This is a genomic window from Streptomyces cavernae (assembly GCF_004023625.1).
Classification (GTDB): Bacteria; Actinomycetota; Actinomycetes; order Streptomycetales; family Streptomycetaceae; genus Streptomyces; species Streptomyces cavernae.
The window spans coordinates 1-48,734 of record NZ_RPDJ01000053.1 but is presented as its reverse complement, the minus strand read 5'-3'; the positions used below and the strand labels follow the sequence as shown (position 1 = coordinate 48,734).

General features: G+C 69.7%; 39 protein-coding genes and 3 pseudogenes. 28 read left to right on the top strand and 14 right to left on the bottom strand.

The features are described from left to right. Both EF387_RS41765 and EF387_RS41760 read left to right on the top strand, forming a co-directional pair. Positions 1-421, top strand: a pseudogene (locus tag EF387_RS41765) (dehypoxanthine futalosine cyclase); the annotation flags it as partial. A 117-nt stretch (positions 422-538) separates the two neighbouring features. Further along, positions 539-952, top strand: coding sequence for an imidazolonepropionase-like domain-containing protein (locus EF387_RS41760; protein ID WP_128381832.1), 414 nt, complete (start codon positions 539-541; stop codon positions 950-952). Positions 953-970: 18 nt separating this feature from the next. Here EF387_RS41760 and EF387_RS41755 read toward each other — a convergent pair whose 3' ends face one another. Both EF387_RS41755 and EF387_RS41745 read right to left on the bottom strand, forming a co-directional pair. Continuing rightward, the gene (locus EF387_RS41755; RefSeq protein ID WP_128381831.1) at positions 971-2,011 is read right to left on the bottom strand and encodes a chitinase; all 1,041 of its coding nucleotides are present in this window, start codon (positions 2,009-2,011) and stop codon (positions 971-973) included. 506 nt (positions 2,012-2,517) lie between these two features. Further along, a pseudogene (locus tag EF387_RS41745) lies at positions 2,518-3,278 on the bottom strand (hypothetical protein); the annotation flags it as partial. A 434-nt stretch (positions 3,279-3,712) separates the two neighbouring features. Here EF387_RS41745 and EF387_RS41740 point away from each other — a divergent pair. Beyond that, positions 3,713-4,414 (top strand): demethylmenaquinone methyltransferase, encoded by a 702-nt coding sequence (locus tag EF387_RS41740; protein ID WP_128381829.1) that lies wholly within the window; start codon positions 3,713-3,715, stop codon positions 4,412-4,414. 179 nt (positions 4,415-4,593) lie between these two features. On the opposite strand, the gene EF387_RS41735 is transcribed toward EF387_RS41740, so the two are convergent. Then, on the bottom strand, positions 4,594-4,923 hold the full coding sequence (locus EF387_RS41735; RefSeq protein ID WP_274388985.1) for a PASTA domain-containing protein: 330 nt from the start codon (positions 4,921-4,923) through the stop codon (positions 4,594-4,596). Positions 4,924-5,165: 242 nt separating this feature from the next. After that, positions 5,166-5,672 (bottom strand): GNAT family N-acetyltransferase, encoded by a 507-nt coding sequence (locus tag EF387_RS41725; RefSeq protein WP_128381827.1) that lies wholly within the window; start codon positions 5,670-5,672, stop codon positions 5,166-5,168. A 99-nt stretch (positions 5,673-5,771) separates the two neighbouring features. Between EF387_RS41725 and EF387_RS41720 the strand changes: the two genes are divergently transcribed. Beyond that, a complete protein-coding gene (locus tag EF387_RS41720) occupies positions 5,772-7,079 on the top strand; it encodes a geranylgeranyl reductase family protein (protein WP_128381826.1) in 1,308 nt (435 codons plus the stop codon). A 317-nt stretch (positions 7,080-7,396) separates the two neighbouring features. Here the strand turns inward: EF387_RS41720 and EF387_RS41715 are convergent, their stop codons facing one another. Further along, positions 7,397-8,227: a C40 family peptidase gene (locus EF387_RS41715; RefSeq protein WP_128381825.1), complete on the bottom strand. Its 831-nt coding sequence runs from the start codon at positions 8,225-8,227 to the stop codon at positions 7,397-7,399. A 676-nt stretch (positions 8,228-8,903) separates the two neighbouring features. Here EF387_RS41715 and EF387_RS41710 point away from each other — a divergent pair. The 14 genes from EF387_RS41710 to nuoN are packed head-to-tail and all read left to right on the top strand — an operon-like array spanning position 8,904 to position 25,026. Further along, on the top strand, positions 8,904-9,263 hold the full coding sequence (locus EF387_RS41710) for an NADH-quinone oxidoreductase subunit A (protein ID WP_007383963.1): 360 nt from the start codon (positions 8,904-8,906) through the stop codon (positions 9,261-9,263). A 15-nt stretch (positions 9,264-9,278) separates the two neighbouring features. Continuing rightward, positions 9,279-9,833, top strand: a complete 555-nt coding sequence (locus EF387_RS41705) for a NuoB/complex I 20 kDa subunit family protein (protein WP_128381824.1) — start codon at positions 9,279-9,281, stop codon at positions 9,831-9,833. Next, positions 9,830-10,570 carry an NADH-quinone oxidoreductase subunit C gene (locus EF387_RS41700; protein WP_128381823.1) on the top strand — a complete coding sequence of 247 codons (741 nt, stop codon included), beginning with the start codon at positions 9,830-9,832 and terminating at the stop codon, positions 10,568-10,570. The genes EF387_RS41705 and EF387_RS41700 overlap by 4 nt, the downstream gene beginning before the upstream one ends. A gap of 55 nt (positions 10,571-10,625) precedes the next feature. Continuing rightward, a complete protein-coding gene (locus EF387_RS41695) occupies positions 10,626-11,942 on the top strand; it encodes an NADH-quinone oxidoreductase subunit D (RefSeq protein WP_128381822.1) in 1,317 nt (438 codons plus the stop codon). Next, complete coding sequence (nuoE, locus tag EF387_RS41690) at positions 11,939-12,802, top strand: NADH-quinone oxidoreductase subunit NuoE (RefSeq protein WP_128381821.1); 864 nt, start codon at positions 11,939-11,941, stop codon at positions 12,800-12,802. Before EF387_RS41695 ends, nuoE begins: the two co-directional genes overlap by 4 nt. Further along, positions 12,802-14,178 (top strand): NADH-quinone oxidoreductase subunit NuoF, encoded by a 1,377-nt coding sequence (gene nuoF, locus EF387_RS41685; protein WP_128381820.1) that lies wholly within the window; start codon positions 12,802-12,804, stop codon positions 14,176-14,178. Before nuoE ends, nuoF begins: the two co-directional genes overlap by 1 nt. After that, positions 14,175-16,679 carry an NADH-quinone oxidoreductase subunit G gene (locus tag EF387_RS41680; protein ID WP_128381819.1) on the top strand — a complete coding sequence of 835 codons (2,505 nt, stop codon included), beginning with the start codon at positions 14,175-14,177 and terminating at the stop codon, positions 16,677-16,679. Before nuoF ends, EF387_RS41680 begins: the two co-directional genes overlap by 4 nt. Then, positions 16,676-18,052 carry an NADH-quinone oxidoreductase subunit NuoH gene (gene nuoH, locus EF387_RS41675; RefSeq protein ID WP_128381818.1) on the top strand — a complete coding sequence of 459 codons (1,377 nt, stop codon included), beginning with the start codon at positions 16,676-16,678 and terminating at the stop codon, positions 18,050-18,052. The genes EF387_RS41680 and nuoH overlap by 4 nt, the downstream gene beginning before the upstream one ends. Next, positions 18,045-18,686 (top strand): NADH-quinone oxidoreductase subunit NuoI, encoded by a 642-nt coding sequence (nuoI, locus tag EF387_RS41670; protein WP_128381817.1) that lies wholly within the window; start codon positions 18,045-18,047, stop codon positions 18,684-18,686. Before nuoH ends, nuoI begins: the two co-directional genes overlap by 8 nt. Further along, entirely contained in the window at positions 18,683-19,531 is an 849-nt protein-coding gene (locus tag EF387_RS41665) for an NADH-quinone oxidoreductase subunit J (protein ID WP_128381816.1), read from the top strand. The genes nuoI and EF387_RS41665 overlap by 4 nt, the downstream gene beginning before the upstream one ends. After that, the gene (nuoK, locus tag EF387_RS41660; RefSeq protein WP_030778338.1) at positions 19,528-19,827 is read left to right on the top strand and encodes an NADH-quinone oxidoreductase subunit NuoK; all 300 of its coding nucleotides are present in this window, start codon (positions 19,528-19,530) and stop codon (positions 19,825-19,827) included. The genes EF387_RS41665 and nuoK overlap by 4 nt, the downstream gene beginning before the upstream one ends. A gap of 11 nt (positions 19,828-19,838) precedes the next feature. Further along, positions 19,839-21,785 carry an NADH-quinone oxidoreductase subunit L gene (gene nuoL, locus EF387_RS41655; protein ID WP_128381815.1) on the top strand — a complete coding sequence of 649 codons (1,947 nt, stop codon included), beginning with the start codon at positions 19,839-19,841 and terminating at the stop codon, positions 21,783-21,785. Positions 21,786-21,790: 5 nt separating this feature from the next. Beyond that, a complete protein-coding gene (locus EF387_RS41650) occupies positions 21,791-23,380 on the top strand; it encodes an NADH-quinone oxidoreductase subunit M (RefSeq protein ID WP_128381836.1) in 1,590 nt (529 codons plus the stop codon). Next, complete coding sequence (gene nuoN, locus EF387_RS41645) at positions 23,377-25,026, top strand: NADH-quinone oxidoreductase subunit NuoN (protein ID WP_128381814.1); 1,650 nt, start codon at positions 23,377-23,379, stop codon at positions 25,024-25,026. The genes EF387_RS41650 and nuoN overlap by 4 nt, the downstream gene beginning before the upstream one ends. Positions 25,027-25,111: 85 nt before the next feature. Here nuoN and EF387_RS41640 read toward each other — a convergent pair whose 3' ends face one another. Continuing rightward, positions 25,112-25,714: a Uma2 family endonuclease gene (locus tag EF387_RS41640; RefSeq protein ID WP_128381813.1), complete on the bottom strand. Its 603-nt coding sequence runs from the start codon at positions 25,712-25,714 to the stop codon at positions 25,112-25,114. Between the two features lie 218 nt (positions 25,715-25,932). On the opposite strand from EF387_RS41640, the gene recQ reads away from it, so the two are divergent. Further along, positions 25,933-27,951, top strand: a complete 2,019-nt coding sequence (gene recQ / locus EF387_RS41635; protein WP_128381812.1) for a DNA helicase RecQ — start codon at positions 25,933-25,935, stop codon at positions 27,949-27,951. A gap of 205 nt (positions 27,952-28,156) precedes the next feature. On the opposite strand, the gene fahA is transcribed toward recQ, so the two are convergent. Next, a complete protein-coding gene (gene fahA / locus EF387_RS41630; RefSeq protein WP_128381811.1) occupies positions 28,157-29,383 on the bottom strand; it encodes a fumarylacetoacetase in 1,227 nt (408 codons plus the stop codon). A 375-nt stretch (positions 29,384-29,758) separates the two neighbouring features. Between fahA and EF387_RS41625 the strand changes: the two genes are divergently transcribed. After that, complete coding sequence (locus EF387_RS41625) at positions 29,759-31,126, top strand: NAD(P)-binding domain-containing protein (protein ID WP_238431999.1); 1,368 nt, start codon at positions 29,759-29,761, stop codon at positions 31,124-31,126. A gap of 220 nt (positions 31,127-31,346) precedes the next feature. After that, positions 31,347-32,153: an HAD family hydrolase gene (locus EF387_RS41620; protein ID WP_128381810.1), complete on the top strand. Its 807-nt coding sequence runs from the start codon at positions 31,347-31,349 to the stop codon at positions 32,151-32,153. A gap of 195 nt (positions 32,154-32,348) precedes the next feature. Here the strand turns inward: EF387_RS41620 and EF387_RS41615 are convergent, their stop codons facing one another. After that, on the bottom strand, positions 32,349-34,613 hold the full coding sequence (locus EF387_RS41615) for a CocE/NonD family hydrolase (protein WP_128381809.1): 2,265 nt from the start codon (positions 34,611-34,613) through the stop codon (positions 32,349-32,351). Positions 34,614-34,955: 342 nt separating this feature from the next. On the opposite strand from EF387_RS41615, the gene EF387_RS41610 reads away from it, so the two are divergent. The 5 genes from EF387_RS41610 (at position 34,956) to EF387_RS41585 (ending at position 41,349) form a co-directional block, all read left to right on the top strand. Further along, the gene (locus EF387_RS41610; protein ID WP_128381808.1) at positions 34,956-35,966 is read left to right on the top strand and encodes a polyprenyl synthetase family protein; all 1,011 of its coding nucleotides are present in this window, start codon (positions 34,956-34,958) and stop codon (positions 35,964-35,966) included. Positions 35,967-36,481: 515 nt separating this feature from the next. Then, positions 36,482-37,522, top strand: coding sequence for a CHRD domain-containing protein (locus EF387_RS41605; protein ID WP_128381807.1), 1,041 nt, complete (start codon positions 36,482-36,484; stop codon positions 37,520-37,522). A gap of 364 nt (positions 37,523-37,886) precedes the next feature. Beyond that, positions 37,887-39,152 (top strand): LolA family protein, encoded by a 1,266-nt coding sequence (locus EF387_RS41595; protein ID WP_162467313.1) that lies wholly within the window; start codon positions 37,887-37,889, stop codon positions 39,150-39,152. A 69-nt stretch (positions 39,153-39,221) separates the two neighbouring features. Further along, entirely contained in the window at positions 39,222-40,331 is a 1,110-nt protein-coding gene (locus tag EF387_RS41590; RefSeq protein WP_238431998.1) for an ABC transporter ATP-binding protein, read from the top strand. Continuing rightward, the gene (locus EF387_RS41585) at positions 40,318-41,349 is read left to right on the top strand and encodes an ABC transporter permease (protein WP_128381804.1); all 1,032 of its coding nucleotides are present in this window, start codon (positions 40,318-40,320) and stop codon (positions 41,347-41,349) included. The genes EF387_RS41590 and EF387_RS41585 overlap by 14 nt, the downstream gene beginning before the upstream one ends. Positions 41,350-41,416: 67 nt before the next feature. Here the strand turns inward: EF387_RS41585 and EF387_RS41580 are convergent, their stop codons facing one another. After that, a complete protein-coding gene (locus tag EF387_RS41580; RefSeq protein WP_128381803.1) occupies positions 41,417-41,950 on the bottom strand; it encodes a DUF6668 family protein in 534 nt (177 codons plus the stop codon). 266 nt (positions 41,951-42,216) lie between these two features. Between EF387_RS41580 and EF387_RS41575 the strand changes: the two genes are divergently transcribed. Continuing rightward, positions 42,217-43,785: a tetratricopeptide repeat protein gene (locus EF387_RS41575; protein ID WP_128381802.1), complete on the top strand. Its 1,569-nt coding sequence runs from the start codon at positions 42,217-42,219 to the stop codon at positions 43,783-43,785. A gap of 109 nt (positions 43,786-43,894) precedes the next feature. Here EF387_RS41575 and EF387_RS41570 read toward each other — a convergent pair whose 3' ends face one another. From EF387_RS41570 to EF387_RS41555, 4 genes are all read right to left on the bottom strand, one after another. Next, complete coding sequence (locus EF387_RS41570; protein ID WP_128381801.1) at positions 43,895-44,842, bottom strand: M28 family metallopeptidase; 948 nt, start codon at positions 44,840-44,842, stop codon at positions 43,895-43,897. 439 nt (positions 44,843-45,281) lie between these two features. Continuing rightward, positions 45,282-45,743 (bottom strand): VOC family protein, encoded by a 462-nt coding sequence (locus EF387_RS41565; RefSeq protein ID WP_128381800.1) that lies wholly within the window; start codon positions 45,741-45,743, stop codon positions 45,282-45,284. Between the two features lie 7 nt (positions 45,744-45,750). After that, positions 45,751-46,755 carry an EamA family transporter RarD gene (gene rarD / locus EF387_RS41560; protein ID WP_238431997.1) on the bottom strand — a complete coding sequence of 335 codons (1,005 nt, stop codon included), beginning with the start codon at positions 46,753-46,755 and terminating at the stop codon, positions 45,751-45,753. Positions 46,756-46,881: 126 nt separating this feature from the next. Then, on the bottom strand, positions 46,882-47,736 hold the full coding sequence (locus tag EF387_RS41555) for an SDR family oxidoreductase (protein ID WP_128381799.1): 855 nt from the start codon (positions 47,734-47,736) through the stop codon (positions 46,882-46,884). Positions 47,737-47,860: 124 nt separating this feature from the next. On the opposite strand from EF387_RS41555, the gene EF387_RS41550 reads away from it, so the two are divergent. Further along, complete coding sequence (locus EF387_RS41550) at positions 47,861-48,253, top strand: winged helix-turn-helix transcriptional regulator (RefSeq protein ID WP_128381798.1); 393 nt, start codon at positions 47,861-47,863, stop codon at positions 48,251-48,253. Between the two features lie 96 nt (positions 48,254-48,349). On the opposite strand, the pseudogene EF387_RS41545 reads toward EF387_RS41550, so the two are convergent. Then, positions 48,350-48,734, bottom strand: a pseudogene (locus EF387_RS41545) (2-oxoacid:ferredoxin oxidoreductase subunit beta); the annotation flags it as partial.

The following is a 48,734-nucleotide window of genomic DNA, read 5'->3' as shown; positions in this document are numbered from 1 at the left end:
GAACAACCATCTGAAGGGCCGCACACAGGCGACGATCTTCGAGTACCTGCGGATGATCGCGATCGCCCGGCTGTTCATGGACAACGTCGCCCACATCCAGGGCTCCTGGCTGACCACCGGCAAGGAGATCGGACAACTGTCCCTGCACTACGGCGCCGACGACCTCGGTTCGATCATGTTGGAGGAGAACGTGGTCTCCTCGGCGGGCGCCAAGCACCGCTCCAACCGGCAGGAGATCATCGACCTGATCCGCAGGGCGGGACGGGTGCCGGCGCAGCGGACGACGACGTACGAGCACATCGTGGTGCACGACGACCCGGCGAACGACCCGGTCGACGAGCGGGTCGTCTCCCACATCTCCTCGACGGCGATCGAGGGTGGCACCGCCCACCCCGAACTGAAGCTGCTGGCCTCCAACTGATGCCGACGGTCGCCGGCTGAAGGTAGTGCCCCAACTGACGGCAACAGACGCCGACCGGCGTGACGGCAACTGACGGCAACTGACGGCAACCGAGGCCGACCGAGGTTGAGAGCAGGCGTGCTGACGATCCATACGGCCGAGGAAGGCGTCACGGTCGCCGTGGCGGGCGACCGGGTCGCCGCCGTCGGCTCCTACGAGGAGTTGGCCGAGCGCTTCCCCGGGGCGCGCGTGCGCCGCTGGCCAGGCAGGCTGGGCCCGGCCCGGGTCCACGAGGGCCCGCTCCCGGACGCGCCGACCCCGCGCGAGCGGGTGCACGAGGTGCTGAAACTCGGCGCGGTGGCGGTGCTCGCGGAACACGCGGACACGCCGGAGCTCCGTGCCGCGGCGGACCGGAACCACGTACTGGTCCTGCCGCGGTCCGGTTCCCTCCCTCTCACGGAGTCGGCCCGTGCGGACCTGGCGGTCTTCACCCCGGAGGGGGAGTGCGTGGCGACGGTGTGCGCGGGGCGGCTGGTGCACCGGCGTCGGTAGGAGGCGCCACGGGGTGGGTCACCCCGCGAACGCCTTCCCGAACGCGCCGTCCTCCTGTTCCACCCCGCTGCAGTTCGTCAGCGCGTCGTTCGACGAGGAGTCGCCGCTGTCGCACTGCCGGTCGCGGAACGTCGCCCACATGGAGACCCAGGCGATCCCCTTCTCCTCGGCGAACGAGCGGACCTGGGCCGCGTCGTCGAGCGTGAAGGTCTCGCCCTTGATGTCGTTGTCCCCGAGCATCGAGGTGAGCGCCATGCCCCGCCAGGCATCCGCGTCGGACAGGCCGAAGATGTCCGCGAGCTGGTCATGGGCGGCTTCGGCCGAGGTGATCGCGTAGTCGCCCATGTCGTCCCGGTACGACTCGCCGTAGTTCATGGTCATGATGTTGACGGTGGAGACCTGGACCCCGTTGTTGTTGGCGGAGTCCAGCAGCGCCTTGCTGTCGGAGTCCAGCCCGGTGGGCATCACGGGCAGCGTGAAGGACACCTTCAGGCCGCTGCGTTCCTTCTGCAACAGCGCGATCGCCTTCGACCGCAGTTCCACCGAGTCGGAGTCCTTCAGCGCGTCACCCTCGACGTCGAAGTCGGCCTGCGTCGCCCCGGCCGCGTCGAGCGCCTTGCCGTAGGCGGCGGCGAGTTCGGAGGCGCTGTCGCAGGCCTCGGCCAGCTCCGTCCCGGACGCCCCGCCGAAGGACACCCGCACCGAGGCACCGGACTTGGTCAGCGCCGATATCCGGGAGGTGACCGCCGAGTTGTCGATCGGGGTGCTCGCGTCCCACACCGGCGTACAGGAGTTGCCCTTGGCGACGACGAAGGCGAGGTTGTACGTCGACGGCGATCCGGCGGCGTCCAGATCGGAGGCACTGCTGGCGCTGACGTACGGCGCGAACGTCGTGGACGACGACGCGTCCTGAGCCGGCTCCGAGGGCGCCGCCCGGGTACTGTCCGGCGCCTTGGGAGTCCCGGCGTCCGATGACTCGTCACCACCGGAGGAGCATCCTGCGCTGGCCAGTGCCAACAGGCAGACGAGCCCGGCGGCCGGCTTCAGAAAACTCCTCATTGACCATGCACCTGCTTTCGTGATTGCTGTCTCAGCACGGAAACAAAAAAGAGTTTCCCGGAGGGGAATCTCTCACACGCCGTTGTGTTCCGCGTCGGGTTTCATCATGACAGGTCGCTCACAGACACTTCATGAGAAAGTTCGACCGGATGGGACCAACCGGGCGGAGGTTTGCGGACATTCGGTGCACTCTTATCCAGCCCGCTGCGCGCCGGAGACTCTGGAAACTCATAGGAAGAAGACAGGTCAAGGCGTTTCTCGTGGCTTCTCACATGGAATTCCGGGTATCTGACACAAAGCCGGGACTTAATCCCGGGGAATGAAATCCGAGCCTGCCATCGAAAATCAGGCGGCGGCGCGCGGGCGTCGTCGTAAAAGCGGCAAGGGATCCGCGGAGGGTCCCGTGTTCGTGGACAACTCCGGGCGCAGATCCAAGATACTTCGCCGTCTCGGCCTTCTCGCCGGCGTCGGCTGTCTCGCTTACGCGGCCGTGCTCGGCATGGCGTTCATGGGATGGGGCACCTCCCTGACCGTTCGTAGAGACTGAGCGGGAGTGAGTCCTGCTGCCAGGACGCAGCTCAGTCGCGTGCTCCGAACGGTGTTGGGCGTTCTGGTCGCCCTCCCCCAAGCTCTCGGCTTCGCTCGAGCAGGGAGGTACCCCCACCGCTCCGCGTCCGGGCGGCACGACTCTCGATCGTGGTCCGGGAATGCGGGGGCGGGGTTCCTCACGCTCACGGGTACCCGGTCCGGCCTGGGCGGTCCGATGCCCCGCAGCATCGCTCTGGTGCTGTGGGGGCGGTGTCGTCCGTCGCCGGATCGGATGCCCGAGGGCGCGCCGTCCGATCGCCACGGCTGCCGCGTCGATGGGGGTACCCCCCGCTCGAGCGGAGCCGAGAGCTTGGGGGAGAGTGGCCTTGCGGGTCTTGCTGGTGAGGGGCTGCTGCCAGTGCTGGGCGCCCCAGCGGGAGGCGTAGGCGGGGTCGACCGCGACGATCGCGAGGCTTTGTTCGGCGGCCATCGCCCCCAGCCGCGCCTTCAGCTTCCCGGTGGGGAAACGGGAGAGCAGTCGGCGGAAGCGCTTGTTGCGGCCGTGCTTCTCCCGGCTGGTGCCGTTGGTGAAGTCGAGGTCCTCGATCGCGATCGCCGCGGCCCCGCACCGTTGGCTGTGATGCAGCAGCCGGGTCAGGGCGTGCCGGATCTGGGCGTCGCGGTGGGTCGTGCTGCCCGACAGGTCGTAGCAGAAGCGCTTCGGGTCGCCGGCCGGGTTGCGAGCAGACCACTGCCGAAACACGCTTCTGACGCGCGAGTCCTCGGGCACGGTCGCGGCAGCCCCAGTGATCGGGTTGGTCACCGGAGTCGTGGCGGGGCTCTACCCGGCGTGGCGGGCATCGGGTATTCAGCCGGTGGAGGCCTTGCGGCGCTGACGGGGCACGGAACGGCCATCCGGCCCGGCAGAGCCGGGCCCCGCGCCTGTGTGCCCGGCGGCGATGCGGGCAGGTGGAGTCGGCCGCGTGCCTGTGCGGTCGGCGGCGATCCGGGCAGGGCGAGTCGGCCGTGTGCCTGTGTGCCCGGCGGCGATCCGGGCCGGCCGGCCGAGTCGGGCCCCGCGCCTCTGCGCCCGGGCCCTTCGCCTCTGCTTCCCGTTCCCCGCGCTCTGCTCCCGGGCGCCCCGGCCCTGTGCCCTCCTGCCACAATGGGCGCGTGACCCGCGCATCCCTGAACAAGCAGCCGCACGAAGTCGCCGCGATGTTCGACGACGTGGCGGAACGCTACGACCTCACCAACGACGTGCTGTCCCTGGGCCAGGCCCGGCTGTGGCGCAAGGAGGTCGCGAAGGCGGTCGACGCCCGGCCCGCGCAGAAGGTCCTGGACCTGGCGGCCGGTACGGCGACCTCGTCCCTCCCCTTCGCGCGGACCGGCGCGTACGTCGTGCCCTGCGACTTCTCCCTCGGGATGCTCCAGGTGGGCAAGCAGCGCCACTCCTGGCTGCCGTTCACGGCGGGCGACGCGACGAAACTGCCCTTCAAGGACGACACCTTCGACGCGGTGACGATCTCCTTCGGGCTGCGCAACGTCCAGGACACGGAGGCGGCCCTGCGTGAGATGCAGCGGGTGACCCGTCCCGGCGGCCGCGTCGTGATCTGCGAGTTCTCACACCCGACCTGGCAGCCCTTCCGCACGGTCTACACCGAGTACCTGATGCGCGCCCTGCCGCCCGTGGCGCGCGCGGTGTCGTCCAACCCGGACGCGTACGTCTACCTCGCCGAATCCATCCGCGCCTGGCCCGACCAGCCGTCCCTGGCCGAGCACCTGCGCAAGGCGGGCTGGTCGAAGGTGGCGTGGCGCAACCTGACGGGCGGGGTGGTGGCACTGCACCGGGGATTCAAGCCGCACGAGGGCTGAGCGGTTCGGGTCGGGGCCGTCGGCGCCTCGAGCCTCGGCACGGGCACCGACACGGTCGCCGCACGCCTCAGCTTCCCGGACGCCGTGCTGTACGGCGTCCTGTGGCTCACCGCGGCACCCACGGCAACCACCCTGGCGCCCCGTCCGATCACCCCGATGAGCGCGGAACGGTCCCGGCCTCACCTGAGGACTTCGAACGCGTCCCCCGGCGCATCCAACTCGCGCCGTATCCCACCGGACGGCGGCCGCGGCACACGCGGTTCGCGCACACCCGCGCCTCCCTCGCCCTCTCCTTCGCCGAAGTCGAACCACACGGTCACCACCGCGCCGCGCGGCACCTCGGCCCCGGGGAGCGGGAACTGCCGTACGACGTAGTCGAAGACGGTCAGATGGAAGTCGGGCCGGTCCGGCGCGGCGATCCGGACACCACGTGCTTCCGCTCTTTCCCGGGCGTCCACGGCCATCAGACCGACCAGCCGCGGCACGTGTACTTCGGGTGGTTTGTACACCTACGTCACCCCCAGCGGTACCGGAAGGGTAAGCCCGCACCGGGCCCTTCCGGAAGCGTCGGGGGCAGGACCGGGCCTCACGGCTCGCGCTCCTGCAGATCGAGCTCCCGAAGCTGAAGCTCCGCCAGCTCCAGCTCCTACAGCTTCAGCTCCAACACCTCCAGCTCCTTCAGCCCCAGCTCCTACAGCTCCAGCTCCTACAGCTTCAGCTCCAACACCTCCAGCTCCTTCAGCCCCAGCTCCTACAGCTCCAGCCGATAGCAATGCCCCGGCCGACGTGAGACGGGCGCGACGTGCCTCTCGGCGAGCACCATGCCCAGCCGCCTGGTGACCGCGATGGACCGCTCGTTGGCGGCGTCGACCATGGCCACGACACCCCTCAGCCCCGCCTCCCGCAACCTGCCCAGCGTCTCCTGCGCGGCGGCGGTGACATATCCGCGCCCCCAGTACGGCCGCGCCAGCCGCCAGCCGATCTCCGTCTCGCCCCTGGGGCCCCATTCGTGCGGCCACGGTTGCGCGCCCGTGAACCCGATGACCTCGCCGTCCTCGTCCAGCATGGTCCACAGGCAGAAGCCCAGCTCCGCGTCGTGCCTGCGCTGCCGCGCGGTCAGTTCCTCGTACACGGACAGCTCGGCCGCCTTGCCGCCGTGGAACTCCATCACCTCCGGATCGTCGAAGATCCGGTGCCAGGCGAAGGCGTCCTCGTGCGTCGGGACGCGCAGTCGTACAGCGGGCAAGGCTCGGTTCACAGGGGCAGCCCTTCAGCCGGGTGATCGGTACCGCTGAATAGACTGCCCATGTCCAGTGCCCGTCAGCACGCAGATAACCAACCTTGGGGAGATCCCGCCGTGACCGAGCCCCTCTCCGAACACACCGCCGATGTGATCGTCGTCGGGGCCGGGCCAGCCGGTTCCACCACCGCGTACTACCTGGCGAAGGCCGGACTGGATGTCCTGCTGCTGGAGAAGACCGCGTTCCCACGGGAGAAGGTCTGCGGCGACGGTCTGACACCGCGCGCCACCAAACAGCTCGTCTCGATGGGCATCGACATCTCCGAGGAGGCCGGCTGGCTCCGCAACAAGGGCCTGCGGATCATCGGCGGCGGCGTACGGCTCCAGCTCGACTGGCCGGATCTCGCCTCCTTCCCCGACTACGGACTCGTCCGCAAACGGGACGACTTCGACGAGCAGTTGGCGCGCCAGGCGCAGAAGGCGGGCGCGCGGCTGTACGAGCGGTGCAACGTCGGCGCCCCGATCATCGACGAGCGCACGGGGCGCATCACCGGCGTGCACGCCAAGCTGGGCGACCCCGACGCGGGTGACAAGGCCGAGAAGCGGGACGTCACCTTCCACGCGCCCCTCGTGGTGGCGGCGGACGGGAACTCGACGCGGCTGTCCCTGGCGATGGGCCTGCACCGCCGGGAGGACCGTCCGATGGGCGTCGCGGTCCGCACGTACTTCACCTCGCCCCGGCACGACGACGACTACCTGGAGTCCTGGCTGGAGTTGTGGGACCGGCGAGGGCCGGGCGAGGACCGGCTGCTGCCGGGCTACGGCTGGATCTTCGGCATGGGTGACGGAACCAGCAACGTGGGCCTGGGCGTGCTCAACACCTCCGCCTCCTTCAAGGAACTGGACTGGCGCGAGGTCCTGAAGGCCTGGTGCGCGTCCATGCCGGAGGACTGGGGTTACGTCCCGGAGAACATGACGGGCCCGATCCGCGGTGCCGCCCTGCCGATGGCCTTCAACCGCCAGCCGCACTACACCCGCGGTCTGCTGCTGGTCGGCGACGCCGGCGGCCTGGTGAACCCCTTCAACGGCGAGGGCATCGCCTACGCCATGGAGTCCGGGCAGATCGCCGCAGACGTCATCGTCCAGGCGCACGCCCGGGCGACCCCCGCCCAGCGCGAGATGGCCCTCCAGCGTTATCCGCGCGTCCTCAAGGACACCTACGGCGGCTACTACACGCTGGGCCGTGCCTTCGTGAAGCTGATCGGCAACCCGCAGATCATGAAGCTCGCCACGCAGCGCGGCCTGACCCACCCCCTGCTGATGAAGTTCACGCTCAAGCTCCTGGCCAATCTGACCGACCCGACGGGCGGCGACGCGATGGACCGCATCATCAACGGCCTCAGCAAGGTCGCTCCGCGAGCCTGAGCGCCTGCCGGGTTCCCGGTGACGGCCTTCGCCGGGCATGGTCCGCTGCCGGGACTCCGGCGGCGGCTTTCGCCGGGCGTGGTCCGCTGCCGGGTTCCCGGTGACGGCTGTTGCCGGGCGTGGTCCGCTGCCGGGCCTCCGGCGACGGCCTCCGCGGGCCGAGCCCCGCGGGGCCCCGACGGCCCCGCACAACACGCACCCTCTTCCACGAGGATCTCCGCACACGCCGAAGGGTCGCCCTCCCCCACGGGAGGGCGACCCTTCGCCACAACTCCGACTCAGCGCACCACAGTCAGTGCACCGGAAACCCTGAAAACTCAGAGCACGCGTACCGCGCCGGAAGCCGGGTACCCGGAGAGGTCCTGGATGACCACACCCTTGGACGGGTTGGCGGCATCCAGGTACTTTCCGTTACCGATGTACACCCCGGTGTGATAAGCGGAGCCCTTGCCGCCCCAGTAGAGGATGTCCCCGACCTGGATCTGGGAGAGCGGGATGTCGGTGCCTACCGTCGACTGGTCCTGCGAGACCCGCGGCAGATCGACACCGACCTGCTTGAACGCGGCCTGCACGAGGCTGGAGCAGTCCCAGGCGTTGGGCCCGGTCGCCCCCAGCACATAGGCGTCGCCGACCTGGGCCTTCAGGAAGCTGATGACCGTGGCCACGCTGCCGCTCGCCGGAGCGGACGCGGAGGTGCTCGTGGAGGTCAGGGTGGTCCGCTCGGTGGACCGGGAGGCACGCTCCGCGGCGGCCTGCCGCTTCGCCTCTGCCTCGGCCTTGCGCTTCTCCTCGGCCTTCTTCTTGGCGACCGCCAGATCGGCCTTGGCCTGCTCGGCGGCCTGAGCGGCGGCGGCGTCGCGCTCCGCCTGCAGCTGGTAGTCGGCCGCGGCCTGCTGGGTCGCCGCCACGGACTGCGCGATCGTCGCCGTGAGGTCCGCCGTCAGCGCGGGCAGCTCCTGGGTCTGCGTCGACGACTCCGACGCATTGGCCGTGCCGGCGGCAGCCGCCACGGCCAGGGTGCTGAGTACACCACTGGCCACACCGGCGCGCAGTGCCGTCGTCGAGGCACTCGAGCGCCGGGGTTTCCGGTGGCTGCGTATGTGAGCGGTGTGGGACATGAGTCCAACCGGTATCAGGGGCTCCTCCATACCTTCAAGAAACGTGTCCTGCGCCACAGTTGTTCAATCGACCTCCGAAATCCCTCGCCTACGGTTCCTTATTGACGCCATAGCGGACAATGTGGACACCCCTCGACAAGGCTGTGATCACGGGCTTTCAATAATTCGCCCGATTTGCCGCGCACTTACCATTCAATGACTTCGTTGGCCAAGCCCGGTTTCTGATCCGTGACATTCGATGTGGCGCAGGTCACGGAAAGGTCACCCTTCCGGGCGGTGCGCGGCGCTCGTGAACGCGTGCACGCGTCCGCAGCCCGCCGCGCCCTCCCTGTCGCGTGTGAACGGGACCCCCTATCAAGGGATCTGGTCCAGCGCCAATTTGCCCCTACGGCATGACGCTTGATAGTGCAAGACCGCCGCGACCAGGCGCGATGAATGAAAATGTCACCTCTTGGTGATCACGCGACTGCTTCGTGTACGAAGATCGTCGCTCATCCGACTTCATGATCCTTGTTCGGGTGGTGGAGATCACAAAGTCCTTGCTGTACCCCGTGTCGCAGATCACAGACCCACAGGCATAAGATGCGTGGCAGTTGGGCTTGTGACCTGCTTCACATGTGAGCGATCTTTGAGAGCTCCGTAAGGGGCGGGTGAGAAGTCCGACGCAACCGCCAGCAGTCAGCGCCGACTGAAGGGAGCGAGGAGCGTGAACGCGTATGCGCCGATCCTCGTACTGGGAGCCCTCGGGGCAGGCTTTGCGATCTTCTCCGTGGTCATGGCCACGTTGATCGGTCCGAAGCGTTACAACCGGGCCAAGCTCGAGGCCTACGAGTGCGGAATCGAGCCGACCCCCACGCCGGCCGGTGGCGGGCGCTTCCCCATCAAGTACTACCTGACGGCGATGCTCTTCATCGTCTTCGACATCGAGATCGTCTTCCTCTACCCCTGGGCCGTCACGTTCGACGCCCTGGGTGTTTTCGGGCTCGTGGAGATGCTGCTCTTCGTGCTCACCGTCTTCGTCGCCTACGCGTACGTATGGCGGCGGGGCGGCCTGGAATGGGACTGAGGGGCCTTTAAGAGCATGGGACTCGAAGAAAAGCTGCCGAGCGGTTTCCTGCTGACCACCGTCGAGCAGGCCGCGGGCTGGGTGCGCAAGTCGTCCGTCTTCCCGGCCACCTTCGGCCTGGCCTGTTGTGCCATCGAGATGATGACCACCGGAGCCGGCCGCTACGACCTGGCACGTTTCGGCATGGAGGTCTTCCGCGGATCACCGCGCCAGGCCGACCTGATGATCGTGGCCGGCCGGGTCAGCCAGAAGATGGCGCCGGTGCTGCGCCAGGTCTACGACCAGATGCCGAACCCCAAGTGGGTGATCTCCATGGGGGTCTGCGCGTCCTCGGGCGGCATGTTCAACAACTACGCGATCGTCCAGGGCGTCGACCACATCGTCCCCGTCGACATCTATCTGCCCGGCTGTCCGCCGCGGCCCGAGATGCTGATGGACGCCATCCTCAAGCTCCACCACAAGATCCAGACCTCCAAGCTCGGCGTCAACGCCGAGGAGGCGGCCCGCGAGGCGGAGGAAGCGGCGCTCAGGGCGCTCCCCACCATCGAGATGAAGGGGCTGCTGCGGTGAGTGAGGCAAACGGTAACGGTGTGAACCCCGAGAAGGACCTCGCGGCCGACAACCTCCCCGGGCAGCGCGGCGACCGCGGTGAGGAGATCCGCGTCCAGCGCGGCATGTTCGGCGCCGACAACGGCGGGGACACCTCCGGCTACGGCGGCCTGGTCCGCTCCGTCCGGCTCCCGGGCCCGGCCTCCCGCCCCTACGGCGGCTGGTTCGACGAGGTCGCCGACGAACTCGAGGGCGCCCTGGAGGAACAGGGTCTCGTCCCCGAGAACGCCATCGACAAGACCGTCGTCGACCGCGGTGAACTCACCTTCCACATCGAGCGCGAGCACCTGCTCACGGTCGCCAGGACCCTGCGCGACGACCCCGCGCTGCGCTTCGAGCTCTGCACGGGTGTCTCCGGCGTGCACTATCCCGGCGACAAGGGCCGTGAGCTGCACGCCGTCTACCACCTGCGTTCGATCACCCACAACCGGCTGATCCGCCTGGAGGTCAGTGCGCCCGAGGGTGAGCCCCGCATCCCGTCCCTGGTCCCGGTGTATCCGACCAACGACTGGCACGAGCGCGAGACGTACGACTTCTTCGGCATTGTCTTCGACGGCCACCCGGCGCTGACGCGGATCATGATGCCGGACGACTGGCAGGGCCACCCCCAGCGCAAGGACTACCCCCTCGGCGGCATCCCCGTCGAGTACAAGGGCGCCCAGATCCCGGCTCCGGACCAGCGGAGGTCGTACACATGAGCGCCCGTCCGTCGCCCGACCGCCACCCCTCAACGACTCCCTTCGGGAGGCCCCAGTGACTACCGCATCAGCGCGCGAGACCACGGAAGGCACCGTCTACACGGTCACCGGCGGAGACTGGGACGAGGTCGTCCAGTCCGCGACCCGCGCGGACGACGAGCGCCTCATCGTCAACATGGGCCCCCAGCACCCCTCGACGCACGGAGTGCTCCGGCTCATCCTGGAGATCGAGGGCGAGACCGTCACCGAGGCCCGCTGCGGCATCGGCTACCTCCACACCGGCATCGAGAAGAACCTCGAGTACCGCACGTGGACCCAGGGCACCACGTTCGTGACGCGCATGGACTACCTGACGTCGTTCTTCAACGAGACGGCGTACTGCCTCGCGGTCGAGAAACTGCTCGGCATCGAGGACCAGGTCCCCGACCGCGCCACGATCATCCGGGTGCTCCTGATGGAGCTGAACCGCCTCTCCTCGCACCTGGTGTGCATCGCCACCGGCGGCATGGAACTCGGCGCCACCACGATCATGATCTACGGCTTCCGGGATCGTGAACAGATTCTCGACATCTACGAGCTGATCACCGGTCTGCGGATGAACCACGCGTACATCCGCCCCGGAGGACTCGCCCAGGACCTCCCCCCGGGCGCCGTGGACCAGATCCGCGAGTTCGTGAAGAAGATGCGGAAGAACCTCCCCGAGTACGACAAGCTCGCCACCGGGAACCCCATCTTCAAGGCCCGTATGCAGGGCATCGGCCACCTCGACCTGGCCGGCTGCATGGCCCTCGGCGCCACCGGCCCGATCCTGCGCTCGGCCGGCCTCCCGCACGACCTGCGCAAGGCACAGCCGTACTGCGGCTACGAGACGTACGACTTCGACGTCCCGACCGCCGACACCTGCGACTCCTACGGGCGCTTCCTGATCCGCCTGGAGGAGATGCGCCAGTCCCTCGGGATCATCGAGCAGTGCCTGGACCGGCTCGCCCCCGGCCCGGTCATGGTCGCCGACAAGAAGATCGCCTGGCCCGCCCAGCTCGCCCTGGGACCGGACGGACTGGGCAACTCCCTGGACCACATCAAGAAGATCATGGGCACCTCCATGGAGGCCCTGATCCACCACTTCAAGCTGGTGACGGAGGGCTTCCGTGTCCCGCCGGGACAGGCGTACGCGGCCGTCGAGTCGCCCAAGGGCGAACTCGGGGTGCACGCCGTCTCCGACGGAGGCACCCGCCCCTACCGGGTCCACTTCCGCGACCCGTCCTTCACCAATCTGCAGGCCATGGCGGCGATGTGCGAGGGCGGCCAGGTCGCCGACGTCATCGTCGCCGTCGCGTCCATCGACCCCGTGATGGGAGGCGTCGACCGGTGACCACCAGTTCTTCGGAGCGCGGCGTCAGCCTGGGCATGCCCGAGCTGCCCGCGCCCGCATACCCGGACGACGTCCGAGCCCGGCTGGAACGGGACGCGCGCGAGGTGATCGCCCGCTACCCCGACTCCCGCTCCGCCCTGCTGCCGCTGCTGCACCTCGTGCAGTCGGAGGAGGGCCATGTCACCCGCACCGGAATGCAGTTCTGCGCCGAGGTGCTCGGCTTGACCACGGCCGAAGTCACGGCGGTGGCCACCTTCTACACCATGTACCGGCGCAAGCCGTCCGGTGACTACCAGGTGGGCGTCTGCACCAACACCCTGTGCGCGGTCATGGGCGGCGACGCCATCTTCTCCGCCCTCCAGGAACACCTGGGCGTCGGCAACGGCGAGACCACCGACGACGGCAAGGTCACCCTGGAGCACATCGAGTGCAACGCGGCCTGCGACTTCGCCCCGGTGGTGATGGTCAACTGGGAGTTCTTCGACAACCAGACCGTCGAGAGCGCCAAGCGCCTCGTGGACGATCTGCGCGCGGGAGCCGAGGTCGAGCCCACGCGCGGTGCGCGCCTGTGCACCTTCAAGGACACCGCCCGCATCCTGGCCGGCTTCCCCGACGAGCGGCCCGGGGCCGTCGAGGCGACCGGCAGTGCCGGACCCGCTTCGCTGGTGGGCCTCCGCCTGGCCAGGGGAGAGGCCGCACCCGCGCGCGTGGTGCATCCGCGCGGCGGCGAGGCACCGCAGGACGAGCCGCCGCACGAGCCGTCGCCGACCGAGCACCTCAGCTCGCACGACGCGCCGCAGGACACATCGGCCTCCGACCCTGCCCATCCGGCGGGCCCTGTCGCCGAGGAGGGGGAGTGATGACCTTGTCCACCGAGAAATACGGGGGCAACCCGCAGCCGCAAGCTGGGGGAGAGACCAGTCCGGAGAAGCTGCTCGCACCCGTGCTGTCGGCCTTCTGGGACGAGGACAGGTCCTGGACGCTGGACGTCTACCGAAGGCACGAGGGGTACGAGGGTCTCCGCAAGGCACTGGCCATGTCGCCGGACGACCTCATCGCCTATGTGAAGGACTCAGGTCTGAGGGGCCGCGGCGGTGCGGGATTCCCCACGGGGATGAAGTGGCAGTTCATTCCCCAGGGTGATGGAAAGCCTCACTATCTAGTTGTCAACGCCGACGAATCGGAGCCCGGGACCTGCAAGGACATCCCGCTCCTGTTCGCCAATCCGCACAGCCTCATCGAGGGCATCGTGATCGCGTGTTATGCCATTCGGTCTTCGCATGCCTTCATCTACCTGCGCGGTGAAGTCGTCCCCGTGCTGCGGCGGTTGCACTCCGCCGTACAAGAGGCCTACGCGGCGGGCTATCTCGGCGAGAACATCCTCGGCAGCGGACTCGACCTCGAACTCACCGTGCACGCGGGCGCGGGCGCGTACATCTGTGGTGAAGAGACCGCACTGCTCGACTCGCTCGAAGGCCGCCGTGGTCAACCGCGGCTCCGTCCCCCCTTCCCTGCCGTCGCGGGCCTCTACGCCTGCCCGACTGTGGTGAACAACGTCGAGTCCATCGCGTCAGTTCCCGCCATTCTGCAAAAAGGCAAGGAATGGTTCAGGTCGATGGGCAGCGAGAAGTCCCCGGGCTTCACGCTCTACTCGCTCAGCGGCCACGTGGCCAACCCGGGCCAGTTCGAGGCCCCGCTCGGCATCACGCTGCGCCAGCTCCTGGACATGAGCGGCGGGATGCGGCCCGGCCACCGGCTGAAGTTCTGGACGCCGGGCGGCTCGTCCACGCCGATGTTCACCGATGAGCACCTCGACGTCCCCCTCGACTACGAGGGTGTCGCCGCCGCCGGTTCCATGCTCGGCACCAAGGCCCTGCAGTGCTTCGACGAGACGACCTGCGTCGTCAGGGCCGTCACCCGCTGGACCGAGTTCTACGCCCACGAGTCCTGCGGCAAGTGCACGCCCTGCCGTGAAGGCACGTACTGGCTGGTGCAGTTGCTGCGCGACATCGAGGCGGGCAAGGGCGTCATGTCCGACCTCGACAAGCTCAACGACATCGCCGACAACATCAACGGCAAGTCCTTCTGCGCCCTCGGCGACGGTGCCGCCTCGCCGATCTTCTCCTCCCTCAAGTACTTCCGCGAGGAGTACGAGGAGCACATCACGGGCCGCGGCTGCCCCTTCGACCCGGCCAAGTCGACGGCCTGGGCCGACCGCACGGAGGTGAACGCATGACTGTGACCACCAGCGCTCCCTCGGGAGGGGGAGAAGCGGCGGTCCCGCCGGAAGATCTCGTCTCGCTGACGATCGACGGCGTGGAGATCAGCGTGCCCAAGGGCACCCTGGTCATCCGGGCCGCCGAACAGCTCGGCATCGAGATCCCCCGCTTCTGCGACCATCCCCTTCTCGACCCCGCCGGCGCCTGCCGCCAGTGCATCGTCGAGGTGGAGGGCCAGCGCAAGCCCATGGCGTCCTGCACCATCACCTGCACCGACGGGATGGTGGTGAAGACCCACCTCACCTCGCCCGTCGCGGAGAAGGCCCAGCACGGTGTGATGGAGCTGCTGCTCATCAACCACCCGCTGGATTGCCCCGTCTGCGACAAGGGCGGCGAGTGCCCGCTGCAGAACCAGGCGATGTCGCACGGCAACGCCGAGTCCCGGTTCGAGGGCAGGAAGCGGACGTACGAGAAGCCCGTCCCGATCTCCACGCAGGTACTGCTGGACCGCGAGCGGTGCGTGCTGTGCGCCCGCTGCACCCGCTTCTCCAACCAGATCGCGGGCGACCCGATGATCGAACTCATCGAACGGGGAGCGCTGCAGCAGGTCGGCACCGGCGAGGGCGACCCCTTCGAGTCGTACTTCTCCGGCAACACCATCCAGATCTGCCCGGTCGGGGCACTGACCTCGGCGGCCTACCGGTTCCGCTCCCGCCCGTTCGACCTCGTCTCCTCGCCGGGCGTGTGCGAGCACTGCTCCGGCGGCTGCGCCACCCGCACCGACCACCGGCGCGGCAAGGTCATGCGGCGGCTCGCCGCCAACGACCCGGAGGTCAACGAGGAGTGGATCTGCGACAAGGGCCGGTTCGCCTTCCGGTACGCGCAGCGTCCGGACCGGCTGACCACACCCCTGGTGCGGGGCGAGTCCGGTGAACTGGAGCCCGCCTCCTGGCCGGAGGCACTGGACGCCGCCGCCCGGGGGCTCGCGGCCGCCCGGGGCCGCGCCGCGGTCCTGACCGGTGGCCGGCTCACCGTCGAGGACGCCTACGCCTACAGCAAGTTCACGCGCGTGGCCCTCGACACCAACGACATCGACTTCCGCGCGCGCGTGCACAGCAGTGAGGAGGCCGACTTCCTCGCCGCCCGGGTCGCGGGCCGGGGCCGGGACCTCGACGGTACGGGCGTCACCTACGCCGCCCTGGAGAAGGCACCCGCCGTGCTGCTGGTCGGCTTCGAGGCCGAGGAGGAGGCGCCAGGCGTCTTCCTGCGGCTGCGCAAGGCCTGGCGACAGCACGGGCAGCGGACCTACGCCCTCGCCACGCACGCCACCCGCGGCCTCGAGAAGGCCGGCGGAACGCTACTGCCCGCCGCGCCCGGCACCGAGACCGAATGGCTGGACGCGCTCGCGAGCGGCGTCGGCCTGGAGGACGACGGAAGCCTGGCCGCGGAGGCGCTGCGCACCGAGGGCGCGGTGATCGTCGTCGGCGAGCGTCTCGCGGGCGTCGCGGGCGGGCTCACCGCCGCGGTACGGACCGCCACCGCCACCGGCGCCCAGCTGGCGTGGATCCCGCGCCGGGCCGGTGAGCGCGGCGCCGTCGAGGCGGGCGCGCTGCCGTCGCTGCTGCCGGGCGGGCGCCCGTCCACGGACCCGCGCGCGCGGGACGAGGTCGCCGCCGTCTGGGGCCTGGCGCAACTCCCGCACCGCTACGGCCGTGACACCGGCCAGATCATCGAGGCCGCCGCCACCGGCGAACTCGGGGCACTGGTGGTGGCCGGAGTAGAGGTCGCCGACCTGCCCGAGCCGGCACGCGCGCGTGCGGCACTCTCCGAGATCGGTTTCCTGGTGTCGCTGGAACTTCGGCCCAGTGAGGTCACCGACCACGCCGACGTCGTCCTGCCGGTCGCCGCGGTCGCCGAGAAGCCGGGCACCTTCCTCAACTGGGAGGGCCGGGCCCGCTTCTTCGAGGCCGCCCTCAAACCCGAACAGATGACCCGACCTCTCGCGCCCACCGACGCGCGCGTGCTGCAGATGCTGGCGGACGCCATGGACGTCCACCTGGGACTGCCCGATCTGCGCACCGTGCGCGCCGAGCTCAACCGGCTCGGCGCCTGGTCGGGGCCCCACGCCACCGGGCCCGTGGAGATCGCCACCCACCTGCCGCGCCCCGCCGCCGGAGAGGCCGTGCTCGCCGGACACCGGCTGCTGCTCGACCAGGGCCGCCTCCAGGACGGCGACGAGGCGCTCGCCGGCACCCGGCACGCCGCCTACGCGCGCGTGTCGGCCGCGACGGCCGCCGAGGCGGGCGTCAAGGACGGCGACGCCCTCGCCGTGACCGGCCCCTCCGGAGCGGTCGAGTTCCCGCTGAAGGTCACCGAGATGCCCGACCGGGTGGTGTGGCTGCCGCTGAACTCCGCGGGGGGCGGCGTCGCCTCCGACACCGGGGCGCAGCCCGGCTCCCTGGTCGTCATCGGCCCGGCGAAGGCCCCGAAGGGGGCAGTTGAGGAGGTGGAGGCGTGAACCCGTACCTCGCCGCTGAAGACCTGTCGATGTTCGGCCGCGACCCCTGGTGGCTGGTCGTCATCAAGGCCGTCTTCTGCTTCGCCTTCCTGATGCTGACCGTGCTCTTCTCCATCGTGTGGGAGCGCAAGGTCGTCGCCTGGATGCAACTGCGCATCGGCCCCAACCGGCACGGCCCGTGGGGCATGCTCCAGTCGCTCGCCGACGGCATCAAGCTGATGCTCAAGGAAGACCTCATCGTCAAGCGCGCGGACAAGGTGGTCTACGTCCTCGCGCCGATCGTCGCGGCCATCCCGGCCTTCATGGCGATCGCGGTGATCCCCTTCGGACCGGCCGGCAACGAGATCTCGATCTTCGGCCAGCGCACCACGATGCAGCTCACCGACCTGCCGATCGCGATGCTCTACATCCTCGCGGTCGCCTCGGTGGGCATCTACGGCATCGTGCTCGCGGGCTGGAGCTCCGGATCGACCTACCCGCTGCTCGGAGGACTGCGCTCCTGCGCCCAGATGATCTCCTACGAGATCGCCATGGGTGCGGCCTTCGCCTCGGTCTTCCTGTACTCGGGGTCGATGTCGACCTCGGCGATCGTCGAGGCCCAGCAGGACCGTTGGTACATCATCCTGCTGCCGGTCTCGTTCATCATCTACATCGTGACCATGGTCGGTGAGACCAACCGGGCGCCGTTCGACATGCCGGAGTCCGAGGGTGACCTGGTCGGCGGCTTCAACACCGAGTACTCGTCGATCAAGTTCGCGATGTTCATGCTCGCCGAGTACGTGAACATGGTGACGGTCTCGGCGGTGTCGGTGACGCTCTTCCTCGGCGGCTGGCGCGCCCCCTGGCCCATCAGCGGCTTCTGGGAGGGCGCCAACCACGGCTGGTGGCCGCTGCTGTGGTTCACGGTCAAGGTGCAACTGCTGCTGTTCTTCTTCATCTGGCTGCGCGGCACCCTGCCCCGCGTCCGCTACGACCAGCTGATGAAGCTCGGCTGGAAGGTGCTCATCCCGGTCTCCGTGGTCTGGCTGATGCTCGTGGCGACCGTGCGCACGCTGCGCAACGAGAACTACGACTTCGCCGAGATCGCGCTGTACGTCGGCGGCGCCGTACTCGTCCTGCTGCTGCTGTCGTTCGTCGCTGACATGTTCCGCGAGAAGCGGCAGGCGGCCGCGGAGCCGCCCACCGAAACCGCCGCATTCGACCCGATGGCGGGCGGATTCCCCGTCCCGCCGCTACCGGGGCAGGAGCTGCCGCCGGTGCCACGGCGCCGCTCGCGCCGCGAGCGCGAGTTGATTGTCAGTGGTGGGCCCGATACTGCGAGTGACGGATCACTTGGCGGATCTCACGACGGAAAGGAGGCGTCCGATGGCTGACGAGCCCAAGGAGACCGCACCCGGTTTCCTGAACCCGGTGGCAGGCTTCGGCGTGACCTTCAAGGCCATGTTCAAGAAGCGGCTGACCGAGCAGTACCCGGAGCAGAAGAAGACCACCGCCCCGCGGTTCCACGGCCGGCACCAGCTCAACCGCCATCCGGACGGTCTGGAGAAGTGCGTCGGCTGTGAGCTGTGCGCCTGGGCCTGCCCCGCGGACGCCATCTATGTGGAGGGCGCGGACAACACCGAAGAGGAGCGCTACTCCCCGGGCGAGCGCTACGGCCGCGTCTACCAGATCAACTACGCCCGCTGCATCCTGTGCGGACTGTGCATCGAGGCGTGCCCCACGCGCGCGCTGACGATGACCAACGAGTTCGAACTGGCGGACTCAAGCCGCGCCAACCTCATCTACACCAAGGAGCAGCTGCTCGCCGGTCTCGAGGACGGCATGGTCGACACCCCGCACGCCATCTACCCGGGAACGGATGAGCAGGACTACTACCGCGGCCTGGTCACGGAGGCCGCGCCCGGCACGGAGCGCCAGGTCGCCCTCTCCAAGGGCGAGGTCCCGCAAGAGGGTTCCTCGACCTTCGGCGAGGGCGAGCCGGCGTCGAAGAAGGTGATCGGCCGATGACGCAGCAGCTCGAACTCGCGGCCTACAGCACATCCACCGGTGAGGCCTTCCAGTTCTGGGTCCTCGGCACGGTCGCCGTGATCGGGGCCCTGTGCACCGTCTTCATGAAGAAGGCCGTGCACAGCGCGCTGTGCCTGGCCGGCACCATGATCGTCCTTGCGGTGTTCTACCTCACCAACGGCGCGTACTTCCTGGGCATCGTGCAGATCGTCGTCTACACCGGCGCGATCATGATGCTGTTCCTGTTCGTGGTGATGCTGGTCGGCGTCACCGCGGCGGACTCGCTGAAGGAGACCATCAAGGGCCAGCGCTGGCTGGCGCTGCTGTGCGGTCTCGGCTTCGGCATCCTGCTGGTCGGCGGCATCGGCAACGCCTCCCTCAAGGAGTTCAACGGCCTGGGGCAGGCCAACGCGAACGGCAACGTGGAGGGCCTCGCCGCCCTGATCTTCACCAAGTACGTGTACGCCTTCGAGCTCACCGGTGCCCTGCTCATCACGGCCGCCGTCGGCGCCATGGTGCTCACGCACAAGGAGCGCACCGAGCGGGCCAGGACCCAGCGTGAACTGGCCGAGCAGCGCGTGCGCGAGGGCAAGCAGGTCCCCCCGCTTCCGGCGCCCGGCGTCTACGCCCGGCACAACGCGGTGGACATCGCGGGTCTGCTCCCGGACGGCACACCGTCGGACCTCACCGTCAGCAAGACGCTGCGGGAGCGCGGACAGATCCGTGACGTGTCGGCCGAGGCGATCAACGATCTGAAGGCCCTGGAGCAGCGGTCGGCCGAGCGTCTGGAGCGGACCCCGATCGAACCGGCGAACCTCAAGCGGGCCGAGGAGGCGTCGAAGTGAATCCCGTCAACTACCTCTACCTCGCCGCCCTGCTGTTCACGATCGGCGCCACCGGCGTACTGATCAGACGGAACGCGATCGTGGTGTTCATGTGTGTCGAGCTGATGCTCAACGCGTGCAACCTCGCGTTCGTCGCCTTCTCCCGGATGCACGGCAATCTCGACGGCCAGATCATCGCCTTCTTCACGATGGTCGTCGCCGCCGCGGAGGTCGTGGTCGGGCTCGCGATCATCGTGTCGCTGTTCCGAACCCGCCACTCGGCCTCGGTCGACGACGCCAGCCTGATGAAGCTGTGAGGGGCTGAATAGTGGAGAACCTGATCGCGCTGCTCGTTGCGGCGCCTCTGCTCGGAGCGGCCGTACTGCTGTGCGGCGGCCGGCGGCTCGACGCCGTGGGCCACTGGATCGGCACCGTCCTGGCGGCCGTCTCCTTCGTGATCGGCATCGTGCTCTTCGCCGACATGCTGGGGAAGGGTCCCGAGGAACGGACCCTGACACAGCACCTGTTCACCTGGATTCCCGTCGGGGACTTCCAGGCGGAGATCGGCTTCCAGCTCGACCAGCTGTCGATGACGTTCGTGCTGCTCATCAGCGGCGTCGGCTCGCTGATCCACCTGTACTCCGTCGGGTACATGGAGCACGACGAGCGCCGGCGCCGCTTCTTCGGCTATCTGAACCTGTTCCTCGCGGCGATGCTGCTGCTCGTCCTCGCCGACAACTACCTGCTGCTGTACGTCGGCTGGGAGGGCGTCGGTCTCGCCTCCTACCTGCTGATCGGCTTCTGGCAGCACAAGCCCAGCGCCGCCACCGCCGCGAAGAAGGCCTTCCTGGTCAACCGGGTCGGCGACATGGGCCTGTCGATCGCCATCATGCTGATGTTCACCACCTTCGGGACGTTCGCCTTCGGCCCGGTGCTCGCCTCCACCGGCGACGCCTCCGAGGGCATGCTCACTGCCATCGGCCTGATGCTGCTGCTCGCCGCCTGCGGCAAGTCCGCCCAGGTACCGCTGCAGTCCTGGCTCGGTGACGCGATGGAGGGCCCGACCCCGGTCTCAGCGCTCATCCACGCCGCGACGATGGTGACCGCGGGCGTCTACCTGATCGTCCGCTCCGCGGACATCTTCAACGCATCCCCGGACGCCCAGCTCGTCACCACCGTGGTCGGCGCGGTCACGCTCCTGTTCGGTGCGATCGTCGGTTGCGCGAAGGACGACATCAAGAAGGCGCTGGCCGGCTCGACGATGTCGCAGATCGGCTACATGGTGCTGGCCGCGGGCCTCGGCCCCATCGGCTACGTCTTCGCGATCATGCACCTGGTGACCCACGGCTTCTTCAAGGCCGGGCTGTTCCTCGGCGCCGGTTCGGTCATGCACGGCATGAACGACGAGGTCGACATGCGCAAGTACGGCGGCCTGCGCAAGTACATGCCCATCACCTTCGTGACGTTCGGCCTCGGCTACCTCGCGATCATCGGCTTCCCGGGGCTGTCCGGATTCTTCTCCAAGGACAAGATCATCGAGGCGGCCTTCGCCAAGGGCGGCACCGAGGGCTGGATCCTCGGCAGTGTGGCTCTGCTCGGCGCGGCCATCACCGCGTACTACATGACGCGCGTGATGCTGATGACCTTCTTCGGGGAGGAGCGCTGGCGGAACCAGCCCACCGCTTCACCGGACGAGCCGAGCGCGGAACCCGCGGCCGAGCACCACGGCGCCCACGCCGAGCCGCACCCGCACGAATCGCCCAAGGTCATGACGATCCCCATGATCGTGCTGGCCGTCGGATCGGTCTTCGCCGGCGGGTTCTTCAGCATCGGTAACCGGTTCGAGCACTGGCTGGAGCCCGTCACCGGGTACAAGCACGGCAACCCGCCGGTCAGCGCCCTGACGGTCACCCTGTCCACGATGGTCGTCCTGGTCATCGGCGCAGGCATCGCCTACGCCCAGTACGGGCGCCGTCCCGTCCCGGTCGTCGCCCCACGCGGATCTCTGCTCACCCGGGCAGCCCGGCGCGACCTCCTCCAGGACGACTTCAACCACGTCGTCCTGGTCCGCGGCGGGGAGCACCTCACGCGCTCCCTGGTGTACGTCGACCACACCCTGGTGGACGGCGTCGTCAACGGCACGGCGGCCTCGGTCGGCGGTCTGTCCGGACGGCTCCGCAGGCTGCAGAACGGCTATGCGCGCAGCTACGCGGTCTCGATGTTCGGCGGTGCGGCGATCCTCATCGCCGCGACCCTGCTGATGAGGGGGGTGTGACCACGATGTCGCAAGTAGTGAACGCAGGGTTCCCGCTCCTGACGGTGACGGCTGGGCTTCCGGCGGTCGGGGCGATCGCCACGGCTGCCGTCCCGGCCGCCCGGCGGACCGCCGCCAAATGGCTGGCGCTGCTGGTCTCGCTGGCCACACTGGTGCTCGCCGTGGTGATCCTGGTCCGCTTCGAACCGGGCGGCGACCGATACCAGCTCAACGAGTCCCACGCCTGGATCGCGGACTTCGGGGTGCGTTACGAACTGGGCGTGGACGGCATCGCGGTGGCGCTGATCGCGCTGACCGCGCTGCTGATCCCGTTCGTGATCCTCGCGGGCTGGCACGACGCCGACCCGCTGGAGACCAAGTCGTCGCGGTGGCGGCCGACGCAGGGCTTCTTCGCCCTGATCCTCGCCGTCGAGGCGATGGTGATCCTCTCCTTCGAGGCCACCGACGTCTTCCTCTTCTACATCTTCTTCGAAGCCATGCTGATCCCGATGTACTTCCTCATCGGAGGCTTCGGGGACCGCGCCCACCAGCACGGCGACAAGGCGGCGGCGACGCAGCGCTCGTACGCCGCGGTGAAGTTCCTGCTCTACAACCTCGTCGGCGGCCTCATCATGCTGGCCGCCGTCATCGGTCTCTATGTGGTCGCCGGCACGTTCTCGCTCAGCGAGATCGCGGACGCGCGCGCGAGCGGCAACCTGGACATGGCCACCGGCACCGAACGATGGCTCTTCCTCGGCTTCTTCTTCGCCTTCGCGGTGAAGGCGCCGCTGTGGCCGCTGCACACCTGGCTGCCCAACGCCATGGGCGAGGCCACCGCCCCGGTCGCCGTACTGATCACGGCGGTCGTGGACAAGGTGGGCACCTTCGCGATGCTCCGCTTCTGCCTCCAGCTCTTCCCGGAGGCGAGCAAGTGGGCGACGCCGGTCATCCTCGTCCTCGCCCTGATCAGCATCATCTACGGGGCGCTGCTCGCGGTCGGCCAGCGCGACATCAAGCGCCTGGTGGCGTACGCGTCGATCTCCCACTTCGGGTTCATCATCATGGGCATCTTCGCGATGACCACCCAGGGCCAGTCCGGGGCGACGCTCTACATGGTCAACCACGGGATCTCCACCGCCGCCCTGATGCTGGTGGCGGGCTTCCTGATCTCGCGTCGCGGCTCGCGTCTGATCGCCGACTACGGAGGCGTGCAGAAGGTGGCACCCGTGCTCGCCGGCACCTTCCTGATCGGCGGCCTGGCGACGCTGTCCCTGCCGGGCCTGGCCCCGTTCGTGAGTGAGTTCCTGGTCCTGGTCGGCACGTTCGCCCGCTACCCGGTGATCGGCATCATCGCCACCTTCGGCATCGTCCTGGCCGCGCTCTACACCCTCGTCCTCTACCAGCGGACGATGACGGGCCCGGTTAAGGCCGAGGTCGCGGAGATGCCAGACCTCAAGCTGCGCGAACTCGTGGTCGTCGCCCCGCTGATCGCACTGCTGATCTTCCTGGGCGTCTATCCGAAGCCGGTCACCGACATCGTCAACCCGGCGGTCCAGCACACCATGTCCGACGTACAGCAGAAGGACCCCCAGCCCGACGTGGAGGCGGCCAAGTGAGCGCACCAGCCGTCCACAGCCTGTGGACAACCGCGGCGGAGCCGATCTCCAAGATCGACGCGCCGAAGATCGAGTACGGACAGCTGTCGCCCACCCTGATCGTCATCGGGGCAGCGATCGTCGGCGTGCTCGTCGAGGCCTTTGTACCGCGCAAGTCCCGCTACCACGTCCAGTTGTTCGTCTCCGTCGTCGCGATGGCCGCCGCGTTCGCCGCGGTCGTCGCCCTCGCGGCCGGCGGATACGGCACCACCAAGGCCCATATCGCGGCCATGGGCGCCATCGCCGTCGACGGACCCTCCCTCTTCCTGCAGGGCGTCATCCTGCTCACCGGTCTGATCGGGGTGTTCACCTTCGCCGAGCGGCGCCTCGACCCGGCCGCGCACGGCAACCGCGTCGACTCCTTCGCCGCGCAGGCCGCCTCCGTGCCCGGCAGCGAGAGCGAACAGGCCGCGGTGAAGGCCGGGTTCACCACCACCGAGGCGTTCCCGCTGCTGCTCTTCGCAGTCGGCGGCATGCTGATCTTCCCGGCGGCCAACGACCTGCTGACGCTGTTCGTCGCCCTGGAAGTGTTCTCGCTGCCGCTGTACCTGCTGTGCGCGGTGGCCCGCCGCAAGCGGCTCATGTCGCAGGAGGCCGCGGTCAAGTACTTCCTCCTCGGCGCCTTCGCCTCCGCGTTCACCCTGTTCGGCATCGCCCTGCTGTACGGCTACGCGGGCTCGGTGTCCTTCGCGACGATCGCCCAGGTCGTCGACGGCACGGTCCCCGATGTCAACCCGGCGCTGGCCGACACCATGGGCAACGACGCGCTGCTGCTCGTCGGCGCCGCGATGGTCGTCATGGGCCTGCTGTTCAAGGTCGGCGCGGTGCCGTTCCACATGTGGACCCCGGACGTCTACCAGGGCGCGCCCACCCCGGTCACCGGTTTCATGGCGGCGGCCACGAAGGTCGCGGCCTTCGGCGCCCTGCTTCGTCTCCTCTACGTCGTCCTGCCCGGCCTGCGCTGGGACTGGCGGCCGGTGATGTGGGGCGTCGCGATCGTCACCATGCTGGGCGGCGCGATCGTCGCGATCACCCAGACCGACATCAAGCGGATGCTGGCGTATTCGTCGATCGCGCACGCGGGCTTCATCCTCGCGGGTGTCATCGCCACCACTCCCGACGGCGTCTCGTCCGTGCTCTTCTATCTGGCCGCGTACTCGTTCGTGACGCTCGGCGCGTTCGCCGTGGTCACGCTGGTCCGGGACGCGGGCGGCGAGGCCACGCACCTGTCCAAGTGGGCGGGGCTCGGCCGCCGGTCGCCGCTGGTCGCTGCGGTCTTCGCGGTGTTCCTGCTGGCCTTCGCGGGCATCCCGCTGACCTCCGGCTTCGCCGGGAAGTTCGCCGTCTTCAAGGCGGCGGCGGAGGGCGGGGCGGCTCCGCTGGTCGTGATCGGTGTGATCTCGTCCGCGATCGCCGCGTTCTTCTACATCCGGGTGATCGTGCTGATGTTCTTCAGCGAGCCGAAGCCGGAAGGCCCGACGGTCGCGGTCCCGTCACCGCTGACGATGACGGCTATCGCGGTGGGTGTGGCGGTCACGCTGGTGCTGGGTGTGGCGCCGCAGTACTTCCTGGATCTGGCGGGGCAGGCGGGGGTGTTCGTGCGCTGACGCGCCGCCTGTCCTCGTTCTCGTACGCAGCGGCCCGGCGGCCCCATCTCGGGGCTGCCGGGCCGCTGTGGTGATCTGGGCCGGGTTACTCGCTCTCCTTGCGGCGTGGCTTGATCCCGGTGAGGTCCAGGTCCACCGGGAAGGGAGCGGTCACCTTCATCCGCTCGCGGAAGATGCCCACGCTCGTGTACGCGCCGGTGGTGGGCTCCAGCTCGAAGGCGTGCACCACGGCGAGGCCCTTCTCGTTCTCGACCCGCCAGTAGTGGGCGATCCCCGCCCGGGCGTACTTCAGCGGCTTGGTCTCGCGGTCCCGTGACACGGAGTCCGCCGAGACGACCTCGATGGCCAGTACGACGGCTTCGGCGGGGTACCGGGTCTGCTCCGGGTCGTCCACCACGTCCCCGTTCACCACGATCACGTCCGGCTCCGGCCGGTTCTGCCGGTCGATGTCGATGGTGAACTCGCGGATGACTTCGAAGTCCGCCGGCGCCAGCGACTGGAGCTGCCACTTGAAGAAGTCGACTGCGCGTTCGTGAAAGAGGGTCTGCGGACTCACGAAGACCAGGCTCCCGTCGATCAGTTCCGTGTGCGGAGGCAGATTCGGAAGCCGGTCCAGGTCGTCGGCGGTCCAGCCGCCCTCGGGCGGGATCGGCCAGCTGGGTGTGGACGCCTTCGGTGCGACGCTCATCAGTGCTCCCATGGGACGGAGTCTCGCCGGTTCCAATCAGGCTATCGGCCGGAAACGGGCAGGTCTCCCGCGTACGTGTGAACGACTGTCGTGTCCTTGACCCGGTGCGCGCCGGGTTCGCCAGGCAGCCTGTGGATAACTCGGGCGTTGTCGGCGCGGGCCCCTATCGTGGACGCAGTGGTCGAGGGACGACGCACGGGGGACGGGCGATGCAGGGGATGGGCGGGACGGTTGTGACGACCGAAGCGGACACGCCGACGGCAGGCGGTGAGAGCGAGGCGCTGGCCGCGCTGCACCGGGTCTTCGGCTACCAGGCATTCCGCGGCCGGCAGGAAGAGATCATCGAGCATGTGGTGGCGGGCGGAGACGCCGTCGTCCTCATGCCGACCGGCGGCGGAAAGTCGCTCTGCTACCAGATCCCCGCCCTGGTCAGACCCGGCACGGGCATCGTGGTCTCCCCTCTGATCGCCTTGATGCAGGACCAGGTGGACGCCCTGCGGGCACTGGGCGTGCGCGCCGGGTTCATCAACTCCACGCAGGACTTCGACGAGCGGCGCGTGGTCGAGGCCGAGTTCCTCCAGGGCGAACTGGACCTGCTCTACCTGGCACCGGAGCGGCTGCGTATTGATGCCACGCTGGACCTGTTCTCCCGGGGCAAGATCTCCGTCTTCGCGATCGACGAGGCGCACTGTGTGTCGCAGTGGGGCCACGACTTCCGCCCCGACTACCTCACGCTGTCACTCCTCGGCCAACGCTGGCCCGACGTGCCACGGATCGCGCTGACGGCGACGGCCACCCGCGCCACACACCGTGAGATCACCGAACGGCTGGGCATGCCGGAGGCGCGTCACTTCGAGGCGAGCTTCGACCGGCCCAACATCCAGTACCGGATCGTGCCGAAGGCCGACCCCAAGAAGCAGCTGCTGTCCTTCCTCAAGGAGGAGCACGCGGGCGACGCGGGCATCGTGTACTGCCTCTCGCGCAACTCGGTGGAGAAGACGGCGGAGTTCCTGTCGCGCAACGGCGTGGAGGCGGTGCCGTACCACGCGGGACTGGACGCGGGCACCCGAGCGACGCACCAGGCACGGTTCCTGCGCGAGGAAGGCCTGGTCGTGGTCGCGACGATCGCCTTCGGGATGGGCATCGACAAGCCGGACGTCCGCTTCGTCGCCCACCTCGACCTGCCGAAGTCCGTCGAGGGCTACTACCAGGAGACGGGCCGCGCGGGGCGGGACGGACTGCCGTCCACGGCATGGATGGCGTACGGCCTCCAGGACGTGGTCCAGCAGCGCAAGCTCATCCAGAGCAACGAGGGCGACGAGGGCTTCCGGCGCCGGGCCATGGCCCACCTGGACGCGATGCTGGCCTTGTGCGAGACGGCGCAGTGCCGCCGGGGCCAGCTCCTCGCCTACTTCGGCCAGGAGCCGCAGGCAACGGCGTGCGGCAACTGCGACACCTGCATGACCCCGCCGGAGACCTGGGACGGCACGATCGCCGCGCAGAAGCTGCTCTCCACGGTATGGCGGCTGGAGCGCGAGCGGCGGCAGAAGTTCGGCGTGGTCCAGATCGTCGACATCCTGCTCGGACGCAAAACGGCGAAGGTCATCCAGTTCGACCACGACCAGCTGTCGGTGTTCGGCATCGGCGAGGAGCTGTCCGAGGGCGAATGGCGAGGCGTGGCCCGGCAGTTGCTGGCGCAGGGGCTGCTGGCGGTCGAGGGCGAGTACGGCACGCTGGTGCTGACCGAGGAGAGCGGGTCGGTACTGCGGCGCGAGCGGGAGGTGCCGCTGCGCAAGGAGCCGCCGAAGCCGGCCGTCACCCGGACCGCGGCGCCGAAGAGCGAACGCAAGGCGAAGGCCTCCGTCGATCTCGCGCCCGAGCTGTTCCCGGCCTTCGAAGCCCTGCGCTCCTGGCGCGCGGCCCAGGCGAAGGAACAGGGCGTCCCCGCATATGTGATCTTCCACGACGCGACGCTGAGGGAGATCGCCACGATCCATCCCACGACAGTGGCGGAACTGGCCGTGATCAGCGGGGTGGGCGAGAAGAAGCTGGCGACGTACGGGGAGGGGGTGCTCGAGGTGATGAGGTCCCTGTCCGGGGAGCCGGCGGCGTCCGACACCCCGGTGCCGGACGATGCCTCCGCCCCCGCCCCCGCCCTTGCCCCCACCCCGGCCCCCGCCCCCGACCCGGACTGGCCGGAGCTGGATCAGGAGCCGGAGCCGGACGACTGGATATAGGCGGGAGTCGGACTGACCTGCGGCGACGCGCGGACCCACGCAGGATCTGGCTCTGCCAGTGCCCCGCCACCTGCGGAAGCGGCGAGGCCGCGCTCAGGCCGGGCCGGAACGCCCCAGGTGCCCGTGGGCACGGCGCCGGCCCGCCCGTCGGTGGGCCGGCGGGGCGGGCACATCGGTTGCCTCAGCGGGAGCGAAGGCCTGGCTCTCAGCCGGACACGATCCGCCCGGTGACCTCGCCCAGACCCACCCGGACGCCGTCCGGGCCGGGGGCCCATGCCGTCAGGGTCACGACGTCGCCGTCCTCCAGGAACGTCCGCTTGCCGTCGGGGAGTTCGAGGGGCTCCTGGCCGTTCCAGGTCAGCTCCAGCAGGGAGCCGCGCTGGTCCGCGGACGGGCCGCTGACCGTGCCGGAGCCGTAGAGGTCGCCCGTTCGGAGCGAGGCACCGTTCACGGTCATGTGGGCGAGTTGCTGCGCGGCGGTCCAGTACATCGTCGAGAACGGCGGCTCCGAAACGGTGTGGCCGTTGATCGCGACGGAGATGCGCAGGTCGTAGCCGCCGGGCCCGTCCGAGGTCTCGGCCGAGTCGTCCAGGTAGGGCAGGAGGGGGTGGGTCCGGGCGGGAGGGGCGACGTGGGCCTCCTCCAGAGCATCCAGCGGGGTGATCCACGCCGAGATCGAGGTGGCGAAGGACTTGCCGAGGAAGGGGCCGAGCGGGACGTACTCCCAGGCCTGGATGTCGCGGGCCGACCAGTCGTTGAGCAGGCAGAGGCCGAAGACGTGGTCGCGGAAGCCCGACAGCGGGACCGGGGTGCCCTGGGCTGTTGGGACGCCGACGACGAAGCCGACCTCCGCCTCGATGTCCAGGCGGACGGAGGGGCCGAACACCGGCGTGGGGTCGGTGGGTGCCTTCCGCTGACCGGAGGGGCGCGCGACGTCCGTGCCCGACACCACCACCGTCCCCGACCGCCCGTGGTAACCGATCGGCAGATGCTTCCAGTTGGGCGTGAGGGAGTCCGCGGCGTCAGGGCGGAAGATCCGGCCGACGTTCCGGGCGTGGTTCTCCGACGCGTAGAAGTCGACGTAGTCCGCAACCTCGAAGGGGAGGTGCAGGGTGACCGAGGAGAGCGGGTGCAGCAGGGGTTCGATGGCCTCCCGGTGGACCGTCACCCAGGCCGTGAGGGCCCGGCGTACGTCCGACCACGTGGTCCGTCCAGCTGCCAGCAGCGGGTTCAGCGTGGGCTGGGTGAGCAGCGTGGCGTACGGGGAGCCGAGTGCCGTCGCCGCCGCGCCCGCGTCGAGCACGTGGTCGCCGATCCGGACACCGACTTTTCGGTCCGCCGGGCCCGACCCGGAGCCGTTCAGGGAGAACACGCCGTACGGAAGATTGTGCGGGCCGAAGGGATCGTCTTCGGGGGCATCAAAGGGGGGCATGGGTTGCTGCCTCACTTTCCGTGTTGTTGGGCCACACGTTACGTCCAGCAGACCTTCGCGGGCAGTGCCTAAAGAGTTCGTAATGTCCGATTGGAGTGGTCTTGTTGGAGTGTCCGATTCCGGCTTAGGGGTCCTTGCACTATGGGCGTCCGATGAGGTCGCGTGGTCTGGTGCCGTGCATCGCAAGGCGCCGGAGAGCCCTGGATGGGGGTGTCCCCTGCTCGAGCGCAGCCGAGAGCTTGGGGGAGCGGTGCCGGGCCGCGCGACCCGGGCGGGCATAGTGCAAGGACCCCTTGGCGTCCTCGGGGAACGGACGCGGCGAGTCCGCGCCGTGGGGGACACGTGGGGGGACCAGTGGCCGAAAGCACCGGCGGTGTGCCATTCGCAGTGGACCGGGACGTGCCGGGGCTGATCGTGAAGTTCGGCGACTACCCGCTGCACCACGGTGGAGTCGGCGCCATCCGCAGCCTGGGACGGCTCGGCGTCCCGATGTACGCCATCACCGAGGACCGTTGCACCCCGGCCGCCGTCTCACGCCATCTCTGCCGCGCCTTCGTGTGGCCGACGACGGGCACGGAGGAGCCGAAGCGGCTGGTCGAGGGTCTGCTGCGGATCGGGCGGCTCATCGGCCGTCCGGCCGAGCCGATGATCAGCTGGCGTGCGCACATGCCCGAGGGGATGCTCCTCAAGTCGACCCCGGCCGCCTCCAGCATCGACGCCCCGCAACCCGGCCGCACCCTCGGCGACTACTGCGCCGCGGCGGGGATACCGAGGCTCGTGGCGGACGAGGACATCATTCCCGTCGAGACGTTCAGCGCGTACGGCGAATGGTTCCAGCAGCAGCTGGTTCCCGAACTGGAGCGGGTGCGCCTCGTCTCCGTGGGCCGGAACGGATCCGGCGGCTTCGAACTCAAGCTGGACTCGGGGGAGTTGTTGATCGCCCGGGCGGTCGTGGTGGCCACCGGCCTGTCCGGGCTCGCCCATCTGCCGCCCGAGCTCACCACACCCGACGGCCCCGCCGTCACTTCACCGGTCTCGCACAGCTCACAGCACCACGACCTGGGCCGGTTCTCCGGCAAGGAGTTGATCGTCGTCGGAGCGGGGCAGTCCGCGCTGGAGACGGCGGCGCTCGCGGCCGAGGCGGGAGCGCGGGTGCGGGTGGTGGCGCGCGGCCGGGGCGCCGTGGCCTTCGGCGCCCCGCCCTGGAAGCAGCCGCGCCTGCGCCCCAAGTCGCCGTTCGGCAGGGCCTGGTCGCTCTACGCGATCAGCTACTACCCGCACCCGTACCGCCATCTGCCGTCGTCGCAGCCACGGCACTTCCTGGTCCGCCGGATCCTCGGTCCGCTCGGCGCCTGGTGGCTGCGGGACAGGTTCGAGGGCAAGGTCGACGTGTGCGAGGTGGAGCGGATCGTACGGACCGAGACGGCGGACGGGAACCCGTCACTGGTCGTCCGAACGCCGGACGGCCGTACGGAGAAGCTCAATGCCGACCACGTCATCGCCGCGACCGGCTACCGGGTGTCGCTGTCGGCCATGGACTTCCTCGGGCACGAACTGCGCACCCGGCTCGCGGTGAGCCGGGGCACGCCACGGCTGGGCGCCGGGTTCGGGTCCTCGCTGCCGGGGCTGTACTTCACCGGGCTGCCGGCGGCGGCATCGTACGGGCCGGTGATGCGGTTCGTCTGCGGCACGGAGTTCGCCTCACCGCGGTTGGCCAAACATCTGGCGGCGGCGCACGGTTGACGGACGCGCTGGGCGCGTGGGCCGGTACGCGGTGCGGCGAGACGCGTGCTGGTGCGCTCGATGCTCGGACGCGGCGCGTGAACCGCTTTGCGCGCCCGGTCATTTGTAGGGCTTCGAGTGGTTTCGAACGTGTCTCTGGTGATGCGCGCGGCGCTCGTGGCGGCGGTCAACGTCCGGTTCGGGTCGGGCTGCGCACAGCATGCATCCGTATTCTCTGATCATGCCCGCACCGATTGCATATTCACTTATTGCCACTGATCTGGACGGAACGCTGCTGCGGTCCGACGACACGCTCTCGGACCGTTCGCGGTCCGCTCTGGCGAGAGCGGTGGCGATGGGCGCCCAGCACCTCGTCGTGACCGGCCGCCCGGCTCCCCGGGTGCGGCCGCTCCTCGAGGACCTGGGCAGCAAGGGGCTGGCGGTGTGCGGCCAGGGGGCGCAGCTCTACGACGCGGGGGCGGACGAGCTGCTGTGGTCGGTGAAGCTGGACCGGGAGCTTGCGTGGACGGCGCTCGGGAAGATCGAGGCGGAGGTGGGGCAGGTTTACGCGGCCGTGGACCAGGACGGTGTGGACGGTCTGACTCTCATCGAGCCCGGCTACCAGATGCCGCACCCGACGCTGCCCGCGGTGCGGGTGGAGCGCCGGGACGACCTCTGGACGGAGCCGATCAGCAAGGTGCTGATGCGCCACCCCTGGCTGTCGGACGACGAGTTGGCGTCGTCCGCCCGGGCCGCGGTCGGTTCCCTGGCCACGGTGACGATGTCGGGCCCCGGAACCGTCGAACTCCAGCCATGCGGCGTGACCAAGGCGACCGGACTCGCCCTGGCGGCCGGACATCTGGGCCTGACGCCCGGGGCGACGATCGCCTTCGGTGACATGCCCAACGACATCCCGATGTTCGACTGGGCGGCCCATGGCGTGGCGATGGCCAACGCGCACGCCGAACTGAAGGCGGTGGCCGATGAGGTGACGCTGTCGAACGAGGACGACGGGATCGCCGTGGTGCTGGAACGGCTGTTCCGCTAGGTCCTGTCGTCAAATTCCCGTCGTCCGCGCGGGGGCGGGCCGCGCGGAGGCGAGCCACCGCGGAGACAGTCGGCGCGCGGAGACAGTCGGCGCGCGGAGACAGCCGGCGTTGAGGCGAGCCACAGCGGAGGCGAGGCGGGCGTGGGGTGCTCGCTGTGAGAGCGAGCCGGTGCGGCCGTGTCCCGGAGGTTGTGGTCAGCCGGCGGTGCGCGGGAGGCGTTTCTCCCAGGTGCGGTGGAAGACCACCTCGTCCCCGTCCCGGCAGATCACCTCGTCCGAGGCGATGAAGTCCGTGGCGGTGCAGGCGAGGTGGGAGTGTGTTTCCACCGTGGTGTTCCACGCCAGCTCGGGGCGGTGCAGGCGGATCGTCCAGTCCGAGTGGGCCCGGGCGCTGAGCGGGTCCGAGTCCTGGATCGTGTACGTCACCCGAGCCTCCTCCGAGTACTCGAGGCCGTCCGGATGGACGCGGACGGCGTCGGGGCTCGGGTCCACCTCAAGACGCCGAACGCCGGCGGCCACGTCGCGTACCACCAGGCGTTCCGGGCGGGGCTCGTCCAGTGTCGTCGGTGTGATCACTCCCAGCGGCTCCGCCTGCTCGGGCTCGTCGAAGGTGACGGCCGCACCGGAATCCGGGTCCCTGACCGGGAGCTCGAGCACGCTTCCCGCCGGATCCAGCGTGAACCGAGAGCTCGTCTGCGGCCAGATCCACGGCCAGTACGCCGACGACACGGCGAGCCGGAGTCGTCGGCCCGCGCGGAGCACATGGCCGATCGGGTCCAGCTCGAAGGAGACCTCCTCCGTGCCAGCGGGTGGCCATGGCACCACCCGGTCCGTCCCCTGCCGCGCGGACAGGTTCAGTACTCCCCACGTGATCAGCGTCGACGAGCCGTCCGGTGCCACGTCGCACAGCCGCGCCGCGACCTGGCCCCGCTCCACCGGCGAGGTCAACCGCAGCCGCACCCGGGGCCGGCCGAGGATCCACAACTCCTCCGGCACATCGAAATCGAAGCAGACCGACTTCCCGTCGTCCTCCCGCTGGTCCGGCGGAAAACCGCCGTCGCTTCCCAGCGGGACGAAACGACCCGCGTCCGACCCGGTGTGCTGCGGTGAGTGCACCACGACGGGGGTACCCGGCAGAACATGGGACCGCGTGGAGACGGCCGGCGACGGCCAGGACTCGTCGCCGACCCAGCGCCCGGGCAGCGCCGGACGCGCGGTGGCCGGGCGGGTCGGGCGGATCGGGGGGTTGGCCCCGGGTGGAACCGAGGCGGTGGCCGAGGCAGGGCCCCCGGGTGTGGCGGGGCCTTGGGGCGTGGCGGAGCCTTGGAGCGTGGTGGGGTCCTGGGATGTGGCGGAGCCTGGGGGTGTGGGCGGACTCCAGGGGGTCGACGGGCCTTGGGACGCGACCGGGACCCGAGGCGTGGCCGCGCCCCGGGACGTGGCCGGAACCCTCGGGGGCTCCGGGGGCGGGGGCGTGATCGGGGGATGCGGGTCGGCCAGGTAGGAGCGGAGCAACGGCTCTCCCATCACGCCCGTGTCCACGTCCTTCAGCCAGTGGTCCCACCACCGCAGCGTCTCCTGGAGGAAGCCGATCGCCGGGCCCGGTGGCAGTTCGCGGTCCGGGTACTGCTGCGACCAGGGCCCGATCACGCCTCGTACGCGCTCGGAGGGCAGGTTCTCGACCAGCCGCAGCACGGTGTCCCGGTGCGGATCGTGCCAGCCGCCGACCGCGAGGACGGCGGCCCGGACCGCCCCGTAGTCCGCACGGACGCTGTCGTGCCGCCAGTAGCCGTCGCGGGTCTGATGGCCGAGCCAGGCGTGGCCGAGGGGCTGCATCTCCTCCAGCCGCTTCACCCACATGTCCCGCCAGACGTCGCCCACGTACTGCGGGTCGGGCGGCCGGGAGGCGAAGGCGAGCATCGCGGCCGCCCCGGCGTGCATCTCCTCGGCGAGGACGGAACCTCCCCTGTAGTGCCCCGCGTTGTCGTAGCGGTCGTCCGTGCCGCAGACCGTGACGACCGCCTTGAGCGGCTCGGGCGCGAGCGCCGCGAGCCGCAGGGAGTTGCCGCCTCCCCAGGAGATGCCGAACATGCCCACACGACCGGAGCACCAGGGCCGGGAGGCGAGCCAGTCGATCACCTCCACGCCGTCGGCCAGTTCCACGTCCGAGAACACGTCGCCCGGAGTCCCCTCGGAGTTGCCGTGCCCGCGGACGTCCACGCGGACGGACGCGTAGCCGTGCCCGGCGTACCAGGGATGGCGCTGCCCGTCGCGCGGGGCCGTCGCGTCGGTCAGGCGGTACGGGACGTACTCCAGGAGCGCCGGTACGGGGCCGGCCGCCGAGCCGGGCCCGGATTCCACCGGTCGCCACACGCGCGCGTACAGCCGTGTGCCGTCCGACAGCGGAATCCGCGTGTCCTCGTGGAAGGTCTCGTGGGGGAAGGACGTACTCACACGCATGGGGGACCTCGGAGGCGGGGTTCGTACGTTTCGTACCGACCGTGCAGATTTGTAGTTTTCCCTATGGGTCTATTCTCGTGTGTTCTATGTCATGCGACTGCTTGTCGCCCTTTTGGGAACATACCCGGCGTGATCGCATGGCGCCCGGGTAGTGGAGCACCCGTCCGCGAGAGCGAAGCGGAGGGTACGGGGGACGGGCGCCCTCTGTGATCGAAAGGCGACCGGATACGCTGACTTGAGTGATGGCAGCGACACATCGACAAACACAGGGGCCCGTCGTCGTCGCAGCCGTCTCACTGACCCAGTACCGCCAATGAGAGCGTCAGCAGACAGGAGACCCTCGTGACCGTCGTCGGGCCGTTCGGGCTGAGCGTGCGGGACCAGGCTCTCGAAGCCGATGTCCAGGCCGGATTGGCGGCTGTCGAGGAGGGGTTGCTCGAAGCCACCAAGAGCGAGGTCCCCTTCATCACGGAGGCCGCCCAGCACCTCGTACGGGCGGGCGGAAAGCGGTTCAGGCCGCTGCTCGTGATGCTCGCCGCGCAGTTCGGCGACCCCTACGCGCCGGGGATCGTCCCCTCCGCGGTGGTCGTCGAGCTCACTCACCTGGCGACGCTGTACCACGACGACGTGATGGACGAGGCGGACGTGCGGCGCGGGGTCGACAGCGCCAACATCCGCTGGGGCAACTCGGTCGCGGTCCTCACCGGCGACTTCCTGTTCGCGCGCGCCTCGCACATACTGGCCGACCTCGGTCCCGAGGCGGTCCGGATCCAGGCCGAGGCGTTCGAGCGCCTGGTCACGGGCCAGATCCTGGAGACGGCGGGGCCGCGCGACGGCCGTGACCCCATTGACCACTACCTCGACGTCCTGGGCGGCAAGACCGGGTCGCTGGTCGCGGTCGCCGGACGCTTCGGGGCGATGATGTCCGGGGCCGACGAGACGGTCGTCGACATCCTCACGCAGTACGGGGAGCGGCTCGGCATCGCCTTCCAGCTCGCGGACGACGTGCTGGACATCGCCTCCGACTCTCATGAGTCGGGAAAGACGCCCGGTACGGATCTGCGTGAGGGCATCGCCACGATGCCGGTGCTGCGGCTGCGCGAGCGCGTGGCGCGGCTCGGCCTGGCCGAGGACATCGCGCTGGCCGAGCTGCTGGAGTCCGACCTCTCGGACGACGCCCGCCACGCCGAGGCCCTGTCCCGGCTGCGCGAACACCCGGCCCTGGAGCACGCCCGACGCGACACCATCCGCTACGCGGAGGAGGCCCGCTCCACCCTGGCACCCCTCCCGGACTGCTACGCCAAGGCGGCGCTGGTGGAACTGTGCGACGCGGTGGTGCACCGGGCCGGCTGAGGTACGCCACTCAGTGGTACGCCCGCGAGTGGGTCGCGGGTCGGGTGTGCATGCGTCGGGGTGCGCATGCGTCGGGGTGTGCATGCGTGGGGTGTGCGTGCGTGGACGCCTACTGAGCCGTGAGTGCCGGCCGCGCGCCGTTGGGCTCGTGGGCTGTCGGGCTGGTCGGTGTGCTGGTGGGTTGGCCGAACTCGGGGTTGGCGGGCCGGTCGGGCTGGTCCGGCCGCGCCCGGCGGCGGGGCTCCGCAGGGCGGGGTGAACACAGGCCGACGGTTGACGATCGACGTCTGACCAGGCATTTCACTTTCCTTCGGTACGCCCGCCCACGTCCCGGTGCCCCTCTCGGGACCCTCTCGTGACGCCTCTGCCACATCCGTGACAGTTCTGTCATCGTTTTCTGTTCAATGTGATGCAGGTCACATTTTTGGATTGAGTCCAGACTCGGATCCGTTCCGTACCCATGCCCAGAAGCTGACGCAGGGGGTGTCAGCTGTCAAACGGGGAGATTTCCGATCATGGGTACTGACGCTACGTTCACGAAGCGCCGCAAGAGCCTGATCATGACCAGCGTCGCGGTGGTCGCCGCGGCGGGTGTTGCCGCGGCGGTGATCCCGGCGGTCGCCGACAGCGGAACCAAGCACCAGAGCGCAAGCAGCACCAGCGGCGGCGGTAACGACCACACCGCACACGGCGACCGGACCGAGGTCATCGCGCAGAGCGGCGTCGCGGCCGGAAGCTACGGCGGCACGATCCTCGCCGCCGGCCTTCGGGGCGCCAACGAGGTCCCCGTCAAGGGCGGCCCCGCCGTCGGGGACAAGGACGGCGCGGCCCTTCAGTTCGTCAGGGTCAAGGGGGACAAGGTGTCCGTCGCCGTGAAGTGGCGCGGCACGGGCAAGCCGACCCTGCTCCACATCCACCAGGGCGCCAAGGGCGTCAACGGCGGAATCAAGATCGACTTCACCAAGCTGCTCGGCAACATCAAGCACCAGTCCGTGACCGGCACCGTCAAGGTCAAGGACGCGGCCCTGCTGAAGCGGCTGAAGAACGATCCGGGTTCGTTCTACGCCAACCTGCACACGGCCGAGTTCCCGGGCGGCGCCGTCCGCGGCCAGTTCCACAAGGTCACCACATCCTTCGACTTCAGGGACGCGCTGGACAACTTCCAGGCCTCGGTGGTCAAGGGCAAGCAGATCTACGAGTGCAAGCCCGTGGAGGGCGGCGGTTACGCCTTCGCGCAGCGGGACGTCAGCGCCCTGCTCGGCGGCCGTATCGCGCACTCATTCGTGAAGCCCAACTCCGGTACACCGCAGTGGATCGCGCCGGACCGCAGCGCGGTCACCGGTTCGCTGATCAGCAAGACCCCGAACGGTGCGACGAACATCCCCGAGCTCGACCTGAAGGCCACTCAGTCCGGCAAGCACCGCGGCCTCCTGGCGGACACGGCCGAGATCCTGCGCCTCAACACGGTGGGTGGCGTGGCCCCGAGTGGGTCCTGCACCCCCGGCAAGATCGTGGGCGTGCCGTACCAGGCGGACTACGTCTTCATCCAGAAGTAGCCCGGAGGCAGAGCCGGAAGTAGCCCGGCGGCAGGGGAGGAAGTAGCCCGAAGACAGCGGAGGAAGTAGCCGGCGGCAGAGAGAAAGCAGCCCGAAGACAGAGGAGGCAGTGCCCGGAGACAGAGGGCGACGTCTCCACCCGGAACGGCGGCGCCTCTCCACCAACCCCTACGGGGTGGGGGAGGCGCCGCCCTCCCGTGTCATACCCCAGGAGTACACGGAGTTGACTCTGGGGTCTGACGCTTCGCCGCGGCCGATTTGGTGTGATTGAGAAACCACCTCACAGCGTTTCGGGGGACAATGGCGGCAAGGGGTGGACGAGTGCAGACGGTTGGCCGCCGCCGACGACGGAGGTAAGGCACACATGGCACCGTACGAAACCGACGACAGCACCATGGACGGGGAGGCGCCCTCCGGGCGGCGAAAAGCCGCGCGGTACGTCGTTCCGTTCACGGTGGTGGGGGTGGCCGCCGCGACCATCGGGCTCGTCCCGGCCCTCGCCGACTCCGGCGACCCCGATCTGCCGAAGATCAGCGCGCAGCAACTCATCGAGAAGATGGCGAAGTCGGACGTACAGCAACTGTCCGGCACGGTGAAGATCAGCACCGACCTGGGCCTGCCCAGCCTCGGCGGCCTGGAGAGCAGCCTGGCTCCCGGCGGCGCTGCGGGCGGTGACTCGAGTGCGGACCCGGCCTCGAAGCTGATGGAGCTCGCCTCCGGTACCCACACCCTGCGCGTCGCGGCCGACGGCCCCGACAAGCAGAAGCTGTCGGTCCTGGACAAGGCGTCCGAGTACAGCCTGATCCACAACGGCGATGACGTGTGGGCGTACGACAGCGCGTCGAACGAGGCGTTCCACTCCACGGGCGCGTCTGCCGGTTCCGACGACGCTCAGGAGGAGATGCCGAAGGACGTCCCGGCCACGCCCCAGGAACTGGCCGACGAGGCGCTGAAGGCGGTCGACGACACCACGTCCGTGACGGTCGACGGCACCGCACAGGTCGCCGGCCGTGACGCCTACAAGCTGCTGATCAAGCCGAAGCAGTCCGGTACCACGGTCGGCGCCATCACCGTGGCGGTGGACGCGAAGACGGGTGTGCCGCTGAAGTTCACACTGGTCCCGGCGAGCGGCGGCGCGGCCGTCGTCGACGCGGGCTTCACCGAGGTGAGCTTCGCCAAGCCGGCCGCCTCCACCTTCGACTTCAGCCCGCCCAAGGGCACGAAGGTCACCGAGGGTGACGAGCTGGAGAAGCGGGACCACGACAGCGCCAAGGGCCCCGATGCTCCCAAGGGCCCCGACGCTTCCAAGGGCGCCGGGCACGACGAGAGTCGCGAGGACCTGGGCAAGGATCTCGACGGGCTGAAGACCATCGGCGAGGGCTGGACCACCATCGTCCGGCTCGACGGGGGCGAGGGCGCCGGCGCCGCCGGGGACTCGTCCTCCGACGAACTCCCCGCGGACGCCTCCCGGTTCCTCGACTCGCTGGGCGACAAGGTGTCCGGCAAGTTCGGCTCGGGCACGGTCTTCTCCACCCGACTGGTGAACGCGCTGATCACGGACGACGGCAAGGTCTACGCCGGTGCGGTCACCAAGGACGCACTGGTGAAGGCGGCCAACGCGGACCAGTAGCGACAGTGGACGTGTCCGGGCCCCACGGCCCGGACACGTTCCCCGAGGGAACGGCGAATCGAGGAGTTCATGGAGGACCTGTCCGCCGCGGAGCAGCGCGAGCCGGGCGAGGCGGACACGCGTGGAAAGGCGCACACGCGCGGCGGGGCGGAGACGGGCCGTGAGTCAGGCACGGACCGTGAGGCGGACGCGCGCGGCGAGGCGGACACCGGCCGTGAGCCGGACACGCGCGGTGGAGACGGCACCGCGGACGCGGTGATCGCCACCCGTGGACTCACCAAGCGCTACCGCGGCGGACAGCTCGCCGTCGACGGTCTCGAGCTGACCGTCCCGGCGGGCAGTGTCTTCGGGTTCCTCGGGCCCAACGGCTCCGGCAAGACGACCACGATCCGCATGCTCATGGGCCTGATCGAACCGACCTCCGGCACGGCGCGGGTACTGGGCCGGCCGATGCCGCGCTCGTCCCGAGTCGTGCTGCCGCACGTGGGAGCGCTGATCGAGGGACCCGCGCTGTACGGGTTCCTGTCCGGCCGGGACAACCTGCTCCGCTACGACGCCGCCGACCCGACCGCCGATCCGCGGACCCGGCGCACCCGGGTGTCCGCCGCACTGGACCGGGTGGGACTGACCGCCGCAGCGGGCAAGAAGGCCAGGGCGTACTCGCTGGGGATGAAGCAGCGGCTGGGGCTGGCGGCGGCGCTGCTGCAACCCCGTCGACTGCTGGTCCTGGACGAGCCCACGAACGGCCTTGACCCGCAGGGCATGCGTGAGATCCGGCTGCTGATCAGGGAGTTGGCGTCGGACGGCACGACGGTGTTCCTCTCCTCGCACCTCCTGGACGAGATCGAGCAGGTGTGCTCGCACGCGGCGGTGATGGCACAGGGCCGACTGATCACCCAGGGCGCGGTGCGTGACCTGGCGGCGGGTGCGCGTGGCCGCCTGGTCGTGACGACCCCGGACTCCGCGGACGCGGCCCGGGTGCTGAAGGAGCAGGGGGTGGCGGACCTGGTCATCACGGAGACGGGGGTGACGGGCGAACCACCCGACCGCGAACTCGCCGATGTCAACGCCGCGTTGGTGGCGGCAGGGGTCCGGGTACGCGGGTTCGGTGTGGAACGGGCGTCACTGGAGGACGCGTTCGTGGCGCTCACGGGGGAGGGGTTCGATGTCGCGGGCTGAGGAGTCGGGGACATCGGCGGCTACCGCGGGGCCGGCGGACCCCCCAGCACCCGCGCCTCTCGCGGGATCGGCGAAACCCCCAGCACCCGCGCCGCCTGCGGGGCCGGCGAAGTCCGCGGCACCCGCAACACGCCTGCCCTCCGCGGGAATCAGCCCCTCCACAGGGGCGGGGAGCCATCCGTTGTGGACGTTCGGCCTCTTCCGCAGCGAGCTGGTGACCACCTTCCGGAGGTGGCGGACGATCGCCCTGCTGGCCGTGCTCGCGGCGGTGCCGATCCTGGTGGGCATCGCGGTGAAGATCGAGACCAGCGGCGGCTCCCCGGCTGACGGGGGCGGCGGCGGTGGCGGCCCGGCCTTCATCGCGCAGATCACCAACAACGGCCTTTTCCTGGTGTTCACTTCACTCGCGGCGACGCTCCCGTTCTTCCTGCCGATGGCGATCGGCGTCATCGCCGGCGACGCGATCGCGGGCGAGGCCAACGCGGGAACCCTGCGCTATCTGCTCGTGGCCCCGGCGGGCCGCACCCGGCTGCTGCTCACGAAGTACGCCACCACGCTCGCGTTCTGCCTGGTCGCCACCCTGGTCGTGGCGGCCTCGGCACTGGCCGTCGGCGCGCTGCTGTTCCCGCTCGGTGATCTGACGACCATCTCCGGCACCCGGATCAGCTTCGGCGAGGGCCTCTTGCGGGCCCTGCTGATCGCCCTGGTGGTCGCGGCCTCACTGATCGGTGTGGCGGCACTGGGCCTGTTCATATCCACGCTCACCAACAGCGGCATCGCGGCGATGGCCACCACCGTCGGACTCCTGATCACCGTCCAGATCCTCGACCAGATACCTCAACTGCACGCGGTACAGCCGTACTTCTTCTCCCACTACTGGCTCTCCTTCGCCGACCTGATGCGTGAACCGGTGTACTGGGATGACCTGCGGCGCAACCTGGGCCTTCAGGCGCTGTACGCGGCGGTGTTCGGCTCGGCGGCGTGGGCACGGTTCACCGCGAAGGACATCACGGCATAGAGGGTTCGTGGACAAGCCGGCGACGCCCTGCCCCGGGCCGGCGACGAACCCCTGCGGACACGGCTCATCACCGGTCGCCGGACGAACTCCCGGTGAGCCGGGCCAGGAGCGAGGACTCGCGCGGTGGCCCGGCCGTGAAGTCGTTGCTGCGCCAGGCGTTCACCCAGGGGACGCGGTACACGTCGACGACGGACGTGATCACCTCGATGTGCTGGACGAGCGGGCGGGGCAGCCGTCCGGGTGCGTCCGCGACCAGTACCACGGCGTTCAGATCCAGGCCCGGAGGTGCGTCGCCCCGCCGGAAGACGTCCAGGGTGTGTGACACGGCGTCGAGGCCGGTGGCGTGCGTACGGGCCACCAGGAGCACCGACTCCGGTTCACCGCGCTCCGGGCGGGGCCAGCCGCGGCCCGCGTCAAGACCGCCGAAGACCGTGGCGAGGGTCGTGGTGCCCGCCCCGCCGTGGACGGCCACCCAGGCGAACCGTCGTGCCGTCGCCACGAGCCGGGGCGGCTCTACCCGGTGCGGTGCCGGCGCGACGACCGGTCCGCGGAGCCAGATCTCGGGACCGCCCAGGCCCCCGCCCAGGCCTTGTTCCGCCATCCCCGCATCGCTCCTCTCCAACTGCCGACACAGTCCGTGACGTTGGTTCGACCGAGCCGGCCGACGGCCTCCGAGGCACGATCTCACGGTGGTCAAGGCGTGTGGAGCCGGGCAGCGGGTTCCTGGGACGGACCTGTGACGCTCCGGTGACACGTGCAGTGGGGGCGAGCCTGGAGACTCGATCACGTACACCCGCAACGCGGCCGGGGCCGTCTGGAACCGCGCCACCCCGCGCCTTCGTCACCCCATCCGGAGTGGAGGGAACGATGTCCAGATTCTCCCGCGAACACAAGCGTGCCCGTGGCGCGGCCTCCGCCGCACGGGCGGCTCCGGTGGAGGTCCATGTGCCGGTGAGCGGACGGGCCACGGTCGGCGGCAGTCCCGTCCCGGTGGCCGCCAACGAGCCGGTCCACACGTCGGTGCTGAACTACCTCCACCGTCTGACCCTGGCGACCGGTCATCCCGTGGACGCGACGGTCCGCGACGAACGGATCGGGTTCGTGGTGCCACTCCAGGTGTCCCCGGACGGCGCGAGCGCCTTCACGGCGCAGCCGCTGCACGTGGGCGTCCCGGGGCCCTCGGCGTCGCCGAGCGCGGACCACGCGGTATCCGACAGGTGGACATCGGACCGGCCCGCACCTGAGCCGAAGGACGCCGTGCCGGGTGCCGCACGGGAGTCTGTACAGGGGTCTGTGCCGGGTGCTGTACCGGAGTCCGTGCCGGGTGCCGTATCGGAGTCCGTGCCGGATGCCGTACAGGGGCCTGTGCCGGGTGCCGTGCGGGAGTCCGTGCCGGGCGCGGTAAAGAGTGCAGTGCCGGGCGCGGTACAGGGGTCCGTGCCGGGCGCCGTACCGGACGTCGTGCCGGATCCCGTGCCCGCCCCGGCCGCCCGTGACGTGGCGACGTTCACATTGCGCGCTCTGCCCGAGCCCGGGACGGCGGCGACGCGGAACCTGTCCGCCGTGCCGGAGTCCGCGGCCGCTGGGCCGCCCCGTCCGCCCTTCGCCTCCCAGGCCGGGGGCGCCGGTGCGTCCGCGCCGGCGGAAGGCTCCGGCCCAGCCGCGCAGGCCGGACCCGCCGCTCCAGCCGCGCAGGCCGGACCCGCTGCTCCAGCCGCGCAGGCCGGACCCGCTGCTCCAGCCGCGCAGGCCGGACCCGCTGCTCCAGCCGCGCAGGCCGGACCCGCCGCTCCAGCCGCGCAGGCCGGACCCTCCGCTCAAGCCGCGTCGGCCGGACTCGCCGATGCTGCCGCGCTCGCAGGACTCGCCGATCTGACGGAGCCGGTGAAGCCCACTCCCGCGCGGGGGTTCGACGCCGTCGCCGAGGCCGTACTGGAACCGGACTTCGGTGAGCAGCCCGCCCTGCTCGCGGAACCCGTCTCACGGATCAACGAGGCGGTACGGAACGGTCGGATCGAGGTGGCGTCCGCGCTGGCCGGGGAGACGGTGGAGGCCGCGTCCCGGACGCTGGGCGCGGACCACCCCGAGGTACTGCGACTACGTGAACTGACCGCCTATATCGCCTACTTGGCGGGCGACGCGGTGCGCTCCTTCCAGCTCTCCCTCGACCTGGCCCGCGTCTGCCGGCACCAAGGTGACGCGCAGTCCGCCTACGGCAACGTCCAGAGTGCCGCGTCCGCCTGGCGTGCGGTCCGCGACCCGTCGCAGGGACTGGACCTCGGCCGCGACCTGATCGGCGTCTGGACCGACCTGGCCGCCGAGGAGGGGCCCGCCGCGGACGACCTCGACCAACTGGATTCGGCCCGCTCCCGGATGACCCGCCTCACCGAACGCGCCCGCCTCTACGCCGAAAACCCCTACGCCCAGGGCCAGTGAGGACCGACCGCAGGCCGTGCCCGGCCGGGCCGCCGGGGACCGGTTCGCCCGGCGGCCCGGCCGACCCGGTCACCGTGCCGGCCGGCGTGCCGCGCGCACCCTCGTACGGTCAGGAGCTCAGCTCCCACACCGCATGGGCCGCCGCGTCGCTGTTGCGGTTCAGCGCCGTGTCGTTGATGTTCGACGTCGTGTCGCAGGACGAGTGGTAGCAGCGGTCGAAGGCCTGACCGGACGTGCCGCCCCACTTCGCAGCCTGCGCCGCGGACTTGGTGTTGCTGGCGCCGGTGAAGATGCCGCCGACCGGAACGCCCGCGTTCTTGAACGGCGCGTGGTCCGAGCGGCCGTCGCCCTCGGTCTCGATCTCGGTGGCGACCCCCAGGCCCGCGTAGTAGTCCTTGAACACCTTCTCGATCGCGGGGTCGTCGTCGTAGACGAAGTAGCCGGGGTTCGGCGAGCCGATCATGTCGAAGTTCAAGTACCCGCTGATCTTCGCCCGGTTGGCGGAGGACAGGTTGTTCACGTAGTACCGCGACCCCACCAGACCCAGTTCCTCCGCGCCCCACCAGGCGAACCGCAGGTGCTTCGTGGGCTGGTACTGAGCGCGGGACACGGCGAGCGCGGTCTCCAGCACCGCCGCCGAACCGGACCCGTTGTCGTTGATGCCGGCACCGGAAGACACGCTGTCGAGGTGGGACCCGGCCATGACGACCTGGTTGGTGTCGCCGCCCGGCCAGTCGGCGATCAGGTTGTAGCCGGTGCGGCCGGAGGAGGTGAACTGCTGGATGGTGGTGGTGAATCCGGCGGCGTCCAGCTTGGCCTTGACGTAGTCGAGCGACGCCTTGTAGCCGGCTCTGCCGTGTGCGCGATTGCCGCCGTTGGCTGCGGCGATCGACTGGAACTGGGTGAGGTGTGCCTTGACGTTCGCGAGCGGGATGTCGGGCGCGGCGGCCGCCGCGGGGGCGGGGGCCGCCCCTGCTATCGAGGCGGTGGCGAGCAATGTGGCGACCGAGACGGCAAGGGCCGCCGAAGTGCGCCCGGGGAGAACGGAGAGCTTCATGTGGGGGCTCCGAATTCCATAGGGTACCCATGGGTAATGGGGTGCCTGATGGTGAATCCGAGACTGACTCTCCGTCAAGGGCGCTATTTGGACAGGCAGTTCACTTAACGGACAGTTCACATTCAGCTCTGCTTCGCTAGGTCCTGTCGTCAAATTCCCGTCGTCCGCCCGGAGGGCGGGCCGAGCGGCGTCATGGGGGTCCCCCTGCTCATGGGGGTCTCCCCGCTCGAGCGCAGCCGAGAGTGGGGGAGAAGCCGAGAGCTTGGGGGAGCGTGCTCTGGGGTCCCCCGGCCGGAGGCTGGGCGAGTGCCGGGCGGAAGTCCTCGTACTGGATGTACTTGGGCTTTCGCCCGGTGCGGCGAGTGGGGGTCCCCCTGCTCGAAGAGCTTGGGGGAGCGTGCATGGCGTCGCGCGGCAGACGGGAATTTGACGACAGGGCCTAGTGCACGCAGAACTCGTTGCCCTCCGGGTCCTGCATCACCGACCACTCGCCGCCGGGTTCCTTCACATGCCGCAGCACGCTCGCGCCGAGCTCCTCCAGGCGTGCGACCTCGTCCGCGCGCCGCTCCGGTCCCGGGTGCAGATCCAGGTGGATCCGGTTCTTGCCGCTCTTGGGCTCGGGCACGCGCTGGAAGAGGATGCGCCGGCCGAGACCGGTGCCGCTGTGTTCGTCGTACGGGTCCTCCGGGTGCCGTACGGCGACCAGGTCCCGCCAGGCGCGGCGGCCCCGGATCTGCACGGTCGCGGCCTCGGGCGCCGCGCCCGCGTCGAGTAACCGCCCGATGAGCCCGCTGTTGTCCTCGATCCGGTAACCGAGGGCCGCCGCCCAGAACTCGGCCTGCGCATGCGGATCCGCGCAGTCGACGACGAGCTTCCAGTGCAGAGGTTCACTAGGTGTCATGGGCCACTTATAGCGGGCGACGGACCTCGAGCGGAGGCACATCCGCGTCGACGCGCGGTCCTGTGCCGAGCCCCTCCGGCGCGGCGTCGGCACGGAGCACCGCCGCGGCGCGGCGCGTGGAGCGCAGCGCGTCCCAGGTCAGCAGTGACAGCGCCAGCCAGACCAGGGCGAAACCGGCCCAGCGCTCGGCGGGCATGGCCTCGTGGAAGTAGAGGACACCGAGCAGGAACTGGAAGACCGGGGCCAGGTACTGGAGCAGACCGAGCGTGGACAGCGGCACCCGGATCGCCGCCGCACCGAAGCAGACCAGTGGTGCCGCGGTCACCACACCGGTCGCGGCGAGCAGCGCGGCGTGTCCTGCGCCCTCGGCCCCGAACGTGGAGTCGCCGCGGGAAGCCAGCCAGAGCAGGAAACCGAGCGCGGGCAGGAACTGGATCGCGGTCTCGGCCGCCAGTGACTCCACACCGCCGAGGTTGACCTTCTTCTTCACCAGTCCGTACGTGGCGAAGGAGAAGGCGAGACACAGGGAGATCCACGGCGGACGCCCGTAGCCGACGGTGAGCACGAGCACCGCGGCGAAGCCGATACCGACCGCCGCCCACTGCGCAGGACGCAGCCGTTCCTTGAGGAGCAGCACACCCATCGCGATGGTGACCAGGGGATTGATGAAGTAGCCCAGGGACGCCTCGACCACGTGACCCGTGTTCACGGCCCAGATGTAGACGCCCCAGTTCACGGTGATGACGGCCGCGGCCACCGTGATCAGTCCGAGCCGGCGCGGCCTTCGCAGCAGTTCACCGGCCCACGCCCAGCGCCGCATCACCGCCAGCGCGATCCCGACGAAGGCGAGCGACCACACCATCCGGTGGGCGAGGATCTCGGCCGCCCCCGCGGGCTTGAGCAACGGCCAGAACAGGGGGACGAGGCCCCACATGCCGTAGGCCGCGATGCCGTTGAGAAGACCTATCCGCTGTTCGCCCTTCGATTCCGCTCCCGCTCCCGATCCCGACACCGCGCCTCCTCGTCAGCCGGCCGCTCCCGTACGGCCTCAACGAAGGTAACGCCGAGCACCCCCGCCCGTCATGTCCGTATCGCCATACGGTCATGACAGCCGGAGGTGCTCCGGAGAGGGGCGGGATCAGGCCTTGAGCGCCGCCGCGATCGAGTCGGCGATCGGGGTGGTCGGGCGGCCGGTCAGCCGGGACAGGTCGCCGGAGGTGCCGGCCAGCTCGCCCTTCTCGACGGAGGCGTCCACGCCCGCGAGGATCGCGGCGAACGGCTCGGGCAGCCCGGCGCCGGTCAGGATGCCCTGGAAGGCCTCGACGGAGACGGCGTTGTAGACGATCTCCTTGCCCGTCTGCTTGCTCAGCTCGGCCGCGTACTCGGCGAAGCTCCACGCGGTGTCGCCGCTCAGCTCGTACGTCTTGTTCTCGTGGCCCTCGCCGGTCAGCACGGCGACCGCGGCGGCGGCGTAGTCGGCACGGGCGGCCGAGGCGACCCTGCCCTCACCCGCGGCCTGGGTGACCGCGTTGTACTGCAGTACGGGGGCGAGCTGCTCGGTGTAGTTCTCGTTGTACCAGCCGTTGCGCAGCAGGACGTAGGGGACGCCGGACTCGTGGATCGCCGCCTCCGTGCCCTTGTGGTCGTCGGCGAGCGCGGCCGTCAGGCTGCCGAGGGCGCTGGTGTACGCGAAAAGCGCGACACCGGCCTCCTTGGCGGCGTCGAGGACCACCTTGTGCTGCTGAACCCGGCCCTTGTCGAATTCGTTGCCGGAGATGAGCAGCACCTTGTCGCCCGCGGAGAAGAGGCCGTCGAAGGTCTCGGGGGCGTTGTAGTCGGCGACCGCGATCTTCACTCCGCGGGCGGCGAAGCCGGCGGCCTTCTCCGTGTCGCGGACGACGGCGGTGATCTGGTCGGCCGGAACCTTCTCCAGCAGGCCCTCGATGACGAACTTCCCGAGCTGTCCGGTGGCTCCGGTGACGACGATGCTCATGACTGACGACTCCAGTGGGTGCGGTGCGTGATCTACTGAATGCGTGATCTTTCAACGATCTGGCACTCACCCTAGGACGTGCACTAACTTTAGGAAAGTACCCACTTTGAAGTAAGGTACTTTCATGGCCGTAAGCAACCAGAGTCAGCCAACCCTCGCCAGGTACGACACCGGGGAGGCCCAGTGCCCGTACCGGCTCGTCCTCGAACACGTCACGAGTCGCTGGGGCGTCCTGGTCCTGATCGAGTTGCTGGACCGCTCGTACCGCTTCAGCGAACTGCGCCGTGCCATCGGCCGCGTCAGCGAGAAGATGCTCACCCAGACCCTGCAGACCCTGGAGCGCGACGGCCTCGTCCACAGGGACGCCAAGCCCGTGATCCCGCCGCGCGTCGACTACTCCCTCACCGACCTCGGCCGCGAGGCCGCCGAGCAGGTGCGGGCGCTCGCGACGTGGACCACGGAGCGGATGGAGGACGTGGAGAAGGCCCGCCGCGCATACGACGAGGCCCGGACCTGACGGCCCGGGCCTCGAGGCGCGCTGCCCGCGGGTGCGGCGGAGTCAGCCGCTGACCGCCGACGCTGACGGCCGGCGCTGACGGTCAGTCGCCGGCGTTCAGCCGACGACGGTCCAGGTGTCGCCGCCGGCGAGGAGTGCGGCCAGGTCGCCCTTGCCGTTCTGCTCGACCGCCGTGTCCAGCTGGTCGGCCATCTGGGTGTCGTAGACGGGCCGGTCGACGGAGCGGAAGACGCCGATCGGGGTGTGGTGCAGGGTGTCCGGGTCGGCCAGCCGGGACAGGGCGAAGGCCGTGGTCGGGGACGCGGAGTGCGCGTCGTGGACGATGATCTGCGCCTCGTTGTCCGGCGTGACCGTGACGACCCTGAGGTCACCGGTGGCCGCGTCCCGGACGACGCCCTTGGCGAGATCGGTGCCGAAGCGGATCGGCTGCCCGTGCTCGAGGCGGATCACAGCCTCCTCGGCCTGCTGCTTGTCCTTGAGG

Excerpts from the sequence above, each read along its gene's own strand:
- EF387_RS41755 (WP_128381831.1), bottom strand. The coding sequence starts at position 2,011 with ATGAGGAGTTTTCTGAAGCCGGCCGCCGGGCTCGTCTGCCTGTTGGCA.
- EF387_RS41715 (WP_128381825.1), bottom strand. The coding sequence starts at position 8,227 with ATGGAGGAGCCCCTGATACCGGTTGGACTCATGTCCCACACCGCTCAC.
- EF387_RS41705 (WP_128381824.1), top strand. The coding sequence starts at position 9,279 with ATGGGACTCGAAGAAAAGCTGCCGAGCGGTTTCCTGCTGACCACCGTC.
- nuoF (WP_128381820.1), top strand. The coding sequence starts at position 12,802 with ATGACCTTGTCCACCGAGAAATACGGGGGCAACCCGCAGCCGCAAGCT.
- EF387_RS41680 (WP_128381819.1), top strand. The coding sequence starts at position 14,175 with ATGACTGTGACCACCAGCGCTCCCTCGGGAGGGGGAGAAGCGGCGGTC.
- nuoI (WP_128381817.1), top strand. The coding sequence starts at position 18,045 with ATGGCTGACGAGCCCAAGGAGACCGCACCCGGTTTCCTGAACCCGGTG.
- EF387_RS41665 (WP_128381816.1), top strand. The coding sequence starts at position 18,683 with ATGACGCAGCAGCTCGAACTCGCGGCCTACAGCACATCCACCGGTGAG.
- EF387_RS41650 (WP_128381836.1), top strand. The coding sequence starts at position 21,791 with ATGTCGCAAGTAGTGAACGCAGGGTTCCCGCTCCTGACGGTGACGGCT.
- EF387_RS41640 (WP_128381813.1), bottom strand. The coding sequence starts at position 25,714 with ATGAGCGTCGCACCGAAGGCGTCCACACCCAGCTGGCCGATCCCGCCC.
- recQ (WP_128381812.1), top strand. The coding sequence starts at position 25,933 with ATGGGCGGGACGGTTGTGACGACCGAAGCGGACACGCCGACGGCAGGC.
- fahA (WP_128381811.1), bottom strand. The coding sequence starts at position 29,383 with ATGCCCCCCTTTGATGCCCCCGAAGACGATCCCTTCGGCCCGCACAAT.
- EF387_RS41620 (WP_128381810.1), top strand. The coding sequence starts at position 31,347 with ATGCCCGCACCGATTGCATATTCACTTATTGCCACTGATCTGGACGGA.
- EF387_RS41615 (WP_128381809.1), bottom strand. The coding sequence starts at position 34,613 with ATGCGTGTGAGTACGTCCTTCCCCCACGAGACCTTCCACGAGGACACG.
- EF387_RS41605 (WP_128381807.1), top strand. The coding sequence starts at position 36,482 with ATGGGTACTGACGCTACGTTCACGAAGCGCCGCAAGAGCCTGATCATG.
- EF387_RS41595 (WP_162467313.1), top strand. The coding sequence starts at position 37,887 with ATGGCACCGTACGAAACCGACGACAGCACCATGGACGGGGAGGCGCCC.
- EF387_RS41590 (WP_238431998.1), top strand. The coding sequence starts at position 39,222 with ATGGAGGACCTGTCCGCCGCGGAGCAGCGCGAGCCGGGCGAGGCGGAC.
- EF387_RS41585 (WP_128381804.1), top strand. The coding sequence starts at position 40,318 with ATGTCGCGGGCTGAGGAGTCGGGGACATCGGCGGCTACCGCGGGGCCG.
- EF387_RS41580 (WP_128381803.1), bottom strand. The coding sequence starts at position 41,950 with ATGGCGGAACAAGGCCTGGGCGGGGGCCTGGGCGGTCCCGAGATCTGG.
- EF387_RS41575 (WP_128381802.1), top strand. The coding sequence starts at position 42,217 with ATGTCCAGATTCTCCCGCGAACACAAGCGTGCCCGTGGCGCGGCCTCC.
- EF387_RS41570 (WP_128381801.1), bottom strand. The coding sequence starts at position 44,842 with ATGAAGCTCTCCGTTCTCCCCGGGCGCACTTCGGCGGCCCTTGCCGTC.
- EF387_RS41565 (WP_128381800.1), bottom strand. The coding sequence starts at position 45,743 with ATGACACCTAGTGAACCTCTGCACTGGAAGCTCGTCGTCGACTGCGCG.
- EF387_RS41555 (WP_128381799.1), bottom strand. The coding sequence starts at position 47,736 with ATGAGCATCGTCGTCACCGGAGCCACCGGACAGCTCGGGAAGTTCGTC.
- EF387_RS41550 (WP_128381798.1), top strand. The coding sequence starts at position 47,861 with ATGGCCGTAAGCAACCAGAGTCAGCCAACCCTCGCCAGGTACGACACC.